We start from the raw sequence: 56,707 nt of genomic DNA on the forward strand, positions 1-56,707 counted from the left end.
ACGGTCGCGATAAACACCATGGCGGCGGCGGCACCGAGGCCGGGGCCGGCCAAGGGCAACACTACGCGCCACGCAACCTGCAGGCTGTTCAGGCCCAGCACCCGGGCTGTGTCCTCAAGCCGCGGCTGCGCCTGCAGCAATGCAGCGCGCACGCTGACCAGCGCCAGCGGCAAAAACATGATCGAGTAAGCCACCACCAGTAGCTCGGCGCTTTGATACAAGGGGCGCAACGCATGCACCGCCAGCGACACGATCGCCAACGCGATCACGATGCCGGGCACACCCTGGGCGATAAATACGGTACGTTCGAGCGCGGTCGCAAAGCGGTTCGCATAGCGCGCCAACAAAAAACCCAAGGGCAGCGCCAGCAGTGTCGTGAGCGCGGCGCCCGCGAGCCCGAGACCGATAGACGCGAGCGTCGCATCGGTCAACGCTTCGAACGAGACCGACACGGGCGTGACAGCGGCCTGCGCATGTTGCGTCAGCCAGAAGACGATCATGCCCAGCGGCACGCCAAGCGTAGCCAGCGCCAGCGCGGCAAAACCGGCCACAATAGGCCAGCGCGCCCAACCCAGCCGATAATGCAGCGCCCCGCGTCGCGTGCCGCGGTCGAGCCGATCGTAACGCGCCGCTCCACGCACCCGAAACTCGGCCGCAAGACAGATCAGGCATAACACGATCAGCACGCAGGCCAGCAAAGAGGCGCCTGTGCTATCGAAACTGGTACGGTACTCGGCGTAGATCTCGGTGGTAAAGGTACGGAAGCGCAGCAGCGTAAATGCGCCGAATTCGGCCAGCACGCCGAGCGCCACCAACAACATTCCGCCCAGCAAAGCGGGACGCAACTGCGGCAGCACCACGCGGAAAAAACAGGCCCACGGCCCGCAGCCCAGTGCACGAGACGTCTCTTCGAGCGCCGGATCCATGCCACGCAAGGCAGCCGCGACCGGCAAGTATACAAGCGGGTAATAGGCACTGGTCACTACCAGCGTCGCGCCCGCGAAATCCTGCAACGAAAGACTCAGCGAAACCCACGCAAAACTCGTGACAAACGGCGGGATCGCGAGCGGCACCACTACCAGCACCGCCCACAGCCGGCGGCCGGGCAGATGCGTGCGCTCGACAAACCAGGCCGCAGCAGTGCCGATCACGGCTGCAGCCACGGTCGTGGCTGCGGTAATTTTCAGGGTATTGATCAGCAACTCGCCGACCAGCGGCCGTGCCAGCAAGTCGAACGCGTCGTTGAAGCCGAACGTACTCGCCTGGTAGACCGTAAAGCCCAACGGCAGCAAAACCAAAAGGGCCGCCAGGACACCTGCGGCCCACAATCCCAACGGCGCCTTGCGCGCCATCGCCTGCGGTAGAGCCGGAGCAGTCGCGCCACCTGCCGCGACCGCGATTACTCCCTCGTCCATTATTAGAGCAGACCGGCCTGACGCAGCAACTTGACCGCAGCGCTATCGTCGCCGAGTTTCTGCATGTCGAGCGCTGGCGGATCGAGCTGGTCGAACGGCTTGAGGATAGGGTCAGCCGTCACGCCAGCGCGCAACGGGTATTCGAACGTGACCTTGTTGGTTGCCAACAGTTTCTGCGCGCGTTCGCTAACCAGGTAGGCCAGGAATTTCTGGCCCGCCGCGGCGTTTTTCGCCGTCTTCAGCACAGCCGCGCCCGAGACATTTTCCAGTGCGCCCACGTCGTGGTTGGCGAAGTGATAAATCATGCTGTGCGTGCCCTTGTCGCCCAACTCGGCGTGCAGACGTGCCCAGTAGTAGCTATTGATCACGCCGACAGCCACCGCGCGCCGATTGACTGCGGCAACTACGCCTTCGTCGTCGTCGAATACCTGCGCATTCGTCTTCAGGCCTTTGAGCCATTGCAGCGTGGCATCGGAACCCTTGACGGCCAGCACGGCGCTGACCAGCGGCAGGAAGTCGGAGTCGCTGGGCGCGATCGCGACGCGGCCTTTCCAAGCGGGCGTGCCGAGATCCATCAGCGTAGCCGGTAACTGGCTGGCTTGTATCATCGACGGGTTATAGGCCAGCACGTTTTCACGCGCGAGCACGCCGACCCACTCGCCCTGCGGCGAGTTATAGCTGGCAGGAATGCTGGCGAGCGTTGCCGGATCGACCTTGGCCAACAGGCCTTTCTCTTCCAGCAGCATCAGTTCAGGCGAGTTTTCCGTGAAGTACACGTCAGCCGGCGAACCGCTGCCCTCGGCGACGATTTGCGCCGCCAGGGCGGGGCCATCGCCGGAGCGCGTGCGTACCGTAATACCGGACTCGCTTTGGAAATCCTTGGCCAGCAGGTCGACCGTCTGTTCGTGCTGCGCGCTATAGAGCGTGAGCGTGTCGGCTTGCGCAGCACTCATCCACCCCATCTGCGTGAAAACACAGGCGGCGATGCTGCTGAGCGCTGCGATCCGTGCTGCGCGCTTAAGGCGCAGCGTGGCATTCAGTGATAAAAAAGACATACGTAACTCCAGTAAAACCCGCAGTAGAGACGAGCAGTGAAAACGAGCCGTAAAAACAATGTTGACGATGGCCGGCGCACGCGTTGCCGATAGCCGGCGCGCATTTAGGTCATCAGGCCTTCGAACAAGCCCGCGCCGATAAACGAGCCCTCGGAGGCGCCCGGCGGGCAAGCGAAAATGCCGCTGCCCACATGCGTGATGAACTGATTCATGATGTCGCCCACCGCCAGGTTGTGGTTGATCTTGATGAAGCCGGTACGCGGGTCGCGCTGGTGCGCCACGAAAAACAGGCCCGCGTCGTACTCCATCTCCTGACGCCATGGCGGCCAGCGTTCGATGTAAAAATTGGCACCGTCGTTATACGAATAGCCGCGCCGCAAAATCTGCGCACCGCCGTTGGTCTGCGCGGCCGACAGCCGCATGTGCGAATTGTCGGGAACGATGGAGTTACCGTCGGCGTCCTTCGCGTCGAGGTCGGCCACGTCGAATTCCTTGTGCTTGCCCAGTGGCGCGCCCGTATATTTGTGCCGGCCGACCACCTGCTCCTGGAAGCCGACTTCCATCTTGTCCCAATGCTCGAGCGTGATACGAATACGGCGCACGACCGTATAGGTGCCGTTCTTCATCCAGGCTGGCCCTTCGTCGCCGGCCCAGACGAATTGGTCCATGAGCTTCGCGTCACGTTGCGAGGGATTATTGGTACCGTCCTTGAAGCCCATCAGGTTGCGCGGCGTGCTGCCGCCCACCGGGTTCGACTGGAAACCGGTTTGCACCCATTTGATGGCGGCCGTGCCGTAGGCCATGCGAGCGAGTTGCCGAACCGCGTGGAAGGCAACTTGCGCATCGTTGGCGCAAGCCTGGATGCATAAATCTCCGCCGGTCTTCTCGGGAATCAACTGGTCGCCGTTAAACCGCGGCAGATCGACCAACGCGGCCGGGCGGCGCGCCGCCAGCCCATAGCGATCGACGCCATTGCTCGAAAATAGCCCGGGACCGAAACCGAAGGTGATGGTCAAGCGCGACGGCGGCAAACCCAATGCATCGCCGGAATCGCCGGGCGCAGCTTCCGGGTTGTCGCCCAGCGCTGCGGCCGTATCGCCGCGCGTCAGGCGGTTGGCCGCTTCCGTCCAGGCGTTGAGCAATGCGATCACGTCCGCACGTTTGGCGGTGACCAAATCGAATGCGGCGAAATAGGTATGTTCCTGTTGCGGCGTCGTAATACCGCCCTGATGCACACCCCAGAATGGCTCGACGCCATTCTTCGCAGCCAGCGCCGCGGGTGCTTGATCCTGCGCGACAGCTGCATTTGCCGCCTTGCCGGCAGCCAGGCCGCCAACCGCTGCCGCCAAACCGCCAGCCTTACCAAGAAAACCGCGCCGGGCAGGATCCCGCGGCGGTTTCGTCTTATCGTCTACATCACTCATTTTGCCAATACCAACGTGTTTACATCATCCTCGACGTAGTAGAAACCGTCGCCGGCGGGCGTCATCACGATACCGAACAGGTCACCGTTGCCAGGCGGAGTCTGTGCTTTGTCGGTATCGATCCATTGTGCGTAAATTTGCTTGCCACTCTCGGGGTCGATCTCGACGACCTTGCCGTTCAAACCGTTGGTCACGAGCAAGTGGCCGTTGGGTGCCATGACCATGGCCAGCGGCCGTTGCAGCAGGCCGTCCTTGGTCACTTCGCGACCGACGCCGCCACTGGTGGTGCGGGTGCTCGCATCGGCAATTTCGGTGACACGGTTGCCCAGTGCGTCGGACACATAAAGCTTGTCGTCCTTACCCAGTGCAAGACCGGTCGGGCCGATCAGGAACACGCCTCGGTCAGCCTGTTCGCCAAAGCCGCCCGCCACCACGGTCTGGCTCGTCACCACGGGGGCTTTGCCATCGGCGATCGCAAGCTCGATGCGCAGGATGTTCGATTGCTTGACTACGGGCGGCTCGCCGTTTTCACCGCTCTTGTCGTTCGGGCTACCCACGCCAAAGCCGGCATTGCTGACGAACAGCGTCGCCGTATCGCCCTTGTCGACCACCGCCATATTGCCCCACGGGTCGTTGACATTCGGTCCACCGATGACCGACGCGACCTTGCCGTTCGGATCGAGCACGATCAGGCAACCGGCGCCTTTGGTTGTCGTTGTACCGTCATTGCTGGGTGTGCTGCCCACGATCACCCAGCCGGTCTTGAGCATCGTCATCGCGGTGCTCAGACCGATACCGCCCGGACACTCCGGCAAGTCGCGCGGCAATTGCGCAAACTTGGTCAGCGCTTTGGTGGTCGGGTTGTAATCGACGATCGTCGAACCCAGGCCCTGCAGGTTGGCGGCGTTGTTGAAATTGTCGATCAGCACGTCGTCTTTCTGGATCGAGCCGGCCGAGACCGGTGCGACCACCAGCGCGTAGGGGTTCTGGTCGCCGTTGTCGGGCACCGTATTCACCAGCGTGACATGCTTATGCACGGTTTCCAGGAAACCTTTGGGCTCGTCGGCGTGGGCTGCCGCCATCGACAGCGCGGCGAGAGTGCCCGCGAGCACACCGGCCATCACGCTGCGGGCTGCCGCTTTGACCTGTTGGTTAGGCAACTGAGGCAACATAAGCGCTCCTGTATTTCAAAAGAGCTATTGCGGCGCGGCCGGCATTACACATGGCGCGTCGCGCAGATAGCTTGGGTTTTCAATCGATCCGGGAAGCTGCGCGCTTGCTCAGAACGTAATGTTGGCGCGCACGCCCAAGATCAATTCATTCTTGATTTTCTGGGTCGGGTTGTTGGGGTTCACGACCCCCGCGCCCGGGTTAAACACGTACTGGGCGTCGGGCTGCAATACCAACCACGGATTAACCTGATACTGATACGTCGCCTCGATCACCGTCTCGGAGCCGCGCACCGGCGAGAAGCCGCCGTTGAAACTCGCCGTGGCCTGATCGAACGCGCTGACCTGGCTACCCACCTTGACATAGCCGACCGAGATACCGGCCGAATCAAGTTCGCGAGAGGCGAACGGCGCCTTGAGCACCAGGCCTGTATTCATGCTGAACTCGATCAGGCTGCGGTTGCCCGGAGCGCCCATCAGGCGCGTAAAGAAGCCCAGGCTTTTCGGGCTATCGGGGTTCGGGCGCCAGAGCATCTGGTCGACCACCGCGTACACGCTGTACTCGCCGCGATGCAACGCCGGGTTGCCTGAACTATTTGGGTCGGCCAGCGAAAGGCCGCCGTCGTCGGTCGCCTGGTCGGGAAATTTTTCGGTGTTGTACCAGAAACCGAGCTTATAGGTCCCCGGCAAGCCTTGAGGCGTGCCGTAATCGAGATCGCCGTTGCTGGGCTGGTTGATCGCGTACTGCACCTCGCCGATAAACAAAGCGCCGTTATGCAGATTGAAATTGGTGCCGTGGTTATTCAGTAGTTGCGGATCGCCATCACCGGAACCGGCCGGGTTGCCGTCGTATACCCCCGCCAATACAGTCATCGCATTGGTCGGCTTGGCACGGAACCGCACGCCCAGCGCCGACAACGGGTAAGCCGGGCCGCCTGCCGGCATGTCGTAGGACGGCACCGCCGGCCAACCGAACATGGTGTTGACGAAGGTGGCCGAGTACTGACTGACCATGAATTCCTGGTCGATACTTTGCTGCCCCACTTTCACGTCGAATCGGTTATCCAGGAACGACTGCTGATACCAGAGCTCCCACAAACGCGTCGTATCGTCCGCTTCGATGCCGCTGGCCGTCTGCAGATTGCCCAGGTTGAACTGGCTGAGGTTGCGACCGTGAATTTGCAGCGCACTGGCGTTGAACGTACCACCGACCAGCCCGAACGCTTTTTGCGTATCGACTGTCACGGTTGCCGTGGTCAAGCCGTCGTAGGTGAAGCCGTGGTTAATACCGCCGGTCACATTGCCCAGCACTTCACTGGTTTCCTGCAAGCCGAAGGTCACGCCATAGTTCATCAAGGCAGGACGCAGGCCGCCCATATCGCCCAGCATGTTGGAACGGGTCCAAAACCCGGTCCACAAGCCGGTCGGTTGTGCCTTGATGGCCAAGTCGGCTTCAGGCGGCATACCGGTATCATCTGCCGGCTCGGCGTTGACTGACGGCGTGCTCATCGGCGGAGTCGCCTGAGCATGCGCCATCCACATCAATGCGCACGCACAGGCCGCGTTCATGGCCAAGCGCCGCGAGCGAGCAGCGCGGTCGGTCCGTTGGGTAGGATGCCGTCGGCTTCGGCTTGCCGTACGCTGAGTCATGCGTTTCCTCGTTTTTATTTTGACTGTCCCGCTGGCGCGAGCAGCTCGCAAGCGGCGAATGAACCCGGCCGGAACCCATTCGGACCACGTTGGGACCGCGTTGGCGTATCGTCGTATTACGCGAGAATGAGAATCAATATTGATTAATATTGAGAATAGCGTCGCGCGCCTACTGTTGTCAACGCTATTGAGAATCATTGTTATTACGGTAGATTATTCTGTCTGTTTTTGGCCCACCCCCAAACCATCCGACGTGCGCGCTGGCGCTTGCCAGCGGTGCTTGTCACGTTTTTTTCTCGAAGCGATGAATTTAATTACTTGCATGCGTGGAGGCGATTTCTTAAGCTCTGTGCGTTCCATAACTCTGCGAGAGATCGCGAGCGTCCGAGAACCGGATACATGCTGAAAAAACGATCCTTCTTGTACCGGCTCAGGGCCTTTCTCGTCCTGCACCCGGTCGCAATCATCCTGGGCAGTGGCGCGTTCACCGTGACCATGCTCGCGATGGTCGGGATTGTCCTGCTGCAGGGGCGCTACGACGCGAGCGCGCATGCCGGCGACAATTCGGCCAATCTGGCCCTGGTGGTCGAGCGCGATGTGACCCGCACCTTCGATCTGCTCGACTTGTCCATACAAGCCGTGGTGGACGGCGTCCAGGATCCGGGCGTCATGCGTCTGCCGCCTCAATATCGCCAGCAGTTGCTGTTCGACCGGTCCGCTACGGCCGGCGAATACATGGGCGCCCTGCTTTACGTCGATGAGCGCGGCGACATTGCCGTCGATTCGACCCAAATCGAGCCGCGCAAGATCAATTTTGCCGACCGGCCCTGGTTCAACGCTCAACGCGCCAACGATGGCGTGGGCCTGTACATCAGCGCCCCCTATCGCTCGCGACTGCGCCAAGGACAGTGGAGCATCGCCTTTAGCCGACGTGTCGACCATCCGGACGGGTCGTTCGCCGGCGTGGTGGTGGGTACCCTGCAGCTCGATTATTTCCGCAATGTGCTCGACGGGCTGAAGCTCGGGCCGCACGGTTCCATTACGCTGCTGCAAGATGACGGGACGATCATCATGCGCAATCCCACCAGCGACGATCTGATAGGCCACAGTCTCAAAGGCACCGCCAACTTCGATCGCTTCGAGCGCCTGCATGAACCGTGGTTCTTCGGCAGTGCCGCCACCGACGGCGAAGATCGTCTATATATCTACCGGCACTTCGTCCACCTGCCGCTGGTGATCAGCGTGGCGCCGGCCACCCAGGACATCTACGCCCCCTGGCAGCGACGAGCGCGCTACATCATCGGGCTCGCCATTCTGCTCGCGATCGGCCTGTTGTCTACCTCCCTGCTGCTGGCCACCGAGTTCCGGCATCGCATGGAAGTCGAGGCGAACCTGTTGCTGCTGTCGCGCACCGACGGTCTCACCGGCCTGAGCAACCGGCGCACGCTCGACGACGCGTTGATGCGCGAATGGCGGCGTGCAAAACGGTCGCATCGGCCCATATCGGTGATCTTCATCGACATCGACCGGTTCAAGAACTACAACGATACCTACGGGCATCAGGTCGGCGACGACGCTTTGGCCGCGGTCGCTCAAACGATCGCGCGCTCCGTACGCCGGCCCGCCGATACCGCGGCCCGATACGGCGGAGAAGAATTCGTGGCAATCTTGCCAGAGACGGATCTCGAAGGGGCGTCCGAGGTGGCCAACAAGCTGCATCTCGCGATCGCCGCCCTGCAGATCGAGCATAAATCGAGCGAACACCGGTTCATCACCGTCAGTATCGGGGTTGCATCCTGTATCGCGGACGAATATGCGAGCGTGGTAGCGCTGATGAAAGCGGCGGACGAAGCCGTGTACGCGGCGAAGGCACGTGGCAGGAACCAAACCGCAGTGGCGGTGGCGGCCCATGACGCCTCGGCCGATCTCGAAGAGGCCCAGGCCTGGACCTCGCCTGACCTCGCCGCGTCAGCTCAAACCGAGAACCCAGTGTAAGGAATTCGCCCTTGCGCCGACTTACCGTCAGCGGGTTCTATTCTCGGATCCATTCTTTTTTGGATCGCCGATTTTTAGGGAATAGAACCGTTTGCGTCGTGTTGACGTATATAGGCCAGGTGAGCTTGATCCGATAGGCAGGCTCCAATGTCGTAATTGGATCCATTATCGGAAAAAGCGACAGCGTTAAGCCTATCCATTCTGGAGGTGACCATGAAAATCAATCGCCGGTTGTTTCTCGGTGCAGGGACGTTGGCCGGTTTGCTGGTGGGGCTGAAAGCCCTGCTCGTGCCCCCTGCCGGTGCGGCACAGGCCACGGCCCCGGAAAAATTCGCCGTCACGCACAGCGATGCCGAGTGGCGCAACCTGTTGTCGCAGGACAGCTATGAAGTTCTGCGCCACGAAGGGACCGAACGCCCTTATAGCAGCCCGCTCAATGGGCAGCACAATTCCGGTATTTTTGCGTGCGCCGGTTGCGCGCGCGACTTGTACTCGTCCAAGACCAAGTTCGATAGCCATACCGGTTGGCCCAGCTTCTGGCAGCCGCTGGACAACGCCATCGCGACGCGCCGGGACAGCACGTTCGGCATGCAGCGCACGGAAGTGCATTGCTCAAACTGCGGCGGCCATTTGGGCCACGTCTTTAACGATGGGCCCGATCCGACCGGCCTGCGTTATTGCATGAATGGCGTAGCGATGACATTTCGACCGGTGGCCCTCTAGGCCAACCGTCCTAAATGACCCGTGACATGACCGAGCGCGCACGCCTCACACTATTTACCTACTAGAGTCCAATCATGAAAAAGATTTTTCACGGCATAAGCCAAGGGATACGCAAAACCCGCCCCGGCCTGCTGCTCACGGCAATCATACCGCTGGCCATCCTGGGGGCGCGGGTTTCGACGTCCTCGGCCGAAGAAGTCCATGCCATACCGGCCGCCGTCGCCGATGAGCCGGTTAATGCGCAAGCGACATCCGAAGTGGCCGTGCTGGCCGGCGGATGTTTCTGGGGCGTGCAAGGCGTGTTCCAGCATGTAGCGGGCGTAACCAGCGCTGTGTCTGGTTATACCGGCGGCAGCAAACTAACCGCGCACTACGAGATCGTCAGTACCGGCACGACCGGTCATGCCGAATCGGTGCGCATCACGTTCGATCCCCGCCGCATCAGCTATGGGCGCATCCTGCAAATCTATTTCTCGGTGGCGCATGATCCGACCGAACTCAATGCGCAAGGGCCGGACGAAGGGACGCAGTATCGCTCGGCGATCTTCCCGTTGAACGCGCAGCAGGCGCAGGTGGCGCAAGCCTACATCGCCCAGCTCACGAAGGCGCATGCATACAGCGCGCCGATAGTCACCAAGATCGAACCCAATCAGACGTTCTATCCGGCCGAAGCGCATCATCAGGATTTCCTCGCGCACAATCCGGACTACCCGTATATCGTGATCAACGACTTGCCGAAGATCGATCACTTGAAGCAGATCTATCCGGCAATGTATAGCCCGACCCCGGTGCTGGTGGAAGCGGCAGCGCACTGAAAGAAGCGCACTCGCGAAACCGCTTCCCGCCCACTCGGGCCTATCCCAAGCGCACGCAAGCGCTTGGGAAGCCGAGCACTCGAGCGCAACGCGATGGGACGGCAAACCTGAGCCGCGTCGACGAGTACGTGCGTGGGCGGCGCATATAATTGCGCTCACCCTTCGAGTGGAAAACCAATGAACATCGATCCTTCTATCCGCAGCGCCTTTGCCCCGACCGGAAAACTGCGTGCCTCGATCAATCTGGGCAACCCCATACTGGCGAACAAAGACGCGACCTCGGGCGCGCCGTTCGGTGTATCGATCGATCTCGCTACCGAGTTCGCCGCGCAACTCGGCGTCGAGCTGGAGTTGATCGTAGTCGACGCCGCCGGAAAGTCCGTGGAAGTCGTGGCTGACGAGCGCGCCGATATTGGATTTTTCGCAGTGGACCCGGTACGCGGCGCAAGCATCGCCTTCACCGCGCCTTACGTTTTGATCGAAGGCTACTATCTGGTGCGCAATGAATCGTCGATCCGAAGCAACGCGCAAGTGGACGTCGACATCAACCGCGTCGTGGTGGGTCGCGGCAGCGCCTACGACCTGTTCCTGACCCGCGAGCTACATCATGCGCAGATCGTTCGCGCGCCGACCTCGCCCAGCGTCGTGCAGACGTTTATCGAGCAGGGGTTGGAAGTCGCGGCGGGCGTGAAGCAACAGTTGGAAGCCGATGCCGCCCGCACAACGGGATTACGTTTGCTCGATGAACGCTTCATGGTGATCCAGCAAGCGATGGGTACGCCGAAAAGTCGTGGTGCCGAGGCGGCCGCTTATCTCGGTGCGTTCGTCGAGAAAATGAAGGCGTCTGGCTTCGTGGCTGCGGCGCTTGCCCGTCATGGTATCGCGGGCGCATCGGTGGCGGGCCCTGCTTGATGAGCCCTTGAGCGATTGCATGAATGACGCGCGTGGAGCCCATTAGAGAAGTCCGGCGTGATCGACCACTTGACCAAGCAACCACGTCGGCCGTCGATCTCGACAGTTTGTGTTTTACGCGGGCCAGCCCAGCAAAGCGCGCTCGGCTGCCTCGCGCAACTCCGCGCGCGTGGCACCAGCCCCCGCCTGCACGCAAAGCCCGAGAAACACGATCTGGATATATCTCGCTAACGCCGCCGGATCGGCACTGGGTGCAAGGTCCCCTTCAGCCTTCGCGCGCTCGAAACGCTTCTTCAGGATAAGTTCGAGATTGCCGCGCCGCTTGGCCAACTCCACAGGGATATCCGGCGTGTCCCGGCCAACCGAAAGCCCGCCCTGAATCAGCAGGCAACCGCGCGGCTCGTTCGAGTCGGTCAGCCATTCCACAGCACCGAACAGCGTACGTTGCGCCACTTCCCTGGCCGTCGCTCCCGCGAGCAGCCAAGCTGCATGCGCGGCGCGGCGCGTGCGATAGCGCTCCAGCACCGCATCGAACAGGCCGCGCTTGCTGCCAAACGCGACATACACGCTAGGCGAATTGATACCCATGGCCTTCGTCAACTCGGTCATCGATGCGCCTTCGTAGCCCTGGCGCCAAAACACGTCCATCGCCCGGTCAAGCACATCGCCTTCATCGAACGCACGCGGTCGAGCCATCTCTGCACCCCAATTCCAATTGTGTCGATTATTACATAATTACCTTGACCCACCTATTCAACAAGAATATTGTGTCGATCATTACATAATTACGTGAGAGCCAGCACATGGGCATTTCCCTGCAAGGCAAGGTCGCCGTCATCACGGGCGGAAGCACCGGAATCGGCTTGGCGACAGCGCAGCGTTTCGTGGCCGAAGGCGCGAGCGTTTTCATCACGGGGCGTCGTCAAACCGAACTGGATCGTGCGGTGATCGAAATCGGTGGTGACGTGGTCGCGGTCCAGGCCGACTCCTCCAAACTGGCCGATCTGGATCGGCTTTACGCAACGGTTCTGGCCCAAAAGGGCAAGCTCGACATCCTGTTCGCCAATGCCGGGATCGCCGAGCGTGCGCCATTGGGTCAGATCACTGAGGACATGGTCGACCGATTATTGTCGGTGAATCTGAAAGGGCTGATCTTCACGGTTCAGAAAGCGCTGCCCCTGCTTCCCGATGGGGCGGCAGTGATCCTCACTTCCTCTACCGTAGCGAACAAAGGCTTACCCGGCCGCAGCGTGTACGCAGCGACCAAAGCCGCCATTCGTAGCCTTGCACGCAGTTGGATAGTCGATTTGCAGGCACGCAAGATTCGCGTGAATGTCGTCAGCCCGGGCCCGATCGAAACACCGGGCTTTAAAGGCGCAGCCCCTGACGAAGCAACCGCGCAAAACATCATGGCAGCGTTGGCGGCACAAACTCCGCTCGGACGTGTCGGTACACCGGAGGAGATTGCGAACACAGTCGCGTTTCTGGCCTCGGATGTGGCCAGCTTGATCAACGGTGCGGATATCCAGGCTGACGGCGGGTGGGCGCAAATCTGACGTGGTCTTGCACAGTGTCAACGAATAGCGCCGAGCACGTGCCACCAGAGGAAGTCCAGCGGCAACAACGCAAGCAAGGTCAACGCGGCGAGTGCGAGACACAGCCGTGCACCGTCTCTTATGCCGACCCCGCCCAAATGCATGGCGATCATCATCGGTGGCGCTTGATACGGTAGGAATACTGTGGAAAACACGGGCACCTGCAGCATCAGCACAGTGAGTAGCGGTAAGCCGCTTGCTTGCGAAAACTCTTGGGCCAGCGGCGTCAATACCGCAGGGAGTCCCGGAAGCGTCGTCAGGAAACCGACGCAGGCGTCGACGGCGGCCAGCAGCGGCAAATTCGATGCGCCGTGGCCGGGCACCATGCCGACCCATAGCAACAGCGCGTGACTGACCCACGCGCCCAAGCCGCTTTGTGCGATGACCGCGCCCAAGCCGAGAAAGCCCGCGACATAGATCAGCGGGGTGAGCTGCAATTGCTCCGTGAAGTCTTGGACGCGAAGGATGCCAGTCTGCGGCAGCAGGCACGCGACACCCGCGGCGAGCGCGACCCAGGCCGGCGATATCCCATGTAGAAAGTCTGTCGCGTACAACAACACAGAGAGCAGCAGCAGAACGCCCAGGCGCACTTCTGCCGGAGTCAGTTTTTTTGTCACCTCATTGGCGATTTGAACCGGCGCCTCTGGCACCCGGACCTCATCGGGAAACAGCTTGCAGATCAGCGCAATGATCGCTAGCGCCTTGAGCGCGCCCAGCACCGGAAAGTGCAGCAGCAGATACGGGCCGTACTCGAGCCTGACGCCATACAGTGTGTCGGCAGCGCCCAGCAGGACCGTGTTCGGAATGTTTGCCGGGAGGATCGAAGCCGGCGGCATGTAGCTGGCTGCCGCGACCGCCAGAACAAGCCCGGTTCGACCGGTGCGACCAGGCTCGAACCCGAGCTGGTCGGCAAGAGCCAGAACAATCGGCGCCAATAGAAAAATACGCCCGGTGGTCGACGGCATGATGAATGCCAAACCCACCGATGCGACCACCACCGCCGACACATAGCCTTGGTAAGTTCCGGAAGAACTCGCGAAGACACGGCGCCCGAGGCGGCTGCCCAGGCCGGTTGTGCGGATCGCAATGCCGGTCACGGAGCCACCGAAGACGAGCCACCATGCCGGCGATTCGAAACCTGAGAAGACGGTCGCCGCAGGCGCGACATGGAAGAGCATTGCGAATAGAAAAAACAGCAGCGTGGTAATTGGCTCCTTAAAGAGCCCCAGTGCCCACGACGCGATCGTAAAAATCACGAGAACCGCGGCCCTCGATGCCGCCATCGACATTCCGTCGATGGGCGGCATATAGTTGACGAGTGCCATCGCGGCGACGAGCGCGACGAGCAGTAGCCCTGTCCCGATTCGCTTTGCATGACTACCGAAGTCGGCGCGGGCGAGCGCAATGCGCGTTTGCGCTGAATGGGCAGTCGCATTCGATATGGGCTGGTCGTCGGCTTCCATGTGATTGTCCTTTCTTCGCTCGTGCAATACAGCGAGAATAGGAGCAATTGGAGTGGCTGGCATTCATCTCCCAGCCATAAATTGACGAAATCATGCCAAAACGTTTAGCGTACGACCCTCAGCCCAAGCGCGCGCCCGGGCTGGATGAGCCCATCATGGTCCATTTGCGGACCCCGCCGGTGGATGGCGTCGTTCAGTGGCATCGGCACACATGGGGTCAACTCGCGTGCCCGAGGCTCGGCAGTATTCGCGTCAGTGCTTTGGGTATGACGTGGACTGTCCCGATGCTTCGCGCGGTGTGGATTCCACCGAACGTCGAGCACGAAGTCGTCATGCTTGGGCACGTCGAGTTCCATGCGCTTTATTTTGAGCCGACGACTTCGCCGCTCTCACTAACGAATTGCTCGGTGATCGAAGTTTCCGCGTTGATACGAACCTTGATCGACTCGTTGGCCGCCGATTCGCAGAGCGCTGATTCACGGACTACTAACGCACGGACTGCCAACTCGCTGACCACAACGCCATCGACCGCCACCGCGCATCGGCCAAGCAAACGCCGGCGCTTGATGACGGATTTGCTGATGGAGGAAATCAGTAGCGCCCCCGTGCTTCCCTTCGGTTTACCGCTGCCGTCGGACCGACGATTAAAAGCGCTGTGTGACGCCATGTTGGATGACCCAGGGTCATCGCGCTCCCTGCAGGAATGGGCGCCCGTTGTCGGCGCCAGCGAGAGGACGCTTGCGCGGCTGTTTCAAAGCGACTTGCAAATCAGCTTCGGCAGTTGGCGCAGACAGCTACGGCTCACCCGAGCTGTCGACTTGATCTGCCGCGGAACGCCTTTACTAGCCGTGGCGGAAGAACTGGGTTACGCGAACGCGGGGGCATTTTCGACCATGTTTAAGCGGGCGTTGGGCTTCCCGCCGTCTCAACTCCTCTCCGACTCGGCTCAGTGAGGCGAGCCGGAGAGCCGCGTAGTTGAGCCGAGTCATTAGGCCGCGTAGTTAAGCCGAGTAGCTAAGCCTATGCCTCAGACCGAAAGCTCCTGGATCGGCGCACCGTTCAGCCAAGCCCGAATCGCGTCGACGATTTGCGGGTAAGCCGCGCGATAGGTTTTTTCAGTGACGTAGCCAATGTGCGGCGTAGCCAGCACGTTGGGGAGATATCGGAACGGATGCCCAGGCGCCAAGGGCTCCTCGTCGAACACATCGAGCGCGGCACCCGCAATGCTCTGTGCCTTCAACGCTTCGATCATCGCGGCTTGCGAGACGATCGGCCCGCGAGACGTGTTCACCAGGTACGCGGTCGACTTCATCAGTCCCAGCTCGCGTGCCCCGACGAGATCACGCGTACGGTCGCTGAGCTTCAGATGTATGGTGAGCACGTCGGCCTGCTTGAAGAGTTCGTCTTTCTCGACCCGTTCAACGCCAAATTCAGCAGCCTTTTCCGCCGTCAGGTTCTGACTCCACGCGATGATGCGCATGCCGAATGCGGTTCCGAAACGCGAAACCGCCTGACCGATCTTGCCCAGACCGAGCACGCCTAGTGTCTTGCCGCTCACATCCATTCCCAACCCGATCTGCCAGCCGCCCGCCCTGACCGAGTTCGCCTCGATGTGGAGATTGCGTGTGATGGCCAGTATCAAGCCCCAGGTCAATGCCGGCGTCGCCGCGGGGTCGCCGCCGGTCGTACCCGACACGACGATGCCACGTGCCTTGGCCGCCGCCAGGTCGATCGCGGCGTTCCACATCCCAACGGTCACGATCAACTTGAGTTGCGGCAGGCGCGCGATGAGCTCGGCATCCAAAGCGGTTCGCTCACGCATCAACACCACGACGTCGAACGGCGCGAGCCGCGCGGCAAGCGCGTCGGTGTCGGCAACGTGGTCGTGAAAAAACACGCAGTCCGCCTGCGGTTGCAGGCTGGCCCAATCGCCCAGGCAATGAGCGACATGCTGGTAATCGTCGAGAATGGCGACGCGAACGGATGCCGAATTGGCGGCTGAGGCACTGGGCATTCAACTTCTCCTATGGGTAGCGGAATGCATTATCGTATCGGCAATCGGCAATCGGCGCCGTGCGTAGTGCATGCGGCAAAACTCGGTGGCTAGGATCAGTGGCGAAAATCGGCATGCATTTACATAACGTCTAATTATAGATATTATGTATAAATGACAAATCCATCCAAAGAACAGCGCGTGCTGGTCGAGCAACTGAAGCAGGTGGCAAAGGGGCTCGGCGAAACCTTTGCGCCATTCTGCGAGGTGCTGGTTCATGATCTGCTCAACGCCGAACACGCGATTGTAGCAATCCACAACAACCTCTCGGGCCGAGAGGTGGGCGATCCTGCAACGGAGTTGGGTCTGGCGCGGCTTGCGGACGAAACCTACCCGCAAGTCATCGCAAACTACGCCAACCAGTTCGCCGACGGACGGCAAGCCAAAAGCACGTCGATCGGCATCAAGGACTCCAATGGCCGCTATGTCGCGGCACTGTGCATCAACGTCGATTTAACATTGTTCGGCACGTTCCAAAACATGATCGGCCGCTTCGTCGGCACCGATGAAACAGGCGGCGTGAAGGAGTCCCTCGATCCGCCGGGAGCCGATGGCATCAGACAGCGGATCGACCAGTTCGCCGCCCGGCTGGCAACCACGCCGCGGGCGTTGAAAGCGCTCGACCGGCAAACGCTAATGAGAGAACTTCGGGAGTCAGGCATGATGGAAGTCCGTCGAGCCGTGGAAATAGTCGCACTTCATTTAGGCGTGTCGCGCGCTACGGTGTACAACGATGCCAAATAACGCCCGTTTGCTATTGCTCGACAAGGACGCCGTCGAGTCCATGTTGCTTCCCGAGCCCGTGCTCGATGCGGTACGAGAAGCCTTCGTTCTGCACAGCCGCCGCGAAGGACGCGTGTTCCCGGTCGTCCGGGAATCGCTCGCCACGGGTGGGATATTCGGCATCAAATCGGGGGACGTGCCGACTCAAAACTTGCTGGGTTTTAAAGCTGCAGGGTTTTGGCCGAGCAACCGAGCGCTCGGTGGAGAACCTCACCAGGCCACCATCGTTTTGATCGACCCGGCGACCGGACGCCCCGTTTGCATCGTCGACGGTAACGCGGTAACGACCATGCGCACCGGCGCTGCCGGCGGGTTGGGGCTACTGCAACTGGCGCGCCCTGACAGCGCCCATGTCTGCTTGTTCGGTACCGGCGTACAAGCTCGGGTACAGTTGACCTTTGCCCTGCGCCTTATGCCGATGCTGAAGAAAGTCCGCTACGTGAGTGTGACCGGCCAACCGGATACGAATTTCGAGGCGCATTTCGCGGCGCACTGCGACATCTCGCTGGCACGCGATCGTAACGTCGCGGTTGCAGAAAGTGACGTGGTGATCACCGCCACGCCCGGTGTCGGAGCGATGTTCGACCTGGAGGCGGTGCAACCAGGAACGCACTTGAACTGCGTGGGTGCCGATACCAAAGGAAAACGCGAGCTTCCCGATGGCTTCTTGTCCCGCTCCGGTGTGCGTCTTTTCGTCGACGATCGCACGCAAGCCACTCAGATCGGCGAGACGCAGTGGGCACCCGAGACGCCCTGCACCGAAATCGGCGATCTGCTGACAGCGAACGCTGAATTCCATCGCGAGCCCGACGACATCACCGTATTCGACATGACCGGTCTGGCGCTTCAGGACCTGACCGTTGCTCGCATGCTCTTTGACCGCGCTTGCCAATCCGGTGTTGGCACCGCCCTCGCGTGGCCGTGGTAAGCGGCCTGAATTAACGCGTCGTTTGACGCACCGAACCAGGGATAGACACATCATGCTGACACTGCCAACCTACGCGGACGTTGCTGCCGCGGCACAGCGTATCGAGGGCCTTGCGAACAAGACCCCTGTCATGACTTCGCGTACCGCCAATGAAGAGATGGGTGCGGAAGTTTTTTTCAAGTGCGAAAACTTCCAGCGTATGGGCGCATTCAAATTCCGCGGTGCGATGAACGCCCTGGCGAAATTCGACGCGCGTCAACGCGCCGCCGGTGTCGTTGCATTCTCCTCCGGCAACCACGCGCAAGGCATCGCACTGTCGGCCAAGCTGCTGGGCATTCCTGCGACCATAGTGATGCCGCTGGATGCGCCCGCGGCCAAAGTCGCCGCGACCAAGGGTTATGGCGCAAACGTTGTGACCTATGACCGCTATACGGAAGATCGCGAAGCGATCGGCCGCAGCCTTGCCGACAAACATGGCATGACGTTGATTCCACCGTACGATCATCCGGATGTCATCGCGGGCCAAGGTACCGCGGCCAAAGAGCTCATCGAAGAAGTCGGCGCGCTCGATGCGTTGTTCGTCTGTCTCGGCGGTGGCGGACTGCTGTCGGGATCAGCGCTCGCGGCGCGCGCGCTGGCACCGAACTGCAAGATCTATGGTGTGGAACCGCAAGCCGGCAACGACGGACAGCAGTCGTTCCGATCCGGCGCCATCGTTCATATCGATACACCGAGGACGATCGCAGATGGCGCGCAGACTCAGCATTTGGGCGAATATACGTTCGCGATTATTAAACGGGACGTCGATGACATCCTCACCGCCACGGACGATCAGTTGGTCGCCTGCATGCGATTTTTTGCCGAGCGCATGAAAATGGTAGTTGAGCCGACCGGTTGCCTGGGTTTTGCAGCAGCGCGCGAAATGAAGGCGCAATTGAAGGGCAAACGGATCGGCGTGATCATCAGCGGCGGCAATGTCGATATCGAGCGCTATATCAGCCTCCTCGCCGGTTGATCCTGCATAAGCGGGCGGTATAAGCGGCCCTGCGTAGTTGATCTTTCGTAGTCGACACGATGCAGTGCGTCCGCCACGCACTGCATCGCTGCTCCCGCGGCCAGCATGGACACCTGCCGCACCGCTCCATTCGAATTAACTCCCCGCCTATAACGTGATCGAAGTTGTGCGAATGTGCGCTGACGCACTGCACCTTCAATTTCGATTAATAATTATATTAAGAATACCTAATTATTTTGAGACGTGATATTCATCGTTAAAACGACATGCTCATGGATTACACCAGTATTCAGAGATTCACGCAAAACATTAAATGTTCCATGACCGAGTCGTTGAAGTGATCTGGAAATCTATCTCATGAATACCTGCGTCGCATCGCTTCAATTCGACAGGCGCAACGCGGCCGCGACGAAGGACGTTGCAAGCCGCCAGTTGCATCCTCCGCAACCTCTTCCAACAGGCTCGCGTACCCTATCTATAGCGCGTCTCTTGATCGCTGCGCTCAGCACCCTCGCAGCATGGCCAGCCAGCGCCGGCGATCTGGCGGCAGATGCACAGCCCGCGCAATCGCCACTATTGACGCTGCCTAGCAGCCCCGTCCCACCCAGCGCCAAGCCGGTGCCTAACGCCACCGCTACGCTGAACCCTACAAGCACACTGCGCGCCCCCGCCGCCACCACCGTCTCGCACGGCAGCCGATCAACCGACATCACCGGCAAACACGCGCTCGACGAAATGCTCGGGGGCATCGTGACCAATCAGACGATGACGCTTGTAGGGGAAGATTTCTACACGTCCTTTGCCCAGGCATGGCGCGATATGCCGCTGGGCGACCGGTATGTCGTTTCGATCCACGAACGGCCATCCGCTCGCTGGGGCAGCCTGATCTGGGTCGAGTTCGAGCAGCGACGTGTATTCGATACTTTCTTGCCGGCCGCACGCGCCAATGTCGCCAGCGTGGCCGTGCGTGCGGCAAGCACCGCTTATCAGAACGTCGTGCAGGCCGATATTGCGCGTTTGCTGTTCCATGACGTTGACTTGGCTGGCGACGAATTTTAAGGGAGCGACCTATCATGCTTGATCTCAGAATCTATCTGGTTCGCCTCGGTGCGGTTGCGCTCTTGAGCATGAACGCAACCGGCCAGGCCACTGGCCTGGTCTACCAACCGGTTGACCCGTCCTTCGGTGGCAACCCGGCCAATGGCCAGGTCCTGCTCGATCTCGCCAATGCGCAGAACAAGTACCCCGCGCCCAGCGCCACCACTGCGGGCGCAACGTCGATGCAGACACCTTTGGAACAGTTCAACAGTGAATTGCAGCAGGCCATACTCTCGCGCGTGGCTTCGTCGGCCACCAATTCGATCATAGGCGCGAATGGCCAGCTCGTTCCCGGGACGATCCAGACGGGCAATTTCTCCATCACGATTTCCCCCGTAAGCAACGGTCTGCTGCAAGTTTCCACAACCGATACCAGCACCGGGGCCACCACGACGTTTCAGGTGAGCCAATAATGCCGGCGCGCGCATTGGGTTTCCTTCGTTCGATCCTGCTCGGTGGGCGAACCGCGTGCTTGCTTGCCTGCGCAGCAGGTGCCCTGCTCACGGCGTGCGCGAGCACACCCGCCACGGTCGACGGTCATGTGGAACTGACACCGCCCACCGAGGTGACGCGTGATCTCGCCCATCTGCCACCGCCCAAGGGAAAGATCGTCGCGGCCGTCTACAGCTTTCGAGATCAGACGGGTCAGTACAGGGCCGCGCCGGATAGTTCATTCTCCTCGCAGGTCACGCAGGGCGGCGCTTCATTTCTAATCAAGGCGCTTGCGGATTCAGGCTGGTTCATCCCGGTTGAGCGGGACAATCTCCAGGATCTGCTGACCGAGCGCAAGATCCTGCGTGCCCTTGAGACCCCCGAGGACAAAAGCCGGCCGATGCCGGCTATCGGTATGTTGCTGCCGGCGAACGTGATCGTCGAAGGCGGCGTGATCGCTTACGATTCGAACGTGCGCACGGGCGGCGTCGGTGTCGCCTATCTGGGGCTACGCGCTTCGCAGCAATACAGCGTCGATCAAGTCACGGTCAATCTGCGTACTGTCGATATTCATACCGGCCAAATCCTCAATAGCGTTTCGACGACCAAGACCGTCTACTCGTACGAAGTATCGAGCGGTGTGTTCCGTTATATCGGTTACCAGGATCTGCTGCAGGCCGAAGCGGGATTGACGAGGAATGAACCGCAACAACTCTGCGTGAAGGCCGCAATTGAAGCTGCCGTAGCGCATCTGATCGTACAGGGCTTGCAGAGCGGCAACTGGGCACTGAAGAATACCCGTGACTGGAACGACCCGACGGTACAAAAGTATGTACGATAAAATCAGGATTACATACAAAGCATGGATTCCATGCAGATGTCATCGATCGCCCCGGCGGCGGGTCGCGCGGCCTCCTCCGTTCTTGCATCGGGCCACTGAACCTCATCGACTATATACAGACGGAGACGATCATGGACTCATGGCTATCATGCGGCGCGACATCATGACTGCGCGCGTTGCGCAAGCGGCGCGGCGCTGGCCGGCCCGCTTACTCGCCGTCGTGACAACGATCGCCACCGTGAATTGCGCATGCGCAAGCGGCGATCTATCGGACATTTCAGACTTGGGGCCGCCTGAGCCCGCTTTCAGCACTGGCTCTCAATCCGCCCGCGTCACGCAAAATGGCAGCGGCAATGCGGCACGCGTCGACCAGTCCGGCCTCAACGCTGCAGATGTGCTGCAGCAAGGTATCGCGAATACTGCCCTGTCTGCGCAGACCGGCCAGCTCAACTGGACCTCGCTCTCGCAGTCCGGCATGGCCAACCAATTCGGCGCAAACCAGTCCGGTACACGCAACAGTGTGAGCGCTGCACAGACCGGCAATAACAATGCGGCGACTGTCGTTCAGGCCGGCACCGGTAACCAGGCCAAGGTTGTGCAGACCGGGAGCGCCAATACGGCCTATGTGCAACAGACCGGCATCAACTTGGGCGTGTCCGTTCGCCAAACCGGCAACGGCATGAGTGCAAGCGTCGTCCAGCGTTAGGGCCCGCTGGTGCAGTCAGGTTTTCTTGGCCCATTACCTTGTGGAGTTGATCATGAAACGGAACGCCCTTGTTATTTCGGTATGCTTATTATCTTCTGCCTGTTCTCAGGCATATGCGCAGTCGACCAATGAAACAGCCACCATCAATCAGTACGATAACTTGCAAACCGCCACCATCAGCCAGACCGGCAGCAGAAACGATACGGTCTACATCGAACAGCACGACTTGAACAATACAGCAACGATCCTGCAGACCGATACTGCCGGCAATACCGTGAACTCGTATCAGAACGGCGTGCTAAACAGCAGCTCGGTCACTCAAACCGCTGAGACCGGCGACACCGACAACATCACCCAGCTTGGCAACCTGAATAACGCCGGTATGCAGCAACAGGGCGGCGAAGGCAATGTGGCCACCATTTACCAGTCCGGCTCGCAGAACACGGCGGGTATTGTGCAAAATGGAACCTTCTTCAACACGGACAACATCAACCAGACCGGCAGTGCCAATTCCGCCAGCATCCAGCAATCAGCCGATGAGAGCGCGGATATCGATGCGATCAACCAAACCGGCACTGCCAATAACGCGGTCGTGCTGCAACAAGCCGACGTCAACAACACCATCACCATTGACCAAAGCGGCTCGCTTAACGTTGCAAGAATCTCGCAACAGAACGGCTCGTCCTTCAACACGGAGACCATCAATCAGTCAGGCAGCGGCAACAACGCAAGCATTCAGCAGGACAACAGCAGCTTCAACGCGTTGAACGTCTATCAATCGGGCTCGCTGAACACCGCGGGCATCACGCAAAACAGTGCGAACGTTCAGACAGACACAGTGAATCAGTCTGGGATGAATAATCTCGTTGGTGTGCTGCAAGAAAACAGCGGCAACAACACCGTCAACATCAACCAGCAAAGCTCTTTGACTGGCCTTGGCAACACCGCCTACGTGACGCAGGAAGCGGCGTTCTTCTCCGACGCGACTGTAAATCAGACAGGGGGTAACAACTACGCCGGCACGTATCAAGCCGGTTCGTATGAAAACCTCGATATTGCGCAGAACGGGAATTTCAACACGGCCTCTATCGCTCAGAGCGGCAGCCATAACACTGCCGCGATCAGCCAGACTGGCACAAGTAACTTGGCAAGTATCACTCAACATTAATCGCGAACAGGATTGTGACTCAGGAGGACGGCCGCCCCGTGCGGCTGTCCTCTCCCCACAGGCAACGAGATTGATCGGTGTGCACGCGACGGCTGTACCAAATTGACACATCGGGTTTGACCTGACTGTGATAGTGGTATGGTGTGGGCGAGAACCGGAAACCGCCGTTCCAGATAATCGAAACCTTGGCGAGGCTGTAGCGGATATTCTTTTTTAAATGATATTTCGCTAATAGCGCCGAGGGATGCGATGTTCTGCAGATAGTCAGGAAATCAGGAGACGGCGTTGCACCGAACTTACCCCTACCCCTTGGTGTCGCCGATTGTCGAGCAGCACCGCTTGTACGTGCTGCAGGCCTCAAGCTTGCTGGACACGCCACCCGATGCGGCGCTCGACCGCATCGCCGAGCTTGCCGGAGAAGTCCTCAAATCTCCGATCGCACTGATCTCATTGATCGACGAGACGCGCCAGTGGTTCAAGGCCCGCGTCGGTACCTCAATGGAGCAAGCTAGCCGGCAAGACGCGTTTTGTGCCCATACCATCCTTGGGGACGACGTATTGGTCATCCCCGACGCCACGCTCGACCTGCGCTTCGCTCAAAACAGGCTAGTTCTCGGCGAACCGAAGATTCGGTTTTATGCGGGAGCGCCGTTGCGCACGCGCGGCGGCGTCTCATTGGGCACGCTGTGCGTGATCGATACCGAACCGCGCAACGACTTCGACGATGAGCAACGCATCCAGCTGAAACAAATGGCGCAATTAGCCATGGACCGAATTGAGACGCTGCGCGACATCGCTTTCGTGGATCCAGCCACGAAAATGTTGAACCGGGCTCGCTTTTCCGAAGACATTCGCATCGTTTTTGAAAGCCGCAATTCGGGCTCGAGTCTCGACACAATCGCGCCTAGCCATGCGGTGATCATTGATGTCTGCTCGCTGTCCTACCTCGACCAGACTTCGACCGCCGTCGGCGTTATCGCGGCCGATAGACTTTTGGCCACGATGGCCGCACGCATAGAGCAAGCCTTGGTTGGCAACACACTATACCGCCTCGGCTACGCCCGGTACGGTGTGCTCGTAGTCGGTGGGGAGGCCGCGGCGTTGCGCATCATCGAGGGCGCGCTTCAGGCCTTCGACGCGCCTTTGATGATGAAGCAGATTCCGATCGACCTGACGCCATGTGCAGGAATTGTTGAGTTGTCGCGTCTGGATGAACACACCGATGTATTGAGAGCACTGGCGACTGCGTCGGAAACCGCGCGCCGCACACGTGTGCCCTACCGTAAATTTCTTAAACGGATGTTCGCGACACAAGAGCGAACGTTCTTCATTCTTAATTCCTTGCGTCGCGCGCTGCTGGAAGACGATGAGTTGCGCTTGGTGTATCAGCCTCGCATCGACTTGGCGACACGCAACTGCACCGGCGTCGAAGCGTTGTTGCGCTGGTCGCACCCGGTGCTCGGCGAGATATCGCCGGTCGAATTCATTCCCCTGGCGGAGCGCACTTCGTTGATGAGTGCGCTGACCGATTGGGTGATGGACCGGGGGCTAAAGCAACTGGCCGTATGGCGCAAGCAAGGCTATGCGTTGAAGATGTCGATCAATGTGTCAGTTCTCGACCTCCAGCAACCGCGCTTCGCGGTGCACTACGCCTCCGTGTTGCAAACCCATGGCATAGATCCGAGCCAGTGTGAGATCGAAGTCACCGAGAGCTCACTGGCCAACGATGCGGTACCCGTTATCGCGAATCTGCGGAAAGTGTCGGAGCTGGGCAGCGTGATCGCAATCGATGACTTTGGGAGCGGTTACAGCAACCTCGCTAAGCTGCATCTGTATTACGCCTCGGTGCTGAAAATCGACCAGAGTCTGGTGCGCCAAATGCTGAACAGCGCTCAAACTCGTATCATCGTCGAGGCGATAGTCGACCTGGCACATAAGCTCGACTATCGCGTGGTGGTGGAAGGTGTTGAAACCCGTGAGATCTATGACGCTGTGACGGATTGGCGTTGCGACGAAGCTCAGGGGTATGAGATCGCGAAACCGTTGACGGCGCAGGAGTTTGAGGCTTGGTATCTGGCGTTGCAGCGTTAGGCACTATGGATCATCGCAAAGCTTGCAGGCGACGCTCGGCCCCAGACCTATTCGAAATCAACTCATTCTAGGCACTCAGCCGCGGCATAGTGCTGTTTGCCACTATCCTGTCGTCGGAATCGGTTAGTAAATTAACTATGACAACAGTTCGCCCGGGCCTCGCCCTGATCCGTTTTTTTTCCTTGCTGGCCGGCATAGTGCTCTTGGTGTTTGGCATGACAAGCTGTGCAGACCCGAACGCACACGCTGACGCGATGGCAAAGCCGGCCGGCCTGCAACGTGACGAGGTTGCCGCAGGGCCATTCGTGCTGACAACCTTTGTCCGCATCACCCGCCCCGATCTGCCACTGACGATCTATATCGAGGGCGATGGTTTGGCCTGGCTTTCGCGCACCGAACCCTCTGACGATCCCACGCCACACAAGGCGCTGGGCTTGTCGCTGGCGGTGGTTGATCCGGGCGCCAACGTCGTTTATCTGGCCCGTCCCTGTCAATTTACCGCGAGGTCGGACAACCCCAATTGCGACGTGGTGTACTGGACCAGCAAGCGCTATGGAGAGGAAGTGGTCACCGCGATGAACCAGGCGGTGACACACTATGCGGCTCGCACGCCCGGGCAGCCCATCAATCTCATCGGCTACTCAGGAGGCGGCGCATTGGCCATGCTGATCGCCGCGCGGCGCAACGATCTGGCTTCGCTGCGTACAATCGCGGGCAATCTGGACCAAGCCGAAGTAAACCGCCTGCACCAAGTATCGGCGATGCCCGATTCGCTCAATGCCATTGACGTTGCACGGCAGTTGAACCGGATACCGCAGATTCACTTCAGCGGAGCAGACGATACGACGGTACCGCCCGAGATTGCGCTGCGATACGCCGCTGCGGCCAGCGGCAATTGCACCCGCGCTCGAATCGTTGCCGGCATGTCGCATGAAAGCGATTGGGCGGGACAATGGGCCGCGCTATTGCAGGAGGTACCGCACTGCGGTCCATGACTACGCACCGTAGGCTTCCCTCGACGTACGCGATAGCCTATTACTCGGCGGCAGGGATATCATGCTGGAGTCGTTAAAAACATATCGTCCGTGGGTCTATCGTGTCAACACGCCCCCTGTGGAGTCATCATGTCGTCCGACCGCTCCGATGTCTTGTCCCAGGTACTTAAGCTGATTCGTCTTCGCGGTGATTACGTCTTCCATGGGGAACTGGGGACCTCTACCGATGTGACCTTCCCCCCAGGTCCTGCCGCCTTTTTACATTTGCGCTCGGGAGAACTGTCGGTTTCCCAACGTGATGGGGACCCAGTGCTGTTGCAGCAAGGTGACTTCGTTCTTCTGCCCCATGCAGATGGACATACGATTCGAGCCAAGGCCGGCGGCGACGCACGTCGACACTTCGAGGCGAATGTGAACGTTACGCCTCATACGCCCGCTCAAACGTTGAGGTGGGCGACTGACGACGACATCGCGGGACGCTTTCTCTCCGGCTCATTCTATTTTGACGGAGCGCCATTGCGATCTTTGCTCACAGGGCTTCCCGGGCTTATCCATCTGACTTGCGACAAGACTTGCGAACCACCCTGGCTAGCCTCCATCTCCCATTTCCTGGACATGGAATCGCGCACCGCCAGCGCGGGGACGTCGCTGATGATCTCGCGGCTTATCGATTTACTCGTTATCCGCACGTTGCGCATGTGGGTCCACAGCCAAGGCGACCGGCTCGGGTGGCTTTCCGGGCTGAGCGACGAACGCATCGGACGGGCATTGAACGCCATGCATCTGAAGCCTGCTCACGCATGGACCGTCGAATCGCTTGCGGAAACTGCGGCGATGTCACGATCGATATTCTCGGATCGCTTCACTGCGGTGGTCGGAATATCCCCGCTGCGCTATTTGACGCGGTGGCGATTGACGATCGCGGCAGACTTGCTGCGCGCAGGTACCCTCAAAGTGACCGACGTGGCCCATGGTGCGGGCTACGGCTCAGAAGCGGCTTTTAGCCGCGCGTTCAAGGCGCAGTTTGGATATCCGCCCCGTGACGCGCATCGGATTGCACAGAATGGAATCTTTCTCGCACGAAGTTCGGGAAACCTTTGACATTCACCGCACTAAGCGTGACCTGCCGCCTCTAATATAAGGTTCGAGATTTCTTTAGGATGTGAAATCATCGAAACATGACTGGACTTCAACTCGATCGTCTTGGCATTCATGCGCTTGGCCATAAACCGTTCGAGATCGGGATTGATCGTTCTGTCCTCAGTTGAAACCGCGTAGAAGCTAGGCTTTGAGCGCCACGCCGCCTGGGTGGTCCGGCCTGCCAGCAGCGCTTTATTAAAGGGCTCTTGAACGGCGAAAAGCGCCCGGGCTTTCTTTTCAGGAAGGTCACCCGCAAAATCGCGCAAGAAGGCCTCCTCGCTTAAGCGTCCCTCGTCACCGTCAAAGATGATCCCAGCCGATGCAGGTGGAGTCGGATAGGTTTTGGCGAGCGCTGCGTAGTCTTCGCCGGCATCGGGAGCCCGCGCAGCCACATACACAAGAGAGGTCACCTTCGGATCGACTCCCGCCTCAGTGACGATCATGCCCGAAAACGAGTGTCCCACTAGTACCGTGGGCCCGTCCTGCCGCGCCAAAACTCGCTGAGTTGCGGCAACGGCGTCTGCCAGAGTGGTGAGTGGGTTTTGGACCGAGGTTACGTTCAGCCCCGCTGCTTGGAGGCGGGGAATGACCTCGGACCAGCACGAGCCGTCAGCGAACAAACCGTGAACGAGCACAACATTGCGCGCCTGAGGGCCTGTTTGCGATCGCGCTGTCATAGGCAGCACTGACGCAGCAACACCGGCGAGAAGAAAGGTAGAAAAATCGCGACGATTCATTACGGGTTCCCCATCAAAGTTGCCGGACGCCGGCGTTCGACTAAGCACTCTAGAGAAAGTACCGGCGGCTGACCATATCGCAGCGTCCGGCTTACATGATCCATCGTCCAGCCGATGCGCTTCAGGTTTGACAATGCGTCGCTTCATTATCGTCTTTATCGCGAGACCAAGGTTGTTTTCGCCGGCCCCAAAAATGTGAATCACGTCGACCGGACGATAGATCATGCAAACCGGACGCCGCGATATGGTCAGTCATCGGTACTTTCTCTAGAGTGGATAACCGAACTCCTTCCATCTTCGGTGGAAGTAGATCTCTCCCGCAAACCCTAGTTCGGAGCCTCCATGCTTAAGTACTTCAAGCGTCTTGCGACGACGTTCTTCGCTGCCATACTCATGATCTCGTCAGGTATCTTCGCCCAGAGCGCCAGTGCCACCACCGGCGCCACCGTTGTATTGGTGCATGGCGCCTGGGCCGACGGTTCAAGTTGGTCTCCCATCATTTCGATATTGCAGAAACGCGGCCTTAAGGTCGTCGCAGTTCAACTGCCGCGAACCTCCCTGGCCAACGATGCAGCCGTCGTTTCCCAGGCGATCGAGGCACAAAGCGGACCCGTCATTCTGGTCGGTCACTCCTACGGCGGAGCGGTCATATCGCAAGCCGGCAATTCACCCAAGGTGGCTGCGCTGGTCTACGTTTCGGCATTTGCTCCGAACGACGGCCAGTCGATCAATGACATGATCAGTCCATTTCCCAAGGCTGCGTGGCAGAGCGGCATCGTTGTCAATTCCGCCGGTTACCTCAGCATCTCGACCGATACATTCGTGAAGAGCTTCGCACCGGACATTCCGAAGAATATCGCCACCGTGCTTGCGGCTACGCAAGGCCCCTTGTTCGCACACTGCCTGGATGACAAGGTGACAGTGGCCGCTTGGAAGTCGAAGCCGTCTTGGTGGGTCTATGGCGATAAGGATCAAATCATCCCGCCCCAACTGCAGCAAGGCGAGGCACACGCCATCAACGCCAAACTCACGGTGATCCCAGGCGGAAGTCACCTCACGCTGGTAACACACCCGAAGGCCGTCGCGGACGTCATCATCGACGCCGTGAACAAGGCAGCAAATCCCTAGCCTTACGATCGCTCGCTCGGTCGAAACCAAGGGCGCAGGGATAGCGCTGCGCGGAAGCTACGACCGAGCGAGCGAGTTGGACAAGGCATTGAATTCGCCTCGTCAGGCAATCCTCTGTGCAATTACAGAGGATTTCAAACTAATTTATAGATCGACTGAGCGTCATTTTAAATGCTAGAGGAACAACGTGCGCTGCCCCAACAGGGTGACGCGTTGTCGCAAGTGCTCAAGCTAATTCGTCTTCGTGGAGATATCGCCTTCCGCGGCGAGCTGGGCGCCGTTACGGAGGTGACCTTCCCGCCCGGAGCGGCCGGTTTCGTGCATCTGCACGATGGCGAGGCGTTGATCTCGCAACGCGATTGCGGCCCCGTATTGCTGCAATCGGGCGACTTTGTCCTACTGCTCCATGCTGACGGATATACGCTGCGCGACCAGGCTTGCGATGACGCGCGTCGACGCTGCCAGGCGGAGGCAAACACAGACGCAAACGCGGAGGCAAGCGCGGAGGCGTATTGCAGCCAGAGTTCGGAAGCACAAACGATGGAAACGACTACAAAGCGCAACACCGCGCGATGCTTTCTTGCCGGAGTATTTTATTTCGATGGTGGCCCATTGCGATCCTTGTTGTCGGGGCTTCCCGGACTCATCCATCTGAAATGTGACGACGGCGGCGTGCCGCCTTGGTTGGCGACCCTATCGCACTTGTTGACAGAGGAGTCGGACAACGTCGGTCCAGGCTCGTCGCTGATGATCTCGCGTCTGATCGATATGCTCGTCATCCGTACATTGCGTACCTGGGTCAGCAGCCAAGGCAACCGGCTCGGGTGGCTTTCCGGACTGGGCGACGAACGCATCGGACGGGCCTTGAACGCGATGCACCTGGAGCCGGCTCGTGCGTGGACCGTTGAGTCGCTCGCGGAAACCGCGAGGATGTCACGATCGATATTCTCGGATCGCTTCACGGCGGTGGTCGGAATGCCGCCGCTGCGCTACTTGACGCGGTGGCGTTTAACCGTGGCGGCCGACTTGCTGCGCGCAGGGACTGTCAAAGTGACCCATGTGGCTCATAGCGCGGGATACGGATCGGAAGCGGCGTTTAGCCGCGCATTCAAGGCGCAGTTTGGGTACCCACCGAGCGACGCGCATCGGATTGCGCAGACAGAAATATTTCGTGCACGAAGTTCCGAAACCCGCTGACGAATGATGCGACGCCGGTCGAGGCCAAAATTTGTTTTTTTGTAGACAACCCGTCGGTATATCCTTTCCAAAGAGAGAACGTATGTCAAACGAAGCAAAATGCCCGTTCAACCATACCGCCGGCGGCGGCACGACGAACCGTGACTGGTGGCCCAAGCAGTTGCGCCTGGACCTGCTCAGCCAGCACTCCGACAAGTCCAACCCGATGGATAGCAGCTTCAACTACGCGCAGGCGTTCAAGAGCCTCGACCTGGCTGCAGTGAAGAAGGACCTCGCGGCGCTGATGACCGATACGCAGGATTGGTGGCCCGCAGACTTCGGTCACTACGGCCCGCTATTCATCCGCATGGCCTGGCACAGTGCAGGAACCTACCGCATCGGTGACGGCCGCGGTGGTGCCGGGCGCGGTCAGCAACGTTTCGCACCGCTGAACAGTTGGCCGGACAACGTCAGCCTCGATAAAGCGCGGCGCCTGCTTTGGCCGATCAAGCAGAAGTACGGCCAAAAGATTTCCTGGGCCGATCTGTTGATCCTAACGGGTAACGTCGCGCTCGAGAGCATGGGCTTCAAGACCTTCGGCTTCGCCGGCGGTCGCGAGGACACATGGGAGCCGGACCAGGACGTCTACTGGGGCAACGAAAAGACGTGGCTGGGCGGCGACGTCCGCTATGGCAAGGGTGTCGCGGGCAACGACGACGAAAGCGTCATTGTCGCCGACAAAGAACTTCACGGCGAGCAAGCCAGCCGCACCGACCACGGACGCGACCTGGAAAATCCGCTGGGCGCCGTGCAGATGGGCCTCATATATGTCAACCCGGAAGGTCCGGACGGCAATCCGGACCCGGTCGCCGCGGCGCACGACATCCGTGCAACTTTCGCGCGCATGGCGATGAACGACGAGGAGACTGTTGCGCTGATCGCCGGTGGCCACACCTTTGGCAAGACGCACGGCGCGGGTCCCGCCGACAACGTCGGTCCCGAACCCGAGGCCGCCGATCTTGAGAACCAGGGACTGGGCTGGAAGAACAACTTCGGCACAGGCAAGGGCGGCGATACGATCACCAGCGGCTTGGAGGTCACATGGACCAGCACACCGACGAAGTGGGGCAACGGCTTCTTCGAGAACCTGTTCAACCACGAATGGGAACTGACGCGGAGCCCGGCGGGCGCCCATCAGTGGGTCGCCAAGGATGCCGACGCTACCATCCCGCACGCTCACGATCCTTCAAAGAAGTTGCGGCCAACGATGCTCACCACCGATCTTTCGCTGCGCCTGGACCCCGCCTACGAGAAGATCTCGCGGCGCTTCATGGAGCATCCCGACCAGTTCGCCGATGCGTTCGCCCGCGCATGGTTCAAGCTGACCCACCGCGACATGGGACCGCGCGCCCGCTACCTTGGACCGGAAGTGCCGAGTGAAGCGCTGCTCTGGCAAGATCCGATTCCGGCAGTCGACCACGCGCTGGTCGACGTGCAGGACATCGCTTGGCTCACGCGGAAGATTCTAGCGTCGGGGCTGCCCGTATCGCAGTTGGTGTCGACTGCCTGGGCATCGGCATCCACCTTCCGCGGCTCGGACAAGCGCGGTGGCGCCAACGGCGCACGCATACGCCTGGCCCCACAGAAAGACTGGACGGTGAACCAGCCCGAGCAGTTGGCGAAGGTACTGAAAGTGCTTGAAAACATCCAGGGCGAGTTCAACAGCGCACAGTCCGGCGGCAAGAAGGTCTCGCTGGCTGATTTGATCGTGCTGGCCGGCGGCGCCGGCATCGAACTGGCGGCGAGCAGCGCCGGTCATCCAATCACCGTGCCGTTCGCGCCCGGGCGCATGGATGCCACGCAGGAAGAGACCGATGTGCAATCTGTTGCGGCCCTCGAACCGGTCGCCGACGGCTTCCGAAACTACCTCGTAGGCAAACACAGCGTCCCGGCCGAGGCCTTGTTGATCGACAAGGCTCAAATGCTGACCCTGACCGCTCCAGAGATGACAGTGCTCATCGGCGGCTTGCGCGTCCTGAACATCCATGGCGCGCAGAATGCGCACGGCGTCTTCACCGATCGGCCGGAAACGCTGACCAACGACTTCTTCCGCAACCTGCTCGACATGAGTACGGAGTGGACACCGCTCTCCCCGGCCCGAGACGTGTTCGAGGGGCGCGACCGCACCACGGGCGCGTTGAAGTGGACGGGGGGCACCCGCGTCGATCTGGTCTTCGGTTCGCATGCCCAACTACGGGCCCTCGGTGAAGTTTATGCAAGTGAGGACGGGCAGGCGAAATTTGTCCGCGACTTCGTCTCAGCCTGGGTCAAGGTGATGAACCTCGACCGGTTTGAACTCGCCTGAGCGGACACATAAGTAGGAGAAGACAATGCGCATACTGAAAGCCGTGACTTCGTTCATCGCTGCTGTGGCTCTCGTCGCCGCTGGTGCCACCGCACACGCCGCAGCGCCGCATCATTTTACCGACCGAGACAGGCAAGCGGTCCGAGACGTTTTTCTCCGGCAGGCGGCTGCCGCTACGGCGCATGACATCGTGGCATTCGGGAACGTACTCGCTGACGCGCCGCCCGGTCAGCCCGACCCCGTCATATTCGTGTCCCACGCTTACGAGTTCTGGGGGAAGCCCGCGCTCATCGAACACTTCAAGGAAACGTTCAAGGGCGTGTGGAAGTTCGAGCCTAAGCCCGAAAGCATAAAGATAGTCCCGCTGACCGCTGACGTCGCCCAAGTGTACGCGCCTACGCAGATCACGCTTGGCGCATCGGAAGCCACGGCGAAGACTGTTCCGTTCCTCGTCTATGAAGTGGCGGTCCGGACCTCCAAGGGCTGGCGTATCGCGGCGATCGTCCCTGTGGCGGCCCCGACGCCGACGCCGACGCCGACGCCGACACAGTAACCCTGTCGAACTTTATTTACATCGCTGCGAGCCAAACATGAACGTATTCGAACGTCTTTTGCAAGCGGGCCTCAAATTGCCGTCGCCCATCAACCCACTCGGCTCCTACAGAATGGTCTCCGTCTCAGGGAGCCAGCTCTATGTCTCCGGTCTCGGCCCCTTCAAGGATGGCAAGCCGATAGTCGGAATAGTCGGCGGCGATATGTCTCTGGAGAAGGCCCAAGACGCGGCACGCCTGACGATGCTCATGATATTGGCCTGCCTCGATCAGGCATGCGGGCTCGACAACGTCGAGAGATGCAGCCGACTGACGGTCTACGTACGCGCTGAACAGTCGTTCACTCAGCATCCGCAAGTGGCCAATGGCGCCAGTGACGTCTTGCTGACGTTGTTTGGGCAAGACAAGCTTCCGGCTCGAAGCGCGCTGGGCGTGCACACGTTACCGATGGGCATCCCGGTCGAGATCGATAGCATCTTCGAGTTGAAGAACGGCGGATAGGCCTGGCACTGACGGAGTATCTGCGGACATCTCGATCGGCACAGTGCACGCCCGAACAAATTAAGAGCTGCCGTCCAGCACCGGCGCTCTTTCACTTGCAGAATAATCTGAAATTTCTGAATCCACCAAAATATAGTTTTTTATAACTTCCTCAAAAGACCGATAAGCATTTATCCGTGCCCAAACTTCACGCTTATACGCAATATAATCCTGAAGAACCTCGTAAGTTCTTAAGAGCCCCGATTTACGCTGCCGAAGAATTATGTTTCGATCCATCGAATTGGATAGAAAATTAATCGAAATATACTCAAGCATGCTTAGAAGAGACATGATCAAATCATCATCCTTCTGATTTATCCGCAAGGGGTCGACCAACGTATTATTTTCGACATGGCGCATGATTAAAGCGTTTGCTTCACTGAATTTCTCGTTGGTCAGCAATGTGACCATGACCTGCGCCGTAAAGGCTTCTCGCTGCGCCTTGATCGGTAACGCGTAATCGTCCGGCATTATTTGGCTAGCCAGGTTTTTCCCTTGAAAGATAGCCCAAATGCTGTCATTCAGCTCCAGCATCTCCTGCGCGTAGCTTAGAAGATAGCTTCCGTGTGGCGTCAGCCCGACCATGCCGCCCTTGCCGCGCACCAATAATGATTTGCCGATTAAGGTTTCCAGCCGCCGTACCTGCATGGAAACGGCCGATTGCGTCCGTCCGACTATTTCCCCGGCACGGGTGAAACTTCCAGTTTCGGCAATATGAACGAAACTGCGCAGCAGATCCAGATCAAGATTGGCGGGACGGCTCATAGCATTCATTTCGTTGATCCTGCTCATTAAAGCAATTCATTTTGTGTAGTCGATGCTCGTCAATACAATGACCACCGCAGTCGATGCTCAACAATACAGTCAAACGTCAATGTCCACTCGCAGCATTTTTAAATAAAGGAAATCCATATGTCTTTTGTGAAGAGAAACCTGGGCCGGATGATCGCCGTCACGCTTATCGCAGTGGGTACCGGCCTTGGCACCAGTGTTGCGGTTGCCCGCCAGCCCGACATGGAGGGCGCGCTCGGCGCGCTGCAAAACGCCCAAAATCATCTGAACAAGGTTACACAAAACAAAGACGGTCACGCTAACGCAGCGCGCAAGCTCATCGCGCAAGCGATCTCCGAAGTGGAAGCCGGCATCGCGTACGGCCAATCCAAAGGCGAGTAATCGAACTGGCGGTGCCACACAAGCTCGGTTCCGTTGGAGTAGGTTGCATCGCTTAGTTGCGTTGCTTAGTTACGTACCTACCCACTCCAGCGCGCAAGACGCTTAGTTCTACTAGCACGGACAGAAGTATTTGTGATGCTGTGGGTCCACACCAGCGGCAACTTTCGATAACCATCCTTTAAGGAATTTAGCAGCGTGTCATATTTTCTTAAGGTTAGACAGACGTACTTTGCCGCCGTCGCCCTGATCATGCCACTCCTCGCAGCGTGTAGTTTCAATATGAACCAAAACCCCTACATGGAGCGCGTTGTGCAATCGGTGCCGCTGGGTGATGGCAAAACCCTCAACGTGGGATACAAGTCGCCAGATGCTACCGCGCAATGCCAGTTGATTAACGAAAGCAGTCGTAACTGGACTGTTGCGGAAGCCATTGGGCAGTTTAAAGCCGGCAGAGGCCGCCAAGTGTTGCAAGAGGAAGCGGTTGAGTCGATTAAACAACGGCCTCAAGACGGCATCAATTATGTTGCTTTAACGATCCCCAATGAAGCGGCCGTTGGGGTAATCATCGTGACTGCTGCGCGAGACGCTAAAACCAGCTACTTCCGCTGCATCAATCCCCCGCAATCGCATTAAAAAAGCGCTCTTTCCCAGGTTTTGCCGAAGCCCTTTGGATCAGGTCAGGCCTGCCGGATAACTGAGTCAATAACCGCGTTATTGGGTTGAACAAATTTAATTCTGTGAGATTTTCATGAAAAACGTGATCGCGGCGCTGATCGCCGGCCTGTTTGCTACCGGTGCATTTGCTAATGACGCTCCAGCTACTTCGGCTCCAGCTGCGCCTTCAATGGACGCGGTACCAGTTAAGTCAAAAGCCCCAAAAGCCAAACCTCCGAAGCCAGCAAAAATACAAGCGAACAAAACGGCCTCTACCGCCCCGAAATAAGTTCGCAGGCGGCAGAGCCGGTATCTACCGATACAGCCGCGCGACCGGCCGTTGCACTTCGAAAGTCGTCGTTGCGGCAGTTCGCCCCGCAAGGGCCGCAACGGGGCATTGTCAACTTGGCCAGAGAGTGAGACGGCAAGACAGCAGGTGTGAGGACTGGTCAGAAAGAGGTGGACGGATTTTGGGCGAGTTCAGTGAAATTGCGCCAGGCGACGAAGCGAGCAGCAAGTTGTTTGCGATAAAGTGAAGCGCGCAGCAAATGCCGCTTGAGCGCGAGAATGTCGAGTTCCGCGCCATGCTCGTCCACCCCACGCCATAGCAGATACGGATCGCCTCATACGTCACAACGTCAAAGCGCTGGAACTGGCGACCAATAGTAACGTTACGAGTGCATTAGGTACTTGAGTACCTTTAGCGTCGCGTGCGTGGTGGGTAAAACGGTGGGTACGAATAAAAAAAGGCCCCGAAGGGCCTAATTCATTGACACTCTGGCGGAAAGGGTGGGATTCGAACCCACGTTACGGAAGAACCGTAAACCAGATTTCGAGTCTGGCGCATTCGACCACTCTGCCACCTTTCCTGAGGTCTTTGCTACACGTGCTCGCCGCACTCAACTACGGCGAAGTCCGAGATTATAGCCGAACCCTGCGCGCTTTCCAAGCATCGTTTTCAGTGAATTCGCATTCGCAGAAGGCAGTGCTTAATCTCACGCAATCCGCCCGCTTAACCCGCCACCGCCACGCGCTCCAGCCCACCCACGTACGGACGTAAGGCCTGCGGCACCGTCACCGAGCCATCGGCATTCTGATAATTCTCCAGCAGAGCCACGAGCGTGCGGCCCACCGCCAGACCCGAACCGTTCAGCGTGTGCAGCAACTCGGGCTTGCCTTGCGCATTACGGAAGCGCGCATGCATGCGCCGCGCCTGGAAGCTTTCCATATTCGAGCACGAGGAAATTTCGCGATATGCGTTCTGCGCCGGAATCCACACTTCGAGATCGTAAGTCTTGGCGCTGCCGAAACCCATATCGCCCGTACACAGCAACATCTTGCGATACGGCAATTCGAGCTTCTGCAATATCGTCTCGGCGTGCCCGACCAGTTCCTCCAACGCCGCCATCGAATGTTCAGGCTGCACCAATTGCACCATCTCGACCTTGTCGAACTGATGCTGGCGGATCATGCCGCGCGTGTCGCGCCCGTAGCTGCCCGCTTCCGAGCGGAAGCACGGCGTGTGGGCAACGTATTTCTGCGGCAACGTATCGAGTGCGACGATCTCATCGCGCACAAAATTCGTCACCGGCACCTCGGCAGTCGGAATCAGATAGAAATTCTCAACCCGCTCACCTTCGCCATCGCCCTCGCCAGTCTTGCGCGGCACCTTGAACAGGTCTTCCTCGAATTTCGGCAACTGCCCCGTACCGCGCATCGACGCCGCGTTGACGATATAAGGCACATAGACCTCGTTGTAGCCATGCTCGGTGATGTGCGTGTCGAGCATGAACTGCGCGAGGCCGCGATGCAGCCGCGCGATCTGGCCGCGCAGCACGGTAAAGCGCGCGCCCGATAACTTCGCGCCCGTGTCGAAATCGAGGCCGAGCGGTCCACCCACGTCCACGTGATCTTTCACTTCGAAATCGAATTGCCGCGGCGTACCCCAGCGCAACACTTCGAGATTGCCCGTTTCGTCGCGCCCGACCGGCACACTCTCGTGCGGCACATTGGGCACGCCGAGCAGCACATCGGCAAGTTGGGCTTGCAGCGCATCGAGTTGTGCGGCCGATGCCTTGAGCGTGTCGCCGATGCCGCCCACTTCGGCCATCACCGCCGAGGTGTCCTCGCCACGCCCCTTGAGCGCGCCGATTTGCTTGGACAAACTATTGCGGCGCGCCTGCAGATCTTCGGTGCGCGTCTGGATTTCGCGACGTTCGGCTTCCAGGGTCTGGAAGGCCGCGACATCGAGCGTGTAGCCGCGGTCGGCCAGTCGGCGGGCGACCGCATCGATGTCTTTGCGCAGCAGTTGAATATCGAGCATGGATTTCTGTGGTGTGAAGACGTTTGTGGCGTCGGTTAAATGTCAGCCTGCGGTATCCCGCAGCAATCCCGTGATTTTATCGCACCGGCATCCCACTCGGGCGCTTTTGCGGCCGGCGCCGGCGCCCACCAGCCGTGACGGCGTTCAGGATTTGTCCGGATGGTCACGCCGCCATTGCGCGTCGAGCGCGCGCAAATGGGCTAGCTTGTCGCCGATTTTCTGCTCGAGTCCGCGCGGTACCGGCGCATACCAGCCGGGCTCGCGCATGCCATCCGGCAAGTACACTTCGCCGGCGGCGTACGCCTCGGGTTCATCATGCGCATAGCGGTACTCGTGACCGTAGCCCAGTTCCTTCATCAGCTTGGTAGGTGCATTGCGCAGATGGACCGGCACGCCGCGCGACTGATCCTGGCCGACATGACGGCGCGCCGCGTTGTAGGCGTTGTAGCCTGCGTTCGATTTGGGCGCGACCGCCAGATAGATCAGCGCCTGCGCCAATGCCAGTTCGCCTTCGGGCGAACCGAGCCGCTCGTAGGTTTCGGCTGCATCGAGCGTGATACGCGCGGCGCGCGGGTCCGCCAGACCGATGTCTTCCCACGCCATGCGCACAATCCGGCGCGCTAGGTAACGGGGGTCCGCCCCGCCGTCTATCATGCGGCAGAACCAGTACAGGGCACCGTCTGGATTACTGCCGCGTACCGATTTATGCAATGCGCTGATCTGGTCGTAGAACGCGTCGCCGCCCTTGTCGAAACGTCGCAGGTTTTCCGCCAGCGCGCTGCCCAGCATAGCCTCGTCGATCTCGGTCACGTTTTGCGCGGCCGCGGCGCGCGCCACGATTTCAATATTGTTGAGCAGCTTGCGCCCGTCGCCATCGGCTGAAGCGACGATCAGATGGCGTGCAGCATCGCTGAAACGGCAACCGCCCAGTTCCTCGCAGGCCCGCTCCAGCATCTCGCCCAACTCGGCATCGTCGAAGCTTTTCAGCACATACACGGCCGCGCGCGATAGCAACGCGCCATTGACTTCGAACGAAGGATTCTCGGTGGTCGCGCCGACAAATACGAACAGCCCCGACTCCACATGCGGCAAGAAGGCATCCTGCTGGCTCTTGTTGAAACGATGCACCTCGTCGACAAACACCAGCGTCTGGTGCCCATGCGCTTGGTGGATGCGTGCCGTCTCGACCGCTTCGCGGATTTCCTTCACGCCCGAAAGCACCGCCGAAAGCGAGATGAATTCCGCATGGAAAGCCTCAGCCATCAAACGGGCCAGCGTGGTTTTACCGACCCCCGGGGGGCCCCACAGAATCATCGAGTGCGCTTGACCGGACTGGAACGCAACGCGCAACGGCTTGCCGGCCCCAAGCAGGTGCTTTTGGCCGATCACGGCGTCTATGGTCTTGGGCCGCAGCCGCTCGGCGAGCGGCGCAGCAGGCTGGTTTACCTCAAACATGGGTCGGTTCCGGCGATAAGTCGCAGTAACGCAAACACTGATAACTCAATGCAGCGGATCAAAACAGGCGCAGCGGCGCGAGCTGCTACGCCCGATGTCAGACAGGCATTATGCCAGTGCGTTCGGGCCGACACGGACATGGCGCCCCAAGCGCGCGGCGGCTACGCGGGTCTTCGGCGGCAGAACAGACCCAAATCGGTCAAATTCCGTCAAAATTTCTTACGGTTTTCTTACACACCGAGTACCTACAGCACACTCCAATTAGTATGCAGTTGCCAAAATAACTGTCCGATCCGACCGTGCACGCCTGCGCGTGTCGCCCTCACCACACTCCGACGGCACAACGAAGCACATGAAGTCATACTGTGCATGTTTGCCAAAGCATGCCGGCAGCGATGTCTGAACTTCGGGAAAAACGGCTTCGACAATTTTATTTAGGCTTCCTATTTTATATTTTAAAATCGAGCCTCTCTTTTTAGTACGGCAACACACAGACGACCCCAGAGGCACTTGAGAGGATCCTTCACGAAGTCTTTCCGCAGTTTCGGATCGCGAACGTTGCAGGATTTCCAAGGATGCTCGCGACGACTGAAGCCCGTCCCGGCGATCCCATACAACATTTTATCTCTGCTGTTTCGGAGTGGATATGAGCCCCTCTCGATCGCAATTCGAAATTGTCACGGACCCGGATGCATTTCGGGCCTTACAAAGCGAATGGGACGCTCTTTGGTCGAGAGCCAACGGTCGCTACCATCAGGCCTTCGCCGTGTGCTGGTTGTGCTGGTGTATTTCCGCCAAGCCCAGGGGGCGGCAGTTGTACTGCATCGTGTGTCGCGAGCAAGGCAAGCTGGTCATGGTCTGGCCGCTGGTTACATACCGGTTCCTGTTCTGGACCCTGCTACGCCCGTTGAGCCCCGACACCGCGGACCACACCAGCATTCTCGTGGACGAGCAGATCGGCAATGCGGCCATCATCGAAGAGACATGGCGTGCAGTCATGCGCTCGTGTGGCGCGCACGTTTGCGATCTTCCCTACGTGAGCGAAGGCTCCCGCCTATACGATATCGCCGAGAAGCAGCCCCACGCGGTCGTGGCGGAACGCACCGTCGCCGCTATGGCAAAGCTGCGCGGCGAGGCGGACTGGCAAGCGTTTTGCACGACGCTCGGTGCGCTTTCCGGCAGGAAACCGGGCGCCCGCGAGCGCCGTCTGTCCAAGGAAGGAAAGCTCGTTGTGCGCATGCTCAGTCCCGAAGACACCGGAGATTATGCGGCTTGGGTCGATTGGTTGCTTGCCCGCAAGCGGGAGTGGATCGATCGGACCGGCAAGCGAGGCGATTGGCTGCACTCATTGGCGTATCGGGACTTCCTCGTCGATATGCTCGATCCCCCGGCCGGAGACGCCATGGCACGGCTGTTCGTGGTCACGCTGGACGGCGTGCCGCTCGCGGCATCTGTGGTCGGTATCGGAGAGTCATGTGTCACCGGATTGATCGCGGCCTTCGACGAGCGTTACTCCAAATTCTCACCCATTTCCATCGTGATCGAACACTGCGTCAAGTGGGCTTTGGAACAGGGCAAGGACCTCGATTTCGGTGTTGGCTCGGAAAGCTTCAAGGCTTACTGGAGTCGCGACAACATCACGCGCACATGCAGCTTTCGCATCGCGATCAACCGCTGGGGGCTGGTCGCCATTCACACCCAGGAGACGGCGCGCAGCATGAGGAGTCGCACGACTCAATGGCACGCGAGCTTGCGGCAAATCAAAGCGCAAACCGGTCTGCGTTTCGAACCTCTCGCACAGTCATCCTCGGTCCTCTTGAGCCGACTCGGCGGCCTGACGAAAATTCATCTGAAACAATGGCATCGCGAAGCGCCGCTGCATGATCAGCGTCGGGTGGAGCGATGAAGCGATACATCCCAACCTGGGGTGCTCGCATGAACTTGCCAATCGAGACAGACTTCGCGAACCTGAGCGCCGCGGCAGCCGGGCCGCCGCTCAAGATACTCGTGGTTCACAGCGCCTATCAATGGCGCGGCGGCGAGGACACAGTCAGGAATGCGGAAATCGAAATGTTGCGCAACGGCGGCCAGCACGTCGAAACCTATGACCGGGACAACGCGAACATCAACGACATGCCGCGCGTCGTCGCCGCCAAGGAAGCCCTGTGGTCGTCGAAGACTACCGCCGATGTGCTTGCACGCATCCGCGAATTCCAACCCGACCTGATCCACGCTCATAACAGTTTTCCGCTGGTCTCGCCGTCCCTGTACTGGGAAGCCGCGCGCGCGGGCGTACCGGTGATCCAGACCTTGCACAATTTTGGCCTGCTGTGCCCTCAAGCCATGTTTTTGCGCGAGGACCGCGTGTGCGAGGATTGCCTGGGCAAGCTTCCGTGGCGGGGTGCGGTGCATCGCTGCTATCGCGAATCGGCCGCGCAGTCCGCCGCGGTCGCCGCGATGCTCGGCGTGCACCGGGCCGTTGGCACCTTCAACCACAAGGTGACGCGCTATATCGCGCTGAACCAGTTTTGCCGCGGCAAATTCATCGAAGGCGGCCTGCCGGCGGAGCGCATTTCGATCAAGCCGAATCTCGTGGCCGTAGCCGTAGCCACGCATGACGAGGTGCCACGCAGCGGCGCCTTGTTTGTCGGCCGACTATCGCGTGAAAAAGGCATCAAGGTTTTGCTCGAAGCGCTGCGTCTATTGCCGAACATGCATATCGACATGATCGGCGTCGGGCCGATGCAGGCGGAGGTCGACGCACACGATCAGGTGCGTAGCCTCGGTGCGCGAACTCACCCCCAGGTGTTATCCGCCATGCGCCGCGCGGCCTACCTTGTGCTTCCCAGTGTATGGCATGAAATGATGCCATTGACCGTCGTGGAAGCGTTTGCCTGCGGCTTGCCGGTCATCGGCAGCCGGTCGGGTGCACTGCGGGAATTGATCGCCGAGGAACTAACGGGCTTGTTGTGCGAGCCGAGCGACGCGCGCGATCTGGCCGACAAGATAGCCTGGGCCGAGGCCCATCCAATTGCGCTGCAGGAGATGGGGCGCAACGCACGGGCCGACTATCTCGACAAGTACACGCCCGAGCGCAACTTCGAACAGTTGATGGCGATTTATCGCGACGTGCTGGCCACGCGGCACGATGTCGACGGTTGATCACCCTTGGATCACCCTTTGATCAGCCCTTGATCAGCCCTTGATCACGTCGGCGCCTTTAGGCACGGTGAACTGAAACGTGTTGGCCGGCAACGACGGGTTTTTCACGATTTTGCTGAAGGTGAGCAATGTGACGTTGCCGAACACATCATGCAACTCCATCGCCTTCAACTCGCCATTTTCCGCGCCCGTACCGAAACCAATGCCGACCCGCTGAAACTGCGTGTCTTTGTCTTTGGGCGTGAGCTCTACCCAGTCGATGCCCTCTTTGACGCCAGCGTCGTGCGTCGTGTAATGCGCAGCAAGATCGTTGCTGCCGAACAGGATGGCTGCCGGGCTCGCGCCCAATGCGTTGCCCAATTTGCGTTCGGTAACCTGGTTCAGGTCTTTGTCGTAGACGAACAGCGTTTCGCCATCGGCCTCCAGCAACTGTTCATAGGGCGTGTGGTAATCCCAGATGAATTTGCCGGGCCGCGCAAACGAGAACGTGCCGGTGGAGGGACCGCTCAATTGCGACATCGCAGCGCTGGCCGACCCGGCGCTGGGCGCCTTGATCTGACGTTGCGAGAACTCACCCGAAGCCGAATGCACTTGGGCGACAAAATTCTTCAGCGCTTCGGTGCCGCTCGCCATTGCATGGCTGGCGACCACCAGCAAGCCGCCGGCCAACGCCATGCGCGTGGCGACAACAGCTTGACGGGCCAGACCGCCGTTGGAAAATAACTTCATTCAGACTCCAGTGGCTATTCTTCGCGATTCGGCACCAGGATTTCCCGGTTGCCGTTGGACGCCATCGTCGAAACCATCCCCGATTGTTCCATTTGTTCGAGCAAGCGCGCAGCGCGGTTATAGCCGATGCGCAAATGACGCTGCACCAGAGAAATCGAGGCGCGCTTGTGCTTGATCACCACTTCGACAGCTTGATCGTACAGAGGATCGGACTCCCCGGCACCCGCGCCAGTTCCCGGCGAACCGTCCATGGTGTTTTCGCCGTCACCGGCCAGACCGCCTTCCAGCAAGCCTTCGACATAGTTGGGCTCGCCTTGCTCCTTGAGCTTGTTCACCACGCGGTGCACTTCCTCGTCAGACACGAACGCACCATGCACGCGCACCGGCAAGCCGCTACCCGACGGCAGGTACAGCATGTCGCCCATGCCCAGCAGCGTATCGGCGCCCTGCTGGTCCAGGATCGTGCGCGAGTCGATCTTCGATGAAACCTGGAAGGCAATGCGCGTGGGCACGTTGGCCTTGATCAGGCCGGTAATCACATCGACCGACGGGCGCTGCGTGGCCAAGATCAGGTGGATGCCGGCAGCGCGAGCTTTTTGCGCGATCCGCGCGATCAGCTCTTCGACCTTCTTGCCGACCACCATCATCAGGTCGGCCAGCTCGTCGATCACCACCACGATGTGTGGCAGGCGTTCCAGCGGTTCCGGCGCATCGGGCGTGAGGCTGAACGGGTTCGGAATCTTCTCTTCGTGCTTGGCAGCTTCGTCGATCTTGGTGTTGTAGCCGGCCAGGTTACGCACGCCGAGTTTGCTCATCAGCTTGTAGCGCCGCTCCATTTCCGCCACGGCCCAGGTCAAGGCATTGCCGGCCTGCCGCATATCCGTCACGACCGGGCACAGCAGATGGGGAATGCCTTCGTAGACGCTCATTTCGAGCATCTTGGGGTCGATCAGGATCATCCGGACCTGGTCGGCCGTCGCCTTGTACAACAGCGACAAGATCATTGCGTTGATCCCGACCGACTTGCCCGAACCGGTGGTACCGGCCACCAGCAAGTGCGGCATCTTGCCGAGGTCGGCGCAGATCGGCTTGCCGCCGATATCCTTGCCCAGCCCCATGGTCAGCATCGACGCTGCGTTCGCATACACTTCGGAGCCGAGAATTTCCGATAGCCGCACCGTCTGGCGCCGCGGGTTCGGCAATTCGAGCGCCATGAAATTCTTGCCCGGTATGGTTTCGACCACCCGCAGCGAGACCAGCGACAGCGCGCGCGCCAGGTCCTTGGCCAGATTGACGATCTGGCTGCCCTTTACGCCGGTGGCCGGTTCGATTTCGTAACGCGTGACGACCGGGCCCGGGTAGGCGGCCACCACGCTCACTTCGACGCCGAAATCCTTGAGCTTCTTCTCGATCAGCCGCGAGGTGTATTCCAGCGTGTCGGCGGCGATGGTTTCCTGGACAGCAGCCGGCGCGTCCAGCAACGCAAGCGGTGGCAAAGTGCTGTCCGGCAGGTCGCCAAACAACGGCACCTGCTTCTCTTTCTCGGCGCGTTCGGATTTCGCTACGATCACTACCGGCGGTACGATCATCACCGGCTCGTGATCTTCGAAACGCACGCGCACTTGCTCGACCTTGCCCTCGCGACGCTCCGCCGCGACCTCGCCCAGCTTGCGATCGCGCACCGCTTCCTGGCGCAACTGGAAGCCCGTCACCAGCCCAACCAGCAGGCCGCCGAGTTTTTCAGCGGCGCTCAGCCAGGAAAACCGGAAAAACAAGGACAATCCGACCGCGAACAGGAACAGCAGCACCAGCGTGCCGCCCGTAAAGCCGAACGCACGCGCCACGGCATTGCCGAACGCATCGCCGAGCACGCCGCCGGTCGAGCGCGGCAGATGAAAATGATTTCTGAGCGACCACAGGCGCAGTGATTCGAGCGCGCAACTCGACAGCATCAGCAGCACAAAGGCCACCACTTCGGCGATCCAGCTCATGTCGGGCTTGGCGTCCGGCTCGTCGCTATCGCCTTTGCGCGGCGGCTGCGCCGCCTGGCGCTCTCTTTCGGTCAACAGCCGATACAGGGCGCCTGCGCGACGCAACAACAAGACCACCCAGCCGTAGGCCGACACCCCGAACAGCAGCAGCAACATGTCGGCCAGCCAGGCGCCGACGCGGCCGCCCCAATTGGCAATGTGATCGACTTGTACGGCGTGGATCCAACTGGGATCGCGCGAGCTATAGCTCAGCAGCGCTATAAAGACAAAAACCGCCACCAGGATCTGCGCCAGCCACCGAATTTCGGAGACCAGCCGTGACATGCGGTGCGGCAGGGTTGGAGCGCTAGAAGAGTAATTGAGTTTCGCCATTGATTGCCGTGTGCTTCGCGGGCGTGCGCCCGCTTGAATCGGTGAGCCTAATTGTAATCTGTCGGACCGGCGAGCCGGATAATTTCCCGCGTAAATACGTCGCGGGCCGTGTGCGGTACGTTCATGAGCCCGCGCTTAGCCCCGCGCCAGCCCCATGACGCAGCCCCATGCGCAGCCAACGCGGGCCGCGGTGCCCCAGGCTATGGGCTCGATTGTTAGGATCGAATTCTTAAATCGGCGAGCCGCTTTATAATAGTGGCGTTTCTTGCCCCGAAGGGCAATTCATATACTGAAATGCCGGTGCCGCCCCGATTTTCGTGGCGCCGCCGCATTCTTGATGGGACGTATCCATGTCAGCAGTCAAGCACGCTAAAGTCCTGATCCTCGGGTCAGGCCCCGCCGGTTACACCGCCGCGGTGTACGCCGCACGCGCCAACCTTTCGCCGGTGCTGATCACCGGCATGGCACAGGGCGGTCAATTGATGACCACCACGGACGTCGAAAACTGGCCCGCGGACCCGCTCGGCGTACAGGGGCCGGAATTGATGCAACGTTTTCTCGAACATGCGGAGCGTTTCAACACGGAAATGATCTTCGATCATATCCACACCGCCAAGCTCGACGAGAAGCCGCTGCGCCTGATCGGCGACAACGCCGAATATACCTGCGACGCGCTGATCATCTCGACCGGTGCTTCGGCCCAATACCTGGGGCTGCCCTCCGAGGAATTGTTCATGGGCAAGGGGGTATCGGCTTGCGCAACTTGCGACGGCTTTTTCTACAAGCAGCAGGAAGTGGCGGTGATCGGCGGCGGCAATACCGCGGTCGAAGAGGCACTGTACCTGTCGAATATCGCGAAAAAGGTCACCATCGTGCATCGCCGCGACAAATTCCGCGCCGAGCCTATCCTGGTCGACCGGCTGCTCGCCAAGGTGAAGGAAGGCTTGATCGACATCAAGTGGAATCATGTGCTCGATGAGGTGACAGGCGACGACAGCGGTGTAACCGGCATCCGTATCAAGAACCGCGACACGGGCGCGGCCACCGATCTTGCGCTGCAGGGCGTGTTCGTGGCGATTGGCCACAAGCCCAATACCGATATCTTCGCGGGCCAGCTCGAGATGAAAAACGGCTACATCGTGACGCGCACCGGCCTGAACGGCAATGCGACCGCCACCAGCGTGCCGGGCGTGTTCGCAGCCGGCGACGTGCAGGATCACGTGTATCGCCAGGCCATTACCAGCGCAGGCACGGGGTGCATGGCCGCACTCGACGCCCAGCGCTATATCGAGGAAGGCGGTTCGCACTAAAGCCGCACCGGTCGGCTTGCGCAGATCCGCGCCGACCGGTTTTTGATTGAGACCAGCCCCCGGTGGCCGGCCGCCTGCGGCATACTCGCGTATCGAATTCTGCTACTGCCGTATTTCCGCCATGGCCTCTAACCCTTCTTCCCCGCGTCCCAAGCGCTCCGGCCATCCGGCCGAGAAACTGCTGCCGCGCGCAAGCGTGGCGCGTCGTGACGCGACAACGCCGAGCGCCGCCGGGGCTAACGCCGCGCAGCAATCGCGATCGCAATCGACTACGCATCCGCAGCGGGCCAACGCCCGCTTGCGCAGCCTCGATGCGCTCGGCGCCTTACGTGCAACCTTGGCCACCGAAACCGAGCGCCGCGCCGAGGCCCGTGCCTTGGAAGCCGAGCGGATCCGCGAAGCCGAACTCGCCGCCAACGTGTTTCGCAACGAAATCGGCGCAGTCCAGCCACTGAGCGCGCCGCCGCGCATCGTGCGTGCCCGCGCCACGCCATTGCCGCTGCCGCTGCAAACCCAACGCGACGAAGCCGCGGTCCTTACGGAAGCCATTTCCGACGAGTTCGATCCGGAATGCATGCTCGAAATCGACGAGTCGGTGTCGTTTTGCCGGCCCGGCGTGAGCGGCGACGTGGTGCGCAAATTACGCCGCGGCGCCTGGATCGTACAAGCTCAGATCGATTTGCACGGCATGCGCCGCGAAGAAGCCCGCGTGGCCCTGGCCGACATGCTGCGCGACAGCGTCAAGCGCGGCCTGCGCTGCATCCGCGTGATCCATGGCAAGGGCTTGGGATCGCTGAACAAGCAGCCGGTGCTAAAAGGCAAGGTCCGCGCGTGGCTGGTGCAAAAAGAGGAAGTGATCGCCTTTTGCCAGGCGCGGCCGCATGATGGCGGCGCCGGCGCGGTCGTCGTTCTGCTGCAGCCGGGCAGCCAGCTTCGCCACGGGCAACCATGACCGTCGAGCCCGCGCATCTGCTGCGGCTTTCCGGCCTGCTGACAGGGATGGAAGGCATCGCGATTTTCGCCTATGCGATTTCCGGCCTGATCGAAGCGCGCCGGCGCCAACTCGACGTGGTCGGCGCGTTCGTCATTGCGTTCCTGGCCGCGTTCGGCGGCGGCACGCTGAGGGATTTGCTGCTGGAGCGACGCCCGTTCTATTGGGTCGAGCATCAGAACTACGTACTGGCCGTGTTCCTGCTGTCGCTTTTCTCACCGTTCATCCTGAAACCGATCTCGAGCGTGATCACCCGGCGCGTGTTGCTGGTCGCCGACGCCGTCGGGCTCGGTTTATTCAGCATCAGCGGCACAGCGCTCGCGATCGCCATGGATCTGCCGATGTTTACGTCAGTGATGATGGGGGTTATTACGGGGGTATTCGGCGGGGTGCTGCGCGACGTGCTGTGCAACGAGGTGCCGATAATCTTGCGCGACTCGCGGCCTTATGCAAGCTGCGCCTTCGTCGGTTGCTGGGCCTATATCGCACTGGTGAGCAATGGCACGACGGCCGATGCGAGCGCCGCGCTTGCGACCGGCCTGATCCTGGCAACGCGGCTAGTGACCTATCGATTCAGGATCACGTTGCCGCGCTGAGGGCCGTGGCCTGTTGCCTACTCAAGGCCGCGACCTGATGCGTACTGCAGGCCGCGCCTGGTGCGTGCTGCAGGCAGCGACCTGGCTGACATGGCCGCGACCTAACTTAGATCGCGGCAACCGGACTCAAACCGCCGCTTCGTCCTGCTCGCCCGTACGGATGCGCACCACCCGCTCCACTTCCGTGACGAAAATCTTGCCGTCGCCGATCTTGCCGGTGCGCGCAGCACCGACAATCGCGTCGATAACCTGCTCCACCTGATTCGCCGCGACCACCACTTCCACCTTCACTTTCGGCAGGAAATCGACCACATATTCGGCGCCGCGATACAGCTCCGTATGACCTTTCTGGCGACCGAAGCCTTTCACTTCGGTCACGGTCAGGCCGGTCAGGCCAACTTCGGCAAGCGCTTCGCGCACTTCGTCCAGTTTGAACGGTTTAATGACAGCAGTAACTCGTTTCATGATGACCTCTTGGAATGATCCGGGCGCTCACACAGTGCCCGGGCAACGCGTGGAAACCTGTCGACCGTGATCGGATTGCAGCGCAGATCACGGCATTTCGTTGAACTTCGAGGTGATCGGATAACGCCAGTCGCGCCCAAACGCGCGGTGCGTGACGCGAATGCCGATCGGCGCCTGGCGCCGTTTGTATTCGTTGATCTTGATCAGCCGCGTGACGCGTCGGACATCTTCAGCAGCATAGCCAGCCGCGATGATTTCTCCGATCGATTGATCCTCTTCCATAAAACGCTGCATGATCGCGTCCAGCACTTCATACGGCGGCAAACTGTCCTGGTCTGTCTGGTTCTCGCGCAGCTCGGCCGACGGCGCGCGAGTCAGGATGCGCTCGGGGATGATGTCGCGCGTTGCAAACGACTCGGCCTGGTTGCGGTAATGGCACAGCCGGTACACCAGCGTCTTGGCAATATCCTTGAGCACTGCGAATCCACCCGCCATATCGCCATACAGCGTGCAATACCCGACCGCCATCTCGCTCTTGTTGCCAGTGGTCAGCACGATCGCGCCGCGCTTGTTCGACAACGCCATCAGCAACGTGCCGCGGATGCGCGCCTGAATATTTTCTTCGGTTGCGTCTTCGGGCAGGCCGGCAAACTCCTGCGCCAACGCGCCGCGAAATGCATCGAACATGGGTGCGATGGCAATTTCATCGTAGCGCACGCCAACGCGTTGCGCCATATCGCGCGCGTCGATTTCTGAAATATCTGCGGTGTAGCGCGACGGCATCATCACGGCACGCACCTTTTCGGGGCCTAACGCATCGCAAGCCACTGCCAGCACGAGCGCCGAGTCGACGCCACCGGAGAGTCCAATCAGCACACCAGGGAAACCGTTCTTGCCGATGTAGTCGCGCACCCCCACGACCAGCGCCGCATACGCTTGCGCTTCGAGCGACTGGGCGGCGACCATTTCGGCGGGCTGCGGCACGTCGCCGACGAAATCGATCAACCCGACCTTTTCTTCGAAGTGCGCCATCTGCATCATTACGGTGCCGACGCTATCGAGCACGAACGAGCCGCCGTCGAAAATCAGTTCGTCCTGCGCGCCGACCATATTCACGTAGATCATGGGCAAGCCGCACTCGCGGATCCGATCGCGCAGGATCTCGACGCGCACGTCGCCTTTGCCCAGGTGATACGGCGAGCCGTTCGGAATCAGCAGCACTTGCGCGCCGGCCTGCTTTGCGCGCTCCGCGGCACGCGCGTGCCAAACATCTTCGCAGATCACCACGCCGTAATTGACGCCATCGACCTGAAAAACCAAGGGCTTCGTGCCGGACTCGAAATACCGCTTTTCGTCGAACACCTCGGTGTTGGGCAACTCTTCCTTGAAATAGTTGCCGACGACCTTGCCGTCGAGCAGCAGCGCGGCAGCGTTGAAGGTGCCGGCGGGGGGCATGCCGCGCTCAATCGGCCGGTTTGCATTAGTATTGGGATCGGCGTCGGGGCTGGAATCCATCGCGACCCCGACCCCGACCCCGGCCGGAGCGGCGCGGTGCGGATGCCCGACCACCACATGCAAGCCCTGCAGCGGCGCCAACGCGTCGGCAAGTTGCACAAGCGCTGCCGCGCTCTGGGCGTAAAATGCCGGGCGTAACAGCAGGTCTTCGGGCGGATACCCGGAGAGCGCCAGTTCGGGGGCGACAAAAATACGTGCACCGTGGGCGTGCGCCTCACGGGCAGCAGCGACGATGGTCGCGATGTTGCCGGTGAAGTCACCGACGGTCAGATTGATTTGAGCGAGTGCGATTCGGGTAGTCATAAACACGGCTGGTAGCTGGACGCCCGCTGTCGGGCGACCCGGTCAAGCAACGGATACTCCACAGATCATGCCCTGCCAGCAGGGGATGAATCTGTTACGTTAGGCCACGGATGTTGAACAATTATCGCACGCGTATTGCCGATGCACCGGCTGAGATTGATGCTCAGGCATGGAATGAGCTACTCGCGAGCCAAGCCCGCCCCACTCCCTTCCTGCGCCATGAGTTCCTGCACGCCCTCGACAGCACGGGCTGCGCCATCGGCGAAACCGGCTGGGCGCCGCAATTCGTCACGCTATGGCGCGATACGCCCGCAGGCGAAAAGCTGGCGGCCGCAGCCCCGCTCTACGTGAAAAACCACTCCTACGGCGAGTATGTCTTCGATTGGGCCTGGGCCGACGCCTATCAGCGCAATGGCCTGGAGTATTACCCCAAGATGCTGTGCGGCGTGCCGTTCACACCGGTCACGGGCACGCGGCTGTTGGCCGAGGACGAAACGGCGCGCGCGGCGCTGGCCGCCACGTTGGTGGCGTTTGCCGAGCAAACGGAAGTGTCCTCGCTGCATGTGCTGTATCCGACCTTGGCCGAAACCGGTGCGTTGACCGCCGCCGGCATGAAGCTGCGCAGCGGCGTGCAGTTTCATTGGCTCAATGCCGGCTACGCCAGTTTCGACGCGTTTCTCGACACGCTGGAACAAAAGAAGCGCAAGAACATCCGCGCCGAGCGACGCAAGGTACGCGAGGCCGGCGTGACGTTTCGGCGGATCCGCGGCGAACTGGCGAGCGAAGCCGACTGGCGGTTTTTCAACCGCTGCTATCGGCAGACCTATCGCGAGCATCACTCCAGCCCCTACCTGAACCTCGATTTTTTCCGCACGATAGGCGCGACGATGCCGGAGAACCTGCTGTTGGTGATTGCCCAACGCGGGGATGTACCGGTCGCCAGTTCATTGCTGGTGTACCAACGCGAGCCCGACGGCGGCACGTTGTACGGGCGCTATTGGGGCGCTGTCGAACACATCCCCTGCCTGCATTTCGAAACCGCCTATTATCAGCCGCTCGAATTTTGCATCGACGAAGGGATTGCCGCGTTCGAAGGCGGCGCGCAGGGTGAGCACAAGATGGCGCGCGGCTTTTTGCCGACCGTGACGCACTCGGCGCACTGGCTCGCGCATCCGGCATTTGCCGATGCCGTGGCGAATTTTCTCGAGCGCGAGACGGGTGGCATCGAAGCGTATGTGGACGAGTTGCGCGAGCGCAATCCGTTCAAGGTATAGGGGCTGCGATGAGCTGGTTTCTCTATCTGATCGAATGCAGCGATGCCAGCATCTACACGGGGATTGCGGTGGATGTCCAGGCGCGCTACCAGCAGCATCTGGATGGTAAAGGCGCGCGCTATACGCGTTCGCATCCGCCGCAACGCCTGCTGGCCTCATTCGCGGTGCCTAATCGTTCGATCGCCTCGCGCCTGGAATACCACGTGAAGCGTCTTAGCCCTGCGCAGAAGCGCGCACTGGCCGACGGCACCCTACCGTTGCCATTGGCGCAGCCGGCGTTGCTGGATGCGGACGCCGGCGAATAAATCAGGCGCCCTGCACGACTTTCGCCTGCACCAGTGAGCGTTCGAGTGCGGCAATCCGATTGTCCCGCTCCGTCACTGCAGCCCTGAGCTGCGCAAGCTGCTGATCGCGTTGCGCAATCGCCGCGTTCAGACCGACGATGTGCTGATGCACTCGCATCTCAAGGCTGAGCAGCGGCGCCAGGTCCGCCATATACTGCCGCCCGGACTCAACCGCTGCCTCGAGTTCCTCTTCATTGCCACCGGTGCCAGCCGCGACCTGCAGCGCTACGAACAATTTCTTCACGGAGTGCGGCGCCGAGCGAATCACGTCCAGGTCTCGCGCATGGAAGCGCGTATGACGCAAGCCCTCCTCCAGAAACTCGCGGCCGAACTCCTCGGCCTGCTGCGCTCCCAGCGGCAGGTCCAACTGCTTCGCCATGCGCTCCAGCTCCCCGCGAGGATTGTCCAGCAACAGGTCATAGTCCACGATGACGCGTGTATGGCCACGCGTATCGACCAATGCCGGCACCACGTGGGCCAGCCACAGCAAATAGGATTTCTCATCGGCAAAGCCGTCACGCTTGCTCAGCGATCTGGCCACGCTGATCGGATGGCGCACCGTGACCACGTAGCTCACGGGCACCCCGATGCAGTCGAACACCGGCTGCCAGAACGGCATCAACCGGGACAGCCGCGGATCCTTCAACGCGAACGTCCTGCCCTGACACTTCGCGCGCACGGTCACGATCGCCCGCGTCTGAAACGCATCGAGCCGCACGGGGTCAATCTTGCTCAGGTCGATCTCGCCGATGGCATGCCACTCGACCCCGGCTGCATTCATCAACTCGACGTTGAGTCCGAGGATATCCAGATCCTCGAAAAATCCCTTCTCGTTCACACCCGCAACAGGCCGCAGCAACCGGTCGCCGAACTCCGCGCCCAACGCCGCCAGCGCCCGCGTGGTCGAGCTGGTGCCACTCCTGTGCATGCCCAGTACGACTATCAGTTTCCCCGCCGACTCGGGCGCCGTCACGTTCTCTTTCATCTTGTTTCCTGAATTAAATAGGTGCCGCCCGGCTTGTCCCAAGGCAGCCAACGCAACCTTGGATGGATGACCCGCGTCCCTGTCTCGAGCCGGCTTCTGAAGCCGGCTGCAGAACGGATAAACACTTTGACCACCGCATTACTATGAACGGCGAAACGCCCTCCGTTTCGTGGAATTAGCCACGTTTCCGCTGCCTGATCAACTGATCGGCCGACAGCGGCCAATGCTAGCCTACCGCTCAGTTTATCTCGCGAACAATGCGCTTTGTGGGGCACGCCGCCCCCAGGATAAAAGGCCCCACGGACAAGCTCATCACCGTTACGCAACCATTCCTGCACCCGGCGTAAGAATTTGTCCCGTAACTGGGCCTGCCAGCTACGGCGATACTCGTTTATTTTTCCATACATAAGTTAGTTCGGAGTCAGTAAATGCATGCATCCTCGCTTGAAAACATGCAACAGTGCTACCAGCGCTATGTCCGACCCAGCCCATTGCAAACGCGCGATCATGTCGTAGTGCTCGACGTAGGCGGCGCAGATGTCAACGGGGGCTATCGCGAAGTGTTCGACGATCCCCGCTACCAATACCTGACCGTTGATCTCACGGCCGGCGTTGGCGTCGATATCGTGCTCGAAGATCCCTATCGACTGCCGGTTGCAGACGGCTCCGTGGACATCGTTCTCTCCGGGCAGATGCTTGAACACTGCGAATTCTTCTGGTTGACCTTCGCGGAGATGCTGCGGGTGCTGAAGCCTGACGGCTTCCTGTTCTTGATCGCGCCTTCCGCTGGCCCCATCCATCGCTATCCTGTCGATTGCTACCGCTTCTATCCCGACGCCTATCGTGCACTGGCAAAATACGCTAATTGCCGCTTGCTTGAAGTGTGGCGGGATGAGCGCGGGCCATGGTGCGACCTCGTCGGCGTATTTGCCAAGCAAACGCTGCCGTTAGCCAAGACCCCGAACCCAGCGCTGAGCGCGCCAGCCCCCCACGTTCCGATTGATCCGCCACTTGGCACCGCGGAAGAAGAAGCCACGCGGGGCAGCGTTCACTATCTGGAAGTATTGGCCAGCCTTCATGAAGTACTGGCACCGTCGCTATATCTGGAAGTCGGCATTCGCCACGGCCGCAGCCTGGAGCTCGCCCGGTGCCCCGCCATCGGTGTGGATCCCGCACCGAACATCACGCAGCCGCTGAAGTCCACGACACAAATATTCGCGATGACCAGCGACGAGTATTTCGCAGACATGGGCAGTCATCCCTTGCCGCAGGCGCCGGACCTCGTCTTCATCGACGGTATGCATTTGTTTGAATATGCGTTGCGCGATTTCATGAACATCGAGCGGCTGGCCACACCGGGAACGCTGATCGTGCTCGACGACATCTATCCCTCGCATTCCGCTCAGGCTGATCGTGATCGCCGCACCCGGGTCTGGACCGGCGACATTTGGAAGTTGCACCGCGTTCTGGCCGAGGTGCGGCCGGATCTGCTCCTGGTACCACTGGACACCGCGCCGACCGGATTGTTGTTGGTGGCCGGCTTGGATCCCACTAACCGTGTGCTGTGGGACCGCTACAATCCCATCATGCGGCAATACAGCGCCGCGATCGAGCCGCCGCCGGAAGTGCTCGCGCGTAGAGGTGTCATTGCTCCCACGGATCCGGCCGTGGCCGAGGTGCTGTCGATGCTGCGCAAGCGCCGCGGTGCCATAGCCCAGAGCAAGCTCGGAGCATTGTGATGAGCTCGCCAAAGCTGTCGGTGATTGTCATCGGCTACAACATGGCGCGTGAGCTGCCGCGCACCATCCGCTCGCTGTCACCGGCCATGCAGCGCGACATCGACATCGGCGATTACGAAATCATCGTAGTCGACAACGGCTCCACCGAACCGTTCGACCCCCAGCAATGCCTGCAACTCGGCAGCAATATCAGCGTTCACCGCATCGCTGATGCCACGCCATCGCCAGTGCCGGCGATCAATCACGGCCTGGCGGTTGCGCGTGGTGACTTGATCGGCGTGCTGATCGACGGCGCACGCATGGCCTCGCCGCGATTGCTGGCCACGGCGCTGGAAGCGGCGCAACTGCATCGGCGTCCAGTGATCGGCTCCCTGGCATTCCACCTAGGGCCGGACCTGCAGTGGGTCAGTATCCCCAAAGGTTATTGCCAGGAAGTGGAAGATCGACTGCTGGCCTCGGTCAATTGGACCGAGGACGCCTATCGCCTTTTCTCGATATCGGTGTTTGCCGGTTCGTCTGCGGAAGGGTGGTTCGTCATTCCTGCGGAAACCAATGCGCTATTCCTTACCCGGGAGCACTGGGGGGCGTTGGGCTGCTATGACCCTGGCTTTGTGACACCCGGTGGCGGCCTAGCCAATCTCGACACTTGGGGGCGCGCCTGCGCCGACCCGGATGGCCGTGTCATGCTATTGCTGGGTGAAGGGACATTCCACCAGGTCCATGGCGGCATCGCCACCAACTCATCGGTATCGAAATGGCCGTTGTTCCATGACGAGTACGTACGGCTGCGTGGTAAGGCTTACCAGCGCCCAACTGGCACGCCGTTGATGGTAGGTCGCCTGCACCCCGCCGCGCTGGCGAGTGTGAAACTCTCGGCCGAGCGCTTGCTGCAAATTAATGCGAAAGAGAAGCAGTGAGCGGTGATCGTGCCGAATCACCCGATGGCGTTAGCTCATGACTCCACGATGGCGCTGCCTTTGCGCCAATCGATCGGTACCAATCGATCGGTACCGATAGGCTAGCCCGTGCTACGCCATAGCCTCGACTCACTTGTCAGTGAGATCGAGCGCGCGCGCAAGAAATGACGACTCCCGCCTCGCTGAGAAAATCTCAAATCCATCGTTGGCTATTGTTTTTCTTTCAGCCTCATCGCTCAAAAGTCTGGCGCACGTTTCCACCAATTTATCGTAAGAAGCGGCCGCCACCGATCTCTTGATATCCGGCTCGATCGATGTCAATTCGTCGCATTCAGCGACGACCGTTTTTTTATTGGCGAGCAGATACGAAACCCGCACAATTTCAAAAACCTGGTCTTCGTAAAAATGTACGTTCAATACGATCTTCGAGCGAGCTATATACTCGT

General features: G+C 60.0%; 52 protein-coding genes, 1 tRNA gene and 1 pseudogene (2 of these 54 only partly in view). 34 read left to right on the plus strand and 20 right to left on the minus strand.

Annotated elements, in window-relative coordinates; translation table 11 throughout:
- The 5 genes from GSQ77_RS20195 to GSQ77_RS20215 all read right to left on the minus strand — a co-directional run.
- On the minus strand, positions 1-1,415 hold the 5' portion of the coding sequence (locus tag GSQ77_RS20195; protein WP_158904548.1) for an iron ABC transporter permease. 202 nt of this gene lie to the left of the window's left edge; the window shows 1,415 of its 1,617 coding nt (coding positions 1-1,415); its start codon is at positions 1,413-1,415; its stop codon lies beyond the left edge, outside the window.
- Positions 1,416-1,417: 2 nt separating this feature from the next.
- Positions 1,418-2,377, minus strand: a complete 960-nt coding sequence (locus tag GSQ77_RS20200) for an iron ABC transporter substrate-binding protein (RefSeq protein WP_158906394.1) — start codon at positions 2,375-2,377, stop codon at positions 1,418-1,420.
- Positions 2,378-2,574: 197 nt separating this feature from the next.
- On the minus strand, positions 2,575-3,894 hold the full coding sequence (gene efeB, locus GSQ77_RS20205) for an iron uptake transporter deferrochelatase/peroxidase subunit (protein WP_158904549.1): 1,320 nt from the start codon (positions 3,892-3,894) through the stop codon (positions 2,575-2,577).
- On the minus strand, positions 3,891-5,015 hold the full coding sequence (locus GSQ77_RS20210) for a hypothetical protein (RefSeq protein WP_158906396.1): 1,125 nt from the start codon (positions 5,013-5,015) through the stop codon (positions 3,891-3,893). The genes efeB and GSQ77_RS20210 overlap by 4 nt, the downstream gene beginning before the upstream one ends.
- Before the next feature lie 159 nt (positions 5,016-5,174).
- The gene (locus GSQ77_RS20215; RefSeq protein ID WP_254067716.1) at positions 5,175-6,572 is read right to left on the minus strand and encodes a carbohydrate porin; all 1,398 of its coding nucleotides are present in this window, start codon (positions 6,570-6,572) and stop codon (positions 5,175-5,177) included.
- A 540-nt stretch (positions 6,573-7,112) separates the two neighbouring features.
- On the opposite strand from GSQ77_RS20215, the gene GSQ77_RS20220 reads away from it, so the two are divergent.
- From GSQ77_RS20220 to GSQ77_RS20235, 4 genes are all read left to right on the plus strand, one after another.
- Positions 7,113-8,708 (plus strand): sensor domain-containing diguanylate cyclase, encoded by a 1,596-nt coding sequence (locus GSQ77_RS20220; protein ID WP_158904550.1) that lies wholly within the window; start codon positions 7,113-7,115, stop codon positions 8,706-8,708.
- Between the two features lie 213 nt (positions 8,709-8,921).
- The gene (gene msrB, locus GSQ77_RS20225) at positions 8,922-9,431 is read left to right on the plus strand and encodes a peptide-methionine (R)-S-oxide reductase MsrB (RefSeq protein ID WP_158904551.1); all 510 of its coding nucleotides are present in this window, start codon (positions 8,922-8,924) and stop codon (positions 9,429-9,431) included.
- 74 nt (positions 9,432-9,505) lie between these two features.
- Entirely contained in the window at positions 9,506-10,246 is a 741-nt protein-coding gene (gene msrA / locus GSQ77_RS20230; protein WP_158904552.1) for a peptide-methionine (S)-S-oxide reductase MsrA, read from the plus strand.
- Between the two features lie 177 nt (positions 10,247-10,423).
- Positions 10,424-11,158 carry an ABC transporter substrate-binding protein gene (locus GSQ77_RS20235; protein WP_158904553.1) on the plus strand — a complete coding sequence of 245 codons (735 nt, stop codon included), beginning with the start codon at positions 10,424-10,426 and terminating at the stop codon, positions 11,156-11,158.
- Between the two features lie 114 nt (positions 11,159-11,272).
- On the opposite strand, the gene GSQ77_RS20240 is transcribed toward GSQ77_RS20235, so the two are convergent.
- Positions 11,273-11,854, minus strand: a complete 582-nt coding sequence (locus GSQ77_RS20240) for a TetR/AcrR family transcriptional regulator (protein WP_158904554.1) — start codon at positions 11,852-11,854, stop codon at positions 11,273-11,275.
- A gap of 107 nt (positions 11,855-11,961) precedes the next feature.
- Between GSQ77_RS20240 and GSQ77_RS20245 the strand changes: the two genes are divergently transcribed.
- Positions 11,962-12,714, plus strand: coding sequence for an SDR family oxidoreductase (locus GSQ77_RS20245; RefSeq protein WP_158904555.1), 753 nt, complete (start codon positions 11,962-11,964; stop codon positions 12,712-12,714).
- A 17-nt stretch (positions 12,715-12,731) separates the two neighbouring features.
- On the opposite strand, the gene GSQ77_RS20250 is transcribed toward GSQ77_RS20245, so the two are convergent.
- Positions 12,732-14,216, minus strand: a complete 1,485-nt coding sequence (locus tag GSQ77_RS20250; protein ID WP_158904556.1) for an SLC13 family permease — start codon at positions 14,214-14,216, stop codon at positions 12,732-12,734.
- 92 nt (positions 14,217-14,308) lie between these two features.
- Here GSQ77_RS20250 and GSQ77_RS20255 point away from each other — a divergent pair, with 92 nt between their 5' ends.
- Complete coding sequence (locus tag GSQ77_RS20255) at positions 14,309-15,169, plus strand: helix-turn-helix domain-containing protein (RefSeq protein ID WP_158904557.1); 861 nt, start codon at positions 14,309-14,311, stop codon at positions 15,167-15,169.
- Between the two features lie 74 nt (positions 15,170-15,243).
- Here GSQ77_RS20255 and GSQ77_RS20260 read toward each other — a convergent pair whose 3' ends face one another.
- Positions 15,244-16,230, minus strand: a complete 987-nt coding sequence (locus tag GSQ77_RS20260; protein WP_158904558.1) for a D-2-hydroxyacid dehydrogenase family protein — start codon at positions 16,228-16,230, stop codon at positions 15,244-15,246.
- A gap of 153 nt (positions 16,231-16,383) precedes the next feature.
- Between GSQ77_RS20260 and GSQ77_RS20265 the strand changes: the two genes are divergently transcribed.
- From GSQ77_RS20265 to GSQ77_RS20315, 11 genes are all read left to right on the plus strand, one after another.
- Complete coding sequence (locus tag GSQ77_RS20265) at positions 16,384-17,013, plus strand: transcriptional regulator (RefSeq protein WP_158904559.1); 630 nt, start codon at positions 16,384-16,386, stop codon at positions 17,011-17,013.
- On the plus strand, positions 17,003-17,980 hold the full coding sequence (locus GSQ77_RS20270; RefSeq protein WP_158904560.1) for an ornithine cyclodeaminase family protein: 978 nt from the start codon (positions 17,003-17,005) through the stop codon (positions 17,978-17,980). Before GSQ77_RS20265 ends, GSQ77_RS20270 begins: the two co-directional genes overlap by 11 nt.
- A 52-nt stretch (positions 17,981-18,032) precedes the next feature.
- A complete protein-coding gene (locus GSQ77_RS20275; RefSeq protein ID WP_158904561.1) occupies positions 18,033-18,995 on the plus strand; it encodes a threo-3-hydroxy-L-aspartate ammonia-lyase in 963 nt (320 codons plus the stop codon).
- Between the two features lie 357 nt (positions 18,996-19,352).
- A complete protein-coding gene (locus tag GSQ77_RS20280) occupies positions 19,353-20,054 on the plus strand; it encodes a CsgE family curli-type amyloid fiber assembly protein (protein ID WP_158904562.1) in 702 nt (233 codons plus the stop codon).
- 14 nt (positions 20,055-20,068) lie between these two features.
- Entirely contained in the window at positions 20,069-20,506 is a 438-nt protein-coding gene (locus tag GSQ77_RS20285) for a curli assembly protein CsgF (protein ID WP_158904563.1), read from the plus strand.
- On the plus strand, positions 20,506-21,366 hold the full coding sequence (locus tag GSQ77_RS20290; protein WP_158904564.1) for a CsgG/HfaB family protein: 861 nt from the start codon (positions 20,506-20,508) through the stop codon (positions 21,364-21,366). The genes GSQ77_RS20285 and GSQ77_RS20290 overlap by 1 nt, the downstream gene beginning before the upstream one ends.
- Positions 21,367-21,505: 139 nt before the next feature.
- Positions 21,506-22,072, plus strand: a complete 567-nt coding sequence (locus GSQ77_RS20295) for a hypothetical protein (protein WP_158904565.1) — start codon at positions 21,506-21,508, stop codon at positions 22,070-22,072.
- A 52-nt stretch (positions 22,073-22,124) separates the two neighbouring features.
- Entirely contained in the window at positions 22,125-23,240 is a 1,116-nt protein-coding gene (locus GSQ77_RS20300) for a hypothetical protein (protein ID WP_158906400.1), read from the plus strand.
- A gap of 285 nt (positions 23,241-23,525) precedes the next feature.
- Positions 23,526-25,331, plus strand: a complete 1,806-nt coding sequence (locus GSQ77_RS20305; protein WP_158904566.1) for a bifunctional diguanylate cyclase/phosphodiesterase — start codon at positions 23,526-23,528, stop codon at positions 25,329-25,331.
- 137 nt (positions 25,332-25,468) lie between these two features.
- A complete protein-coding gene (locus GSQ77_RS20310) occupies positions 25,469-26,326 on the plus strand; it encodes an alpha/beta hydrolase (protein WP_174246475.1) in 858 nt (285 codons plus the stop codon).
- Positions 26,327-26,455: 129 nt separating this feature from the next.
- Positions 26,456-27,427, plus strand: a complete 972-nt coding sequence (locus GSQ77_RS20315) for an AraC family transcriptional regulator (RefSeq protein WP_158904567.1) — start codon at positions 26,456-26,458, stop codon at positions 27,425-27,427.
- Between the two features lie 11 nt (positions 27,428-27,438).
- Here the strand turns inward: GSQ77_RS20315 and GSQ77_RS20320 are convergent, their stop codons facing one another.
- Positions 27,439-28,203: an alpha/beta fold hydrolase gene (locus GSQ77_RS20320; RefSeq protein ID WP_158906404.1), complete on the minus strand. Its 765-nt coding sequence runs from the start codon at positions 28,201-28,203 to the stop codon at positions 27,439-27,441.
- A gap of 342 nt (positions 28,204-28,545) precedes the next feature.
- Here GSQ77_RS20320 and GSQ77_RS20325 point away from each other — a divergent pair, with 342 nt between their 5' ends.
- The 5 genes from GSQ77_RS20325 (at position 28,546) to GSQ77_RS20345 (ending at position 33,924) form a co-directional block, all read left to right on the plus strand.
- The gene (locus tag GSQ77_RS20325) at positions 28,546-29,331 is read left to right on the plus strand and encodes an alpha/beta fold hydrolase (RefSeq protein ID WP_158904568.1); all 786 of its coding nucleotides are present in this window, start codon (positions 28,546-28,548) and stop codon (positions 29,329-29,331) included.
- Positions 29,332-29,502: 171 nt separating this feature from the next.
- A complete protein-coding gene (locus GSQ77_RS20330) occupies positions 29,503-30,528 on the plus strand; it encodes an AraC family transcriptional regulator (protein ID WP_254067717.1) in 1,026 nt (341 codons plus the stop codon).
- 82 nt (positions 30,529-30,610) lie between these two features.
- Complete coding sequence (katG, locus tag GSQ77_RS20335) at positions 30,611-32,872, plus strand: catalase/peroxidase HPI (protein ID WP_158904569.1); 2,262 nt, start codon at positions 30,611-30,613, stop codon at positions 32,870-32,872.
- A 25-nt stretch (positions 32,873-32,897) separates the two neighbouring features.
- A complete protein-coding gene (locus GSQ77_RS20340; protein ID WP_158904570.1) occupies positions 32,898-33,425 on the plus strand; it encodes a nuclear transport factor 2 family protein in 528 nt (175 codons plus the stop codon).
- Positions 33,426-33,462: 37 nt separating this feature from the next.
- Entirely contained in the window at positions 33,463-33,924 is a 462-nt protein-coding gene (locus GSQ77_RS20345; RefSeq protein ID WP_158904571.1) for a RidA family protein, read from the plus strand.
- Between the two features lie 60 nt (positions 33,925-33,984).
- Here the strand turns inward: GSQ77_RS20345 and GSQ77_RS20350 are convergent, their stop codons facing one another.
- Positions 33,985-34,755: a LysR family transcriptional regulator gene (locus tag GSQ77_RS20350; protein WP_216854923.1), complete on the minus strand. Its 771-nt coding sequence runs from the start codon at positions 34,753-34,755 to the stop codon at positions 33,985-33,987.
- 120 nt (positions 34,756-34,875) lie between these two features.
- On the opposite strand from GSQ77_RS20350, the gene GSQ77_RS20355 reads away from it, so the two are divergent.
- The 3 genes from GSQ77_RS20355 to GSQ77_RS20365 all read left to right on the plus strand — a co-directional run bounded on the left by GSQ77_RS20355 (position 34,876) and on the right by GSQ77_RS20365 (position 36,079).
- Positions 34,876-35,136 (plus strand): hypothetical protein, encoded by a 261-nt coding sequence (locus GSQ77_RS20355; RefSeq protein WP_158904572.1) that lies wholly within the window; start codon positions 34,876-34,878, stop codon positions 35,134-35,136.
- A gap of 195 nt (positions 35,137-35,331) precedes the next feature.
- Positions 35,332-35,769 (plus strand): hypothetical protein, encoded by a 438-nt coding sequence (locus GSQ77_RS20360; protein ID WP_158904573.1) that lies wholly within the window; start codon positions 35,332-35,334, stop codon positions 35,767-35,769.
- A gap of 115 nt (positions 35,770-35,884) precedes the next feature.
- Positions 35,885-36,079 (plus strand): hypothetical protein, encoded by a 195-nt coding sequence (locus GSQ77_RS20365; RefSeq protein ID WP_158904574.1) that lies wholly within the window; start codon positions 35,885-35,887, stop codon positions 36,077-36,079.
- 160 nt (positions 36,080-36,239) lie between these two features.
- Here the strand turns inward: GSQ77_RS20365 and GSQ77_RS20370 are convergent.
- The 4 genes and pseudogenes from GSQ77_RS20370 to GSQ77_RS20385 form a co-directional block, all read right to left on the minus strand.
- Positions 36,240-36,353 (minus strand): annotated as a pseudogene (locus GSQ77_RS20370) (IS6 family transposase); the annotation flags it as partial.
- Between the two features lie 215 nt (positions 36,354-36,568).
- Positions 36,569-36,659: transfer RNA gene (locus tag GSQ77_RS20375), tRNA-Ser, on the minus strand.
- 143 nt (positions 36,660-36,802) lie between these two features.
- A complete protein-coding gene (gene serS / locus GSQ77_RS20380) occupies positions 36,803-38,113 on the minus strand; it encodes a serine--tRNA ligase (protein ID WP_158904575.1) in 1,311 nt (436 codons plus the stop codon).
- Positions 38,114-38,257: 144 nt separating this feature from the next.
- Positions 38,258-39,568: a replication-associated recombination protein A gene (locus tag GSQ77_RS20385; protein WP_158904576.1), complete on the minus strand. Its 1,311-nt coding sequence runs from the start codon at positions 39,566-39,568 to the stop codon at positions 38,258-38,260.
- Positions 39,569-40,214: 646 nt separating this feature from the next.
- Here GSQ77_RS20385 and GSQ77_RS20390 point away from each other — a divergent pair.
- Both GSQ77_RS20390 and GSQ77_RS20395 read left to right on the plus strand, forming a co-directional pair.
- The gene (locus tag GSQ77_RS20390) at positions 40,215-41,474 is read left to right on the plus strand and encodes a GNAT family N-acetyltransferase (RefSeq protein ID WP_158904577.1); all 1,260 of its coding nucleotides are present in this window, start codon (positions 40,215-40,217) and stop codon (positions 41,472-41,474) included.
- 29 nt (positions 41,475-41,503) lie between these two features.
- Positions 41,504-42,730, plus strand: a complete 1,227-nt coding sequence (locus GSQ77_RS20395) for a glycosyltransferase family 4 protein (RefSeq protein ID WP_158904578.1) — start codon at positions 41,504-41,506, stop codon at positions 42,728-42,730.
- Positions 42,731-42,763: 33 nt separating this feature from the next.
- Here GSQ77_RS20395 and lolA read toward each other — a convergent pair whose 3' ends face one another.
- Entirely contained in the window at positions 42,764-43,459 is a 696-nt protein-coding gene (lolA, locus tag GSQ77_RS20400; protein WP_158904579.1) for an outer membrane lipoprotein chaperone LolA, read from the minus strand.
- 14 nt (positions 43,460-43,473) lie between these two features.
- Entirely contained in the window at positions 43,474-45,822 is a 2,349-nt protein-coding gene (locus GSQ77_RS20405; protein WP_158904580.1) for a DNA translocase FtsK, read from the minus strand.
- Between the two features lie 350 nt (positions 45,823-46,172).
- Between GSQ77_RS20405 and trxB the strand changes: the two genes are divergently transcribed.
- From trxB to GSQ77_RS20420, 3 genes are all read left to right on the plus strand, one after another.
- On the plus strand, positions 46,173-47,132 hold the full coding sequence (gene trxB / locus GSQ77_RS20410; RefSeq protein WP_158904581.1) for a thioredoxin-disulfide reductase: 960 nt from the start codon (positions 46,173-46,175) through the stop codon (positions 47,130-47,132).
- Positions 47,133-47,430: 298 nt separating this feature from the next.
- Complete coding sequence (locus tag GSQ77_RS20415) at positions 47,431-48,084, plus strand: Smr/MutS family protein (RefSeq protein ID WP_367889683.1); 654 nt, start codon at positions 47,431-47,433, stop codon at positions 48,082-48,084.
- Positions 48,081-48,719 (plus strand): trimeric intracellular cation channel family protein, encoded by a 639-nt coding sequence (locus tag GSQ77_RS20420; protein ID WP_254067718.1) that lies wholly within the window; start codon positions 48,081-48,083, stop codon positions 48,717-48,719. The genes GSQ77_RS20415 and GSQ77_RS20420 overlap by 4 nt, the downstream gene beginning before the upstream one ends.
- 126 nt (positions 48,720-48,845) lie before the next feature.
- Here the strand turns inward: GSQ77_RS20420 and GSQ77_RS20425 are convergent, their stop codons facing one another.
- Together GSQ77_RS20425 and GSQ77_RS20430 are read right to left on the minus strand one after the other, a co-directional pair.
- Entirely contained in the window at positions 48,846-49,184 is a 339-nt protein-coding gene (locus tag GSQ77_RS20425) for a P-II family nitrogen regulator (protein ID WP_158904583.1), read from the minus strand.
- A gap of 87 nt (positions 49,185-49,271) precedes the next feature.
- Positions 49,272-51,002, minus strand: a complete 1,731-nt coding sequence (locus GSQ77_RS20430; protein ID WP_158904584.1) for an NAD+ synthase — start codon at positions 51,000-51,002, stop codon at positions 49,272-49,274.
- 110 nt (positions 51,003-51,112) lie between these two features.
- On the opposite strand from GSQ77_RS20430, the gene GSQ77_RS20435 reads away from it, so the two are divergent.
- Together GSQ77_RS20435 and GSQ77_RS20440 are read left to right on the plus strand one after the other, a co-directional pair.
- Positions 51,113-52,276, plus strand: coding sequence for a GNAT family N-acetyltransferase (locus tag GSQ77_RS20435; RefSeq protein ID WP_158904585.1), 1,164 nt, complete (start codon positions 51,113-51,115; stop codon positions 52,274-52,276).
- An 8-nt stretch (positions 52,277-52,284) separates the two neighbouring features.
- Positions 52,285-52,581 carry a GIY-YIG nuclease family protein gene (locus GSQ77_RS20440; protein ID WP_158904586.1) on the plus strand — a complete coding sequence of 99 codons (297 nt, stop codon included), beginning with the start codon at positions 52,285-52,287 and terminating at the stop codon, positions 52,579-52,581.
- Position 52,582: 1 nt separating this feature from the next.
- Here the strand turns inward: GSQ77_RS20440 and GSQ77_RS20445 are convergent, their stop codons facing one another.
- Positions 52,583-53,605, minus strand: a complete 1,023-nt coding sequence (locus tag GSQ77_RS20445) for a sulfotransferase family protein (protein WP_158904587.1) — start codon at positions 53,603-53,605, stop codon at positions 52,583-52,585.
- Positions 53,606-54,096: 491 nt separating this feature from the next.
- Here GSQ77_RS20445 and GSQ77_RS20450 point away from each other — a divergent pair, with 491 nt between their 5' ends.
- Together GSQ77_RS20450 and GSQ77_RS20455 are read left to right on the plus strand one after the other, a co-directional pair.
- Positions 54,097-55,344, plus strand: a complete 1,248-nt coding sequence (locus GSQ77_RS20450; RefSeq protein ID WP_158904588.1) for a methyltransferase domain-containing protein — start codon at positions 54,097-54,099, stop codon at positions 55,342-55,344.
- The gene (locus tag GSQ77_RS20455; protein WP_158904589.1) at positions 55,344-56,261 is read left to right on the plus strand and encodes a glycosyltransferase; all 918 of its coding nucleotides are present in this window, start codon (positions 55,344-55,346) and stop codon (positions 56,259-56,261) included. Before GSQ77_RS20450 ends, GSQ77_RS20455 begins: the two co-directional genes overlap by 1 nt.
- A 129-nt stretch (positions 56,262-56,390) precedes the next feature.
- Here GSQ77_RS20455 and GSQ77_RS20460 read toward each other — a convergent pair whose 3' ends face one another.
- Positions 56,391-56,707, minus strand: partial view of a hypothetical protein gene (locus GSQ77_RS20460; RefSeq protein WP_158904590.1) — the final stretch only. Its footprint extends 538 nt past the window's final position; only the last 317 of its 855 coding nucleotides appear in the window; its start codon lies beyond the right edge, outside the window; the stop codon is at positions 56,391-56,393.

Origin of the sequence: Burkholderia sp. L27(2015), assembly GCF_009765705.1 — a bacterium.
GTDB lineage: Bacteria > Pseudomonadota > Gammaproteobacteria > Burkholderiales > Burkholderiaceae > LMUX01.

Excerpts from the sequence above, each read along its gene's own strand:
- GSQ77_RS20200 (WP_158906394.1), bottom strand. The coding sequence starts at position 2,377 with ATGGGGTGGATGAGTGCTGCGCAAGCCGACACGCTCACGCTCTATAGC.
- efeB (WP_158904549.1), bottom strand. The coding sequence starts at position 3,894 with ATGAGTGATGTAGACGATAAGACGAAACCGCCGCGGGATCCTGCCCGG.
- GSQ77_RS20210 (WP_158906396.1), bottom strand. The coding sequence starts at position 5,015 with ATGGCCGGTGTGCTCGCGGGCACTCTCGCCGCGCTGTCGATGGCGGCA.
- GSQ77_RS20215 (WP_254067716.1), bottom strand. The coding sequence starts at position 6,572 with ATGAGCACGCCGTCAGTCAACGCCGAGCCGGCAGATGATACCGGTATG.
- GSQ77_RS20220 (WP_158904550.1), top strand. The coding sequence starts at position 7,113 with ATGCTGAAAAAACGATCCTTCTTGTACCGGCTCAGGGCCTTTCTCGTC.
- msrB (WP_158904551.1), top strand. The coding sequence starts at position 8,922 with ATGAAAATCAATCGCCGGTTGTTTCTCGGTGCAGGGACGTTGGCCGGT.
- msrA (WP_158904552.1), top strand. The coding sequence starts at position 9,506 with ATGAAAAAGATTTTTCACGGCATAAGCCAAGGGATACGCAAAACCCGC.
- GSQ77_RS20235 (WP_158904553.1), top strand. The coding sequence starts at position 10,424 with ATGAACATCGATCCTTCTATCCGCAGCGCCTTTGCCCCGACCGGAAAA.
- GSQ77_RS20240 (WP_158904554.1), bottom strand. The coding sequence starts at position 11,854 with ATGGCTCGACCGCGTGCGTTCGATGAAGGCGATGTGCTTGACCGGGCG.
- GSQ77_RS20245 (WP_158904555.1), top strand. The coding sequence starts at position 11,962 with ATGGGCATTTCCCTGCAAGGCAAGGTCGCCGTCATCACGGGCGGAAGC.
- GSQ77_RS20250 (WP_158904556.1), bottom strand. The coding sequence starts at position 14,216 with ATGGAAGCCGACGACCAGCCCATATCGAATGCGACTGCCCATTCAGCG.
- GSQ77_RS20255 (WP_158904557.1), top strand. The coding sequence starts at position 14,309 with ATGCCAAAACGTTTAGCGTACGACCCTCAGCCCAAGCGCGCGCCCGGG.
- GSQ77_RS20260 (WP_158904558.1), bottom strand. The coding sequence starts at position 16,230 with ATGCCCAGTGCCTCAGCCGCCAATTCGGCATCCGTTCGCGTCGCCATT.
- GSQ77_RS20265 (WP_158904559.1), top strand. The coding sequence starts at position 16,384 with ATGACAAATCCATCCAAAGAACAGCGCGTGCTGGTCGAGCAACTGAAG.
- GSQ77_RS20270 (WP_158904560.1), top strand. The coding sequence starts at position 17,003 with ATGCCAAATAACGCCCGTTTGCTATTGCTCGACAAGGACGCCGTCGAG.
- GSQ77_RS20275 (WP_158904561.1), top strand. The coding sequence starts at position 18,033 with ATGCTGACACTGCCAACCTACGCGGACGTTGCTGCCGCGGCACAGCGT.
- GSQ77_RS20280 (WP_158904562.1), top strand. The coding sequence starts at position 19,353 with ATGAATACCTGCGTCGCATCGCTTCAATTCGACAGGCGCAACGCGGCC.
- GSQ77_RS20285 (WP_158904563.1), top strand. The coding sequence starts at position 20,069 with ATGCTTGATCTCAGAATCTATCTGGTTCGCCTCGGTGCGGTTGCGCTC.
- GSQ77_RS20290 (WP_158904564.1), top strand. The coding sequence starts at position 20,506 with ATGCCGGCGCGCGCATTGGGTTTCCTTCGTTCGATCCTGCTCGGTGGG.
- GSQ77_RS20295 (WP_158904565.1), top strand. The coding sequence starts at position 21,506 with ATGGCTATCATGCGGCGCGACATCATGACTGCGCGCGTTGCGCAAGCG.
- GSQ77_RS20300 (WP_158906400.1), top strand. The coding sequence starts at position 22,125 with ATGAAACGGAACGCCCTTGTTATTTCGGTATGCTTATTATCTTCTGCC.
- GSQ77_RS20310 (WP_174246475.1), top strand. The coding sequence starts at position 25,469 with ATGACAACAGTTCGCCCGGGCCTCGCCCTGATCCGTTTTTTTTCCTTG.
- GSQ77_RS20315 (WP_158904567.1), top strand. The coding sequence starts at position 26,456 with ATGTCGTCCGACCGCTCCGATGTCTTGTCCCAGGTACTTAAGCTGATT.
- GSQ77_RS20320 (WP_158906404.1), bottom strand. The coding sequence starts at position 28,203 with ATGAATCGTCGCGATTTTTCTACCTTTCTTCTCGCCGGTGTTGCTGCG.
- GSQ77_RS20325 (WP_158904568.1), top strand. The coding sequence starts at position 28,546 with ATGCTTAAGTACTTCAAGCGTCTTGCGACGACGTTCTTCGCTGCCATA.
- GSQ77_RS20330 (WP_254067717.1), top strand. The coding sequence starts at position 29,503 with ATGCTAGAGGAACAACGTGCGCTGCCCCAACAGGGTGACGCGTTGTCG.
- katG (WP_158904569.1), top strand. The coding sequence starts at position 30,611 with ATGTCAAACGAAGCAAAATGCCCGTTCAACCATACCGCCGGCGGCGGC.
- GSQ77_RS20340 (WP_158904570.1), top strand. The coding sequence starts at position 32,898 with ATGCGCATACTGAAAGCCGTGACTTCGTTCATCGCTGCTGTGGCTCTC.
- GSQ77_RS20345 (WP_158904571.1), top strand. The coding sequence starts at position 33,463 with ATGAACGTATTCGAACGTCTTTTGCAAGCGGGCCTCAAATTGCCGTCG.
- GSQ77_RS20350 (WP_216854923.1), bottom strand. The coding sequence starts at position 34,755 with ATGAGCAGGATCAACGAAATGAATGCTATGAGCCGTCCCGCCAATCTT.
- GSQ77_RS20355 (WP_158904572.1), top strand. The coding sequence starts at position 34,876 with ATGTCTTTTGTGAAGAGAAACCTGGGCCGGATGATCGCCGTCACGCTT.
- GSQ77_RS20365 (WP_158904574.1), top strand. The coding sequence starts at position 35,885 with ATGAAAAACGTGATCGCGGCGCTGATCGCCGGCCTGTTTGCTACCGGT.
- serS (WP_158904575.1), bottom strand. The coding sequence starts at position 38,113 with ATGCTCGATATTCAACTGCTGCGCAAAGACATCGATGCGGTCGCCCGC.
- GSQ77_RS20385 (WP_158904576.1), bottom strand. The coding sequence starts at position 39,568 with ATGTTTGAGGTAAACCAGCCTGCTGCGCCGCTCGCCGAGCGGCTGCGG.
- GSQ77_RS20390 (WP_158904577.1), top strand. The coding sequence starts at position 40,215 with ATGAGCCCCTCTCGATCGCAATTCGAAATTGTCACGGACCCGGATGCA.
- GSQ77_RS20395 (WP_158904578.1), top strand. The coding sequence starts at position 41,504 with ATGAACTTGCCAATCGAGACAGACTTCGCGAACCTGAGCGCCGCGGCA.
- lolA (WP_158904579.1), bottom strand. The coding sequence starts at position 43,459 with ATGAAGTTATTTTCCAACGGCGGTCTGGCCCGTCAAGCTGTTGTCGCC.
- GSQ77_RS20405 (WP_158904580.1), bottom strand. The coding sequence starts at position 45,822 with ATGGCGAAACTCAATTACTCTTCTAGCGCTCCAACCCTGCCGCACCGC.
- trxB (WP_158904581.1), top strand. The coding sequence starts at position 46,173 with ATGTCAGCAGTCAAGCACGCTAAAGTCCTGATCCTCGGGTCAGGCCCC.
- GSQ77_RS20420 (WP_254067718.1), top strand. The coding sequence starts at position 48,081 with ATGACCGTCGAGCCCGCGCATCTGCTGCGGCTTTCCGGCCTGCTGACA.
- GSQ77_RS20425 (WP_158904583.1), bottom strand. The coding sequence starts at position 49,184 with ATGAAACGAGTTACTGCTGTCATTAAACCGTTCAAACTGGACGAAGTG.
- GSQ77_RS20430 (WP_158904584.1), bottom strand. The coding sequence starts at position 51,002 with ATGACTACCCGAATCGCACTCGCTCAAATCAATCTGACCGTCGGTGAC.
- GSQ77_RS20435 (WP_158904585.1), top strand. The coding sequence starts at position 51,113 with ATGTTGAACAATTATCGCACGCGTATTGCCGATGCACCGGCTGAGATT.
- GSQ77_RS20440 (WP_158904586.1), top strand. The coding sequence starts at position 52,285 with ATGAGCTGGTTTCTCTATCTGATCGAATGCAGCGATGCCAGCATCTAC.
- GSQ77_RS20445 (WP_158904587.1), bottom strand. The coding sequence starts at position 53,605 with ATGAAAGAGAACGTGACGGCGCCCGAGTCGGCGGGGAAACTGATAGTC.
- GSQ77_RS20455 (WP_158904589.1), top strand. The coding sequence starts at position 55,344 with ATGAGCTCGCCAAAGCTGTCGGTGATTGTCATCGGCTACAACATGGCG.